We start from the raw sequence: 45,963 nt of genomic DNA, 5'->3' as shown, positions 1-45,963 counted from the left end.
AATAATAATTTCCTATTTTGTATACGATAGAATCATCAGAATTAAAGAAAACATTCTACCTGATTTCACAACAATTGCAAATGAATTATGGATAATAATTCTAATTTTCATTTTCCAATTAACTAATAATATTAATGTTTCTCAAAGCGGAACAATTAGAAGAAAAGAAAATTATCTAAAATCAAGATATAAACATTTTAGTAAACTTTATGGAGAGTTAATTAAAGATATAACTAAAAACGAAGCCTTAGAATCAGTCACTTATGCAGTATTGATTTATGAAGATTTCAATCGTCCGAAAATTATACGAATAATTGAAAATCTAAAACATAGATTTTCTAATAAAAGTCACACATTAGGCGTAATGCAAGTTAAAAGTGATAAACTTATAAATGAAAAAGAAAGTGTAATATTAGGAACAACAAAAATTGTAAATAGTTACAATAAATACATTAAAGAAAACTCTGTTGAAGGAGAAGAAATTTATGAATGGAATATAATTAACAGTATTATATCTGATTACAATGTTGGTTCTGAATATTCACATGAAGTATACGAATTGAGTTATGAAATTAGAAAAACATTCTATCCAAATTCAAAAGATAATTTAGGTTATGTTGAATAAAAACTGACTAAAACTAAAATCAAACAACCTACTCAATTAACTTCATGAAATCCCCACGCAGCCGTAGAAATCCTTTTGTGTGGTTGGTAAAGCTATGCAAAATAGTTATAAAAGAAACAAAAAACAAACAGAAAAATTGCCAAATAGTAACTTTTAAGTTACCTTTGAAAAATGAAAGTACGTAAAGTTATAGCTTACAAAAACTACTTTGAGGAATTTCTCTTGGAACAGCCAAGGAAAGTTCAAGATAAAATATTTAAGATTATTGAAGCTATTGAAACTCTCGAACGCATTCCGTCGAATTATTTAAAATCGATGGAAGGAACTAACGGTCTTTATGAAGCCAGAATACAATTAGCTTCAAATATTTGGAGAGTTTTTTGTTTTTTCGATAACGGCAAACTTGTAATTCTCCTCAATGGCTTTCAAAAGAAAACGCAAAAAACACCAAAGAATGAGATTGAAAAAGCGTTACGTTTAATGAATCAGTATTATCAAGAAAAATCAAATGAAAATGGAAACTAAAAGTTGGAAAGAAATTAAAGATACTGTTTACGGAGAAAAAGGAACAGAAAGACGCGATGAGCTGGAAAGAGATTTTAGTGGCTTTAAAATTGGCTTGCAATTAAAAAAAGCACGTGAAGAAAAGCATTTAACTCAAACCGAACTTGGCGAACTTGTGGATAAAAAACGAGAATACATTTCCCGAATAGAAAACAATGGAAGCAACTTAACTTTAAAAACCTTGTATGATATCGTCGAAAAAGGTTTAGGAGGAAAAGTTACTATTCAGATTGAAATATAAGACATTATTTTTCTCTCAAAATCCACCAACATTTCATCCCAAAACCAAAATATACTCCCAATTAAATTCCTATTTTTGTTGGGTAACAACAACAAAACCATTTTATGCTGATTATAGGAATTGCAGGCGGAACAGGAAGTGGAAAAACAACGGTCGTGCACCAAATCATGAATCAATTGCCTGATGCCGAAGTGGGCGTTATTTCTCAGGATTCCTATTATAAAAAAACGACCAATTTAAGTTATGACGAACGCGCTTTAATCAATTTTGATCATCCCAGAGCTATCGATTTTGACTTATTAGTCACTCATTTGCAAGAACTCAAAGCAGGCAAAACCATTCAGCAACCCGTTTATTGTTTTGTTACACACAACCGAACCGAAGACAGCATTACCACACATCCCCGAAAAGTATTGATTGTAGAAGGCATTTTAATTTTGGCACATCTGGAATTAAGAGATTTATTTGACATCAAAATCTACGTTCATGCCGATGCTGACGAGAGACTCATTCGCCGTTTAAAAAGAGATATTGCTGAGCGTGGTCGCGATATGGAAGAAGTTTTAAATCGCTATCAGCAAACCTTAAAACCCATGCACGAACAATTTATAGAACCCACAAAAGCTTTTGCCGATGTTATTATCCCAAACAACAAATACAACACCGTAGCCATAGACATGCTACGCACGGTAATAAATCAAAAAATTCTATAATTTTATTGTATTTTTATAATAACACACTAAAATACTAATGCCGTTTTACTTTTATCTAAACCTGATTTGAGTTTAACCTGAGATAAAAAACAACTAATGAAGAATCCATATAAAGACAAAGGCTGGTTTAAATTTTTGAGTAACAAATACATGTGGTCTTTGTCCTTTTTTGCCGCCTGGATGATTTTTTTAGACAATTATTCTTATTTCGATCATCGCATTTTAGACAATCAGATTGAAGAATTGGAAGACAACAAAACCTATTATCAGGAAGAAATTAAAAAAGACGAAGCGCAAATCAAGCAGCTTAAAAATCCTGAACAAATTGAAAAATATGCCCGCGAAAAATACTATATGAAAAAAGATAGTGAGGACATTTACATCATCGAATTTGAAGGTGACACAATTGAAAAAAAAGAATAAACCTGATCTATTAAAATCAAACTAAAAATGGCAACTAATCTATTCGAAGATTTCGACCCGGTTTCATCAAAACAATGGAAACAAAAAATCCAGTTTGAGCTTGATGGAGCGGATTATAATGAAACCTTGGTTTGGAATTCACCAGAAGATATTAAAGTAAAACCCTTTTACCATCGGGATGATTTTAGTAAAACCATTACCGCTGCCACAAAAGCATCTCAGTTTAAAATTTGTCAAAATATTTTTGTTTTTGATGTCGAAAAATCCGTAGAAAGAGCCTTGGATTCTTTAAAAAGAGGAGCCGAAAGCTTACGATTTACCATCGAAAATGATTCTGTTGACATTCAAAAACTACTAGAAAAGCTTCCGCTAGAAAACACAGCAATTCATTTTGACCTGAAGTTTTTATCCGTTGATTTTATTTCGAAAATAAATACTATTGTTGAACAAAAAAAGTCCACTGTATTTTACAATCTGGATCCTATTGGGCAATTAGCCAAAGAAGGAAATTGGTTTACTACCAAAGAAAAAAACAATTTCGAAACGCTACAATTGCTTTCAAAAGTCACTAGAGACAGTTCTTTGATTAGTATTGATTCGGCTTTGTATCAAAATGCAGGTGCGAATATTGTCCAGCAAATTGCTTATAGTCTGGCTCACGCCAATGAATATTTGAACCGAATCCCAACAATTCATCAAGCCATTGTTTTTGAAGTTGCAGTTGGAACTAATTACTTTTTTGAAATAGCCAAATTGCGTGCCCTCCGATTATTATTCCAATTGATTGCTAAAGAATATTACCACGACAGCGATTGCCATATTTTAGTAACCCCCACAAAACGCAATAAAACATTGTATGATTACAATATAAATATGTTGCGAACCACGACTGAATGTATGTCGGCAATTCTGGGTGGAGCAGATACAATTACCAACTTGCCGTACGATTCCATTTACCATAAAAACAATGAATTTGGCGACCGAATAGCCCGAAATCAATTACTGATTCTGAAAAACGAAAGTTATTTTGATAAGGTAAATAACCCTGCCGATGGCAGTTATTATATCGAAACCCTAACGCAGCAACTAGCTGAAAAAGCTTTGACTTTGTTTAAAGAAATTGAAGCCAATGGCGGTTTTTTAAAGCAATTGAACGACGGAATTATCAAAAGAAAAATTCAGGAAAGCGCTGATAAAGAGCAACATTTTTTTGATTCGGGAAAAGAAATTCTTATTGGAACCAATAAATATTTGAACCCAAAAGATAAAATGAAAGAGCAGATTGAATTGTATCCTTTTGTAAAAATAAAGCCCCGAAAAACCCTGATTACACCAATTATAGAAAAACGATTAGCAGAAAAATTAGAACAAGAGCGGCTGGCTTCAGAATAATTCAGTATTCCATAAAACAAATTTGCAAAAGCATTTCAAATGATTCGAAAAGACCTCAAACATATTCAACTCGACAATCAAAAATTCGAAGCTAATTCTAGCTTTGAATCTCCTTTTGCAAAAGAAAAAACAGATACTACTACAAATAATTTTGTTACAGCCGAAGAAATCGAACTTCAACGAAATTATTCAGAAAAAGATATTGAAGATTTGGAACATCTTGACTTTGCTGCTGGATTCCCTCCTTTTCTCCGCGGACCTTACACTACGATGTATGTTCAAAAACCCTGGACTATTCGTCAATATTCGGGTTTCTCCACTGCTGAAGAAAGCAATGCGTTTTATAGAAAAAACATTCACGCAGGACAAGAAGGACTTTCTATCGCTTTCGATTTGGCAACCCATCGCGGCTATGATTCGGATCACGAACGTGTAGGGGGAGATGTTGGAAAAGCGGGAGTTGCCATAGATACGGTAGAAGATTTCAAGATATTATTTGACCAAATTCCTTTAGATAAAATGTCGGTTTCCATGACTATGAATGGTGCGGTTTTACCCATTATGGCGTTTTATATTGTCGCTGCCGAAGAGCAAGGAGTCAAACCAGAACAACTTTTGGGAACCATTCAAAATGATATTCTTAAGGAGTTCATGGTGCGAAATACTTATATTTATCCACCTGAGGCTTCGATGAAAATAACGGCTGCTATTTTTGAATATACCAGCAAAAAAATGCCCAAATTTCATTCGATATCCATATCGGGTTATCATATGCAGGAAGCGGGAGCCACCGCCGATATTGAATTGGCTTACACACTTGCCGATGGATTAGAATATGTGAGAACGGGACTTTCGACAGGTATGAAAATCGATGAATTTGCTCCGAGATTATCTTTCTTCTGGGGAATTGGAATGAATCATTTTATGGAAATTGCCAAAATGAGAGCGGCAAGAATGATTTGGACTAAACTAATTAAAACCTTCAATCCCAAAAATAGCAAATCACTTACTTTAAGAACGCATTGTCAAACTAGCGGTTGGAGTTTAACAGCTCAGGATCCGTTTAACAACGTAGCCCGTACTTGTATTGAAGCTTCGGCGGCAATTTTTGGTGGAACACAATCGCTTCATACTAATGCCTTAGATGAAGCCATGGCATTGCCTAGCGATTTTTCGGCAAGAATAGCCCGAAATACCCAATTGTTTTTATTGGAAGAAACGAAAATTAGTAAAACGGTTGATCCCTGGGCAGGAAGTTATTATGTGGAAAGTTTAACCAATGAAATTGCAGAAAAAGCCTGGAAACTAATTGAAGAAATCGAAGCTCTTGGCGGAATGACCAAAGCATTAGCCACTGGAATTCCAAAATTGCGAATCGAAGAAGCCGCCGCCAGAAAACAAGCTCGCATCGATAGTGAACAAGATATTATTGTAGGCATCAATAAATTTCAATTAAAAAAAGAAGTATCTTTAAATATCTTAGATATTGACATTGAAAAGGTTAGAAAACAACAACTAGGTCGTTTACATCAAGTAAAAACCAACAGAAATACTTTAAAAGTAAAAGAAGCTTTAGAAAAAATTACTGTTTGTGCCCAAACTGGAGTTGGAAATTTACTGGAATTAGCTATTGATGCTGCTCGAGAAAGGGCTACATTAGGCGAAATTAGTCAGGCATTAGAAATTATTTTTGGAAGACATAAAGCGCAAATTAAATCTTTTAGCGGTGTGTATAGTAAAGAAATCAAAGAGAATAAAAGTTTTGAAAAAGCAAGACAACTAGCAGATATTTTTGCCAAGCAAGAAGGTCGTCGTCCAAGAATTATGGTTGCAAAAATGGGACAAGACGGACACGATAGAGGGGCGAAAGTAGTTGCTACAGCATTTGCCGACATGGGTTTTGATGTTGACATTGGTCCACTTTTTCAAACTCCAATCGAAACTGCCAAACAGGCTATGGAAAATGACGTTCATATATTAGGCATTTCCTCTCTTGCTGCTGGTCATAAAACATTAGTTCCGCAGCTTATAGAAGAACTACGAAAACTAGGTCGAGAAGATATAATGGTTGTAGTAGGCGGGGTGATTCCAACGCAAGATTATCAATACCTTTTTGATGCTGGTGCAGCTGCGATTTTTGGCCCAGGAACCAACATTAGTAAAATTGCTTTGAAAATTCTAAGCTTATTTATCAACGAAGAATAAAAAAGAAGCCATTTGTTATGGAACAAATGGCTTCTTTATAATAAATTAAAGCGTAACTACCGCATTAACATTTGGCTGGATAAATGAGGTATCATAACCTCCAAATGCTTTTAAATAACTCTGTATCGAGGTACCGTATGCATCCTTAATATACCTTTTCCCATTACTTCTAAAGTATTTTTTTACAGAACCAGCACCACCAAGATGAGCTGCTGCTAAAATTCCCGATTCAGTTATTAAAATACCGTTTACGACCTTTCCGTCGTATTTTTCAATAACATCCCGTAAAATGGATTTGTTTTTGGATAATAAAGCAACAAATGCTTTTTCTTGTAGTTTAGGACTTTTTAGGAATTTTTGAGTATCATGAATTCCAATAGACCTTAATGTTTGATTTCCAAACTGGTACTTTCCTAAATACCCTAATGAGTTTACTTTTTTATACTTGTTTTGAGATTCTCTAAATCCTATTGCTTCTTTGAATGCAATGAATAAATTTCCTGTATAAGGAATATTTAAACTCGTATAATCCTCTTGTTTGAGTGATGGAAATTGGTACTGTGCTCCATCATTATTTGTTCTCAAAAACCACTCTTTTGTATCTAACTTTAGTGGTTTAAAACTGTAACTTAAAAAGACAATAATTACAGTTAAGCTGGTGTAAAAATACCATTTTTTTCTCATAAATTGTTTTTCTTCTCAAGCTGTCACCTCGAAAAATTTCTGCATGCAAAGATACAACTTTTTTCATAAAACTGTAAATCAGCCTGTTAAAGCTTTCTAAAAATAGAAGATATGAGTTCTAAACCCCTCGTTAGCTGTATATTCCAAAGTAGGTGCAGGAATTTTTAAAACAGAAAAAACAGAGAATAAAGTCTTTAAAAAATGAGATTTTGTTTCAATTTTCGTCAGATCCAGATCCAAACTCAGATAAAATTGTCGTGATCTGGGCCAATTTTCGTTCGAAATAAAAGCAGAATTTTCTCCTTTTCCACTCAACATTCCATCTACTCCATAACCGATAGCGACATTTAAAATTTTAGGAATTTTTGAATCTTTAAAAAAGGATTTTAAATTAGCCGACAACCAATAGGTTTGACCATTATAATCTTTTAGAATTTGTTCGGAAAAACTGCTTCCTAAAACTTCTGGTCGGTATTTTGAATATTGCGTAGTGTGAAAAGAAAACTTAGGTGTAACGCGCTGCTCTTTCCAAAGCAATTCCTGAGAAACATACAAAGCTGTTCCGGTAGCATTAGCGATTACATCGCATGGTGAAGCGCCCCATTCTGCAGAAAATCCATCGAGTGCTTCTACAGCTGTTAAAAATGCAAATCCTAAACCAGCTCCATAAATCAATTGTTGCTTAGAACTGGCGCCGCTCCATTGTAGCATTTCTCTACCCAATCGACCAAGATGATAGGAGGAGTAAACGTGACCTGCTTTATCCATTTGCAACCATTCCTGATTGTCATTGATAAAACGAAACTTTGATCTGGGATAATCAGCATACCACAACTGATTTAGACCAACCAAAGCAACTGCCGAAACGGCTACTTCTGAAATAATAACTGCCTTTGCTCTTTTCGAATTCAAAGTATCCGAAGGTTTTAAAAAGCGTTGTAGTCCATTTTGAGCAATACAATTGGAAATAGTAAACAAAAAACAAAAAAATAAAATGCTTCTCTTCAAAACTACCTCTTAACTCCCTGGCTATTAATCCAATTAGAATATTTCTTAGCATTAACATTGTGTTCTGCTAAAGTAGCAGCAAATTCGTGGTAGCCAAAACGTTCTACACTAGCACAGAAATAGATGTAATCATTCTTTTCTGGTTTTAAAACAGCTTCAAGCGCTGTAATATCTGGCATAGCAATAGGTCCCGGAGGAAGTCCGATCACTTTATAAGTGTTGTATGGTGAGTTTAAAAATAAATCTTTATAAAGAACTCGCTTTATAACCTGATTGAAATCATCATCCAGTTTCTTTTTAGCATAAATTACTGTAGGATCTGCCTGAAGTGGCATTCCTAATCGCAGTCTATTCAAGTAAACTCCAGCAATTCTTGGTCTTTCGTCTTTTTTAATTGATTCTTTGTGTACAATGGAAGCCAATGTGGTTGCTTCTGTAAGTGTCAATCCTTGTTTTTTAGCATTCGCAACTCGTTCCTCATTCCAAAAATTACGATATTCCTTAATCATTTTATCTCTAAACTTCTCTGCCGAAGTATTCCAGTACACTTCATAAGTATTGGCAATAAACATCGATAAAACATTTTCCTCGGTAAAATCGTTTTCTTTTAAAAAGATAGAGTCTTTAAATGAATTTAGCAAAGACAAACTATCCGCTTCAATTTGTGAACCCACACGACCTGCAAGATTTTCAATTCGCTCTTGGTTATTAAAAGATAGTTTTACAGGAACATTGTATCGCATGGCTTTTACCAATTTGTAACTATTCATTCCTTTAGTCAATAAAAAACGCCCTGATTTTACATTTTCAGGATAACTCATTTTATTGGCCACCATTTCAAAATGATCTATATTATCTACATAAAGAGCTAATGAATCCAGTGCTTGCTCATAAGTAGCATCAGTTGGAATATGAACAAAGACTTCTTTCTCAGTGAATTTTGTATTATTTGAAAATATTTGTCCAATTAAAACAAAACCATAAATAATCAATCCCGAGATAACAACAATGGAAACGATTGAAATAATTTTTTTTGTGCTCAAAACTAAAAATTTAAAATTGTTGATTAATTAACTGATAGATGGCTTCGTCTTGATACACTCCATTGATAAGATTCCAATCCTTTTTTACACCTATACATTCAAAGCCAAATTTAGCAAAAAGAGCTTTACTTGCTTCATTTTGAATACTAATATTTGCATACAATTGATGTAAATTCAAATGCTTAAAAGAATATCGAATTAATAAATCTAAAGCTTCAGAACCTATCTTCTGATTTCTATAAACACTATCCTGAATAAGAATCCCTACACCTGCTCTATTATTTTTGGGATCAAAATCAAATAAATCAATCAATCCAATAGCTGGAAAATCCTGATCTTGGCAAATAGCCAATCGCAATTGTTTGGCTTCATAAATATCCTGATGGGCATTTTCAAGATATTGTCGAACTAAAAAGCGGCTGTACGGCGTTTGAGTATTACTCACTTCCCAGATACTTTCATCATTCTCCATTGCATATACAAACTCCAAATCATTAGGTTCGAGTGCCCGAAGATATATATTTTCGCCTTTTAATGTTATCATGGAAAGTTGAGTAATTTTCTGGAAATTAAATTTCAATTGTACCTTCAAAAACAAATTTTGCAGGACCGTTTAGAAAGACATTTATATATTTATTCCCTTCTTTTTCAAAAGAAACCGATAATTTCCCTCCTTCAACATTCATATTGATTGCAGTTAAATCCGTTTGACCAATTGCATTCATAGCAATCGCAGCAGCTGTTGCTCCAGTTCCACAAGCTAAAGTTTCGTCTTCTACTCCACGCTCATAGGTACGAAGTGCAAAAGTTGCCTCGTCAATTTTTTTTACAAAATTGATATTACTTCCTGTTTTGCCGTACAATTCTCCATATCGAATAGCAGCTCCATTTTCTTTTACATTGTAATTTTCTAAATCATCCACTAATTGCACATGATGCGGCGAACCTGTATTTAAAAAGCTGTAATCCGGGTTTATTTTTATCCCATCAACATCAATCATTTGTAAAGAAACAATTCCGTCTGGATCGACAGAAGCATGATGCAATCCATCAATGGCATTGAAAGAAGTAGTATCACCAATTACATCCAATTGTTTCGCAAAAGCCACCAAACATCTTCCACCATTCCCGCACATCGTACTTTGATTTCCATCTGAATTGTAATACACCATCTTGAAATCAGTGGTGGCATCATTTTCGAGCAAAATAAGTCCATCAGCTCCAATTCCGAATCGTCTATCACAAAGACGCTCAATAAGTTTCGTATTTTCTTTTGGGAAAAATTCGGAACGATTATCAATCATTACAAAATCATTTCCAGTACCTTGATATTTATAAAATTGTATTAACATTATTTCTAATTTTGTTTTACAAAAGTACGAACTATTAATGAAATGTTAATCACTGTTAAACAGCGTTAAAGTGTTTTTTAACATCCCTTTTTCGCTTTAAATTTACTTAACAAATAACACAAAAACGATCTCTATTATGAAACGATTTTCTAATCTATTTTTAGTGGCTTTACTAAGCGGAGCCACAACATTAGGGGCATACAAATTATTATTTGACAATGGCGGTTATTTTTCGAATGACAAAAAAACAATAACGACATTAGCCTCTGAAAATTATACAAAAAGAGTAGGTTTATCTTCGGATGTACTCGATTTTACAGAAGCGGCAGATAAAACCATACACAGTGTTGTTCACGTTAAAAACGTATCGTATCACAAAGTAAACAATCCTATGCTCGAATTTTTCTACGGTTACAAAGGTGGACAATCTCAAGAACAAGTGGGAACAGGTTCAGGTGTAATTATCTCTGAAGATGGCTATATTGTAACCAATAATCACGTTGTTAGAGACGCTTCGGAAATTGAAATTACCTTAAACAATAGGAAATCATACACCGCAAAACTTATTGGAACCGATTCTAAAATGGACATTGCCCTTTTAAAAATTGATGCCGATGAAAAGTTACCTTACACTCCTTTTGGAAATTCTGATGATGTAAAAGTGGGCGAATGGGTTCTGGCAGTAGGAAATCCATACAATTTAACTTCAACAGTAACGGCTGGAATTGTTTCGGCGAAAGCCAGAAATTTAGGAACTGATGGCATTCAATCTTTTATCCAAACAGATGCGGCAGTAAATCCTGGAAATAGTGGTGGCGCATTAGTAAATACTCGCGGCGATTTAATTGGAATTAATACCATGATTACTTCGATGACAGGTTCTTATGTAGGTTATTCTTTTGCAGTTCCATCTAATATTACTCGAAAAATAATCGAAGATATTATGGAATTTGGTAATGTACAACGCGGAATTCTTGGTGTTGAAGGTGGCGAATTAAACTCTAGTGCTTCTAAAGAATTAGGTGTTAAACAAACCCAAGGTTTCTACATTAATAATGTTAGAAAAAATACTGGTGCAGATAAATCAGGTTTACGAAAAGGTGATATTATTGTAAAAATTGACAATCAAAATATTTCCACATTTGCTGATCTTTCTGGATACATAAATACCAAAAGACCAAATGATAAAGTAGCGGTAAGCATTATTAGAGATGGTGAAACTAAAATTATTCCAGTAATCTTAGGCAAAAACGAATTTTTTAGTACTGAATTTAAAGGAATGGAGCTAGAAAACATTTCGAGTGCTGATAAAAAGAAATTTAACGTAAATTATGGAGTAAAAATCAAATCGATTAAAAACGAGAATTTAAGTGAATATGCTGATGAACTGACTGGAAATATCATATTAAGTATTGATAACATTAAAGTAAACGATATTGAAAGTGCTTCTAAACTTTTAAACAGTAAAGACGAGCGACAAAGTGTTAGAATTGAAATGATTAATAAAAACGGAGAAATCATTAGAATCATTATTTAATAATTATCCTATAAATCGAACCCATAAAAGCCAGTTTAAAACTGGCTTTTATTTTGAAAAAGAAATACATTTGAACTTATACTAATCCAAAACAATCACCTTGAAAAAAACATTTTTATTATTACTGACTCTAATTAGTTTCCAACTTTCTCATGCTCAAAACAGCTATGTGTTTTTTGGCTCCTATAACACTGATAAAAGCAACGAAGGGATTTTTGTTTATCAATTAGATACTATAAATGGAAAATTAAGTAAAATAACTAGCGTGAAAGATGTTTTAAATCCCTCCTATCTTAGCTTATCGAATGATGGACAATTTTTATACGCTTGTACTGACACCAGAACCGCAAATGCTGGTAGCGTAAGCAGTTTTAAATTTGATCCTGAAAACAAAAGACTGAAATTTTTAAACAGTCAAAACACAAATGGCGAAAATCCAGCCTATCTTTCATTAGATCATACAGGAAAATGGATTATTGCTGCTAATTATACTGGTAGTAGCCTCTCTGTATTTCCAATTGCAAAAGACGGAAAGATAAATTCTATCGTTCAACACATTCCTTATACCGAAGGAAGTATCAATCCTGAAAGACAAAAAAGCTCTCACGTACATTCTGTTTTCTTTTCTCCTGACAACAACTATGTTGTTTCTCCTGATTTGGGTGCGGATAAGATTAGAATTCTTCCTTTTAATGGCAACAAAAAAGAACCGTTAGATACTAAAAACACCGATTTTGTAAAAACCACTCCAGGAAGTGGACCAAGACATTCTGCATTTCATCCCAATAAAAAATGGGGTTATGCTGTAGAAGAAATTGCTGGAGCCATAAGCGCTTATAGCATTAAAAAAGGGGACAATTAAATCTTATCGAAACCACTAAAATTGAATCTAAAAACGAAACAAAAGATTTTGGAAGTGCTGAAATACTTATTACTCCAGACGGAAATTTTTTGTACGTTTCGAATAGAGGATTAGAAAATAACATTTCTATTTACAGCATAAAAACAGATGGTACTTTAAAAAATGTTGGCACTCAATCCAGTTTAGGAAATCATCCTCGAAATTTTGCTATTTCTCCAAGTGGAAAATTCCTCATTGTAGCTAATATGAATAGCGGTGACATAATTGTTTTTAAAAGAAATCTAAAAACAGGCTTATTAAAGAAAGCTAGCAAACTGAAACTAAAAAACATTTCGTGTGTTAAAATTAAAAACATTTAAAACTTCAAACAAAAAAAGCGCTACAATAGCGCTTTTTTAATTTAATATTTTGAAACAAATCTATAAAACACGGTTGATTTGCGTAACTCTTCTACTATAATATTTTTCTTTTACTGACGAAATAATAACCCCATTACTTACAGAAGCATGGATGAATTTAATTTCTCCATCAGGAGCCACTTCAACTACCATTCCTACATGATTGATTCGGCTACGACCATTAGTTTTAAAGAAGATTAAGTCCCCTTTTTGAGCTTGTTCAGCATCAATTTTCATCCCAAATTGCGATTGCTCAAAAGAAGTTCTAGGCAACTGAATATCAAAAGCTCCAAAAGTAGTACACATTAAGCCCGAACAATCGAAACCATCCTTTGAAGTTCCTCCTGTTCTATATCGAGTACCAATATTTTCAGACGCTGTAGAAATTAATTGATCTACAAAATCAACTTTAAATGAATTATCCTTGTAATCAGTATCGATTTTATTATTTAAAGATTCGCTACTAAAATCAACTTTTGGAGTTGTCTTAACATTCGATTTCAAAGTACGAATTGTTAATTTCTCCCCTACTAATAGTCGGTTGACAATCTTAGGGTTTTGAGTTTCCAATTCTTTTACAGTAAGACCAAATTCTTTTGCAATTCCGTATTTAGTTTCTTTGGCTAAGACTTCACGAATAACTTCAACTTCAGTATCTTTTTCTTTTTCAGAAATTATTGCTTTTTCAGAAACTGGAGCTACTGTTGTTATTTTATTATCCGATAGGGTTGTTTTTAATTCTTCTTTTGGAACAAGAATAGGTTTTTCCTGAATTAGTTGTTGTCCTTTGGCATTTGGAATAACTATTTTTTGACCAATTCGTAAAGGTTGACTTTCTAGTATAGGATTTGCTTTTTCTAAATCGACAACTAAAACGCCATAAGATTTTGCAATTCCATAAAGTGTTTCTTTGGCTAAAACCTCTTTAATATAATTACCATTAGCGTTAACAGTTGTAACTTCTCTATTTTCTTCTACAATTACAGGAGAAACTTTCGTTTTTGGCTCTTCTTTAATTTCTGTTTTTAGATTTTCTTTTTTGGTTGAATTTTCTACAATTTCATCTTTAGACTCAACAACAGGAATTTGAATAATTTTACCAACTTGTAAACCTCTATTTTCAAGGTTTGCATTCAAGCGGTATAAATCAGCTACTTTAACTCCGTATTGCTTTGCAATTCCGTATAAAGTTTCTTTAGCTAAAACAATATGTTTTTTTTCTTTAATCTCAGAATTAGAAGTATTAGCAACTTCTTTTTTACCATTAGAAGTAAAAGGAACTAATAAGATTTCTTTAAATTTTATACCTCTTTTAGCATCAGGATTGATTTCGTAGATAGCAACTGGTTTTACATTGTATTGTTGTGCAATTTTGGAAACCGTTTCTCCTTTAGCTACTACGTGCTGAATGTACTTTTCTTGAGAAAAACCATTCCATTTGCTAAAAAGAACCAATATTAAAATCCAAAACTTACACCTCATAAAATTATTTTAAGTTAAAAAAACCAGCTTATCTTAATTCGAATAAGAAATACAACTATTTAAAAATCACACCTCTTATCATAAAATTTAACGAAAGCGAATTTAACATTTTAATACCAATAAACCCAATTTTTAACATCCCTTTAAAATATTTTTTTGAAAAAAGTCGAAAAAAAAGCGCCTTGTTTACACAAAGCGCTTTCAAAATATAATTTAAACTGGATTATGCATTAGCTTCAGCAGCAATTAAATTTAAAGCTGAACCTGCTACAAACCAGCCAATTTGACTTGCATTATAGGTATGATTAGCCAAGATAATATCTTTAGAACCATCAGCGTGAACAAATTCTATGGTTAATGGTTTTCCAGGAGCAAAATCAACTAAATCTGTAAAATTAATAGTATCGTCCTCTTGGACTTTATCATAATCAGCTTCATTAGCAAAAGTTAATCCTAACAAACCTTGTTTTTTAAGATTTGTTTCGTGGATACGAGCGAAAGATTTTACTAATACCGCTTTTACTCCTAAGAAACGAGGCTCCATTGCCGCATGTTCACGAGAAGAACCTTCACCGTAATTGTGATCTCCAATAACAACCGAAGGAATTCCAGCAGCTTTGTAGGCACGAGCTACAGCAGGCACTGCATCATAGGCTCCTGTCAATTGATTTTTAACAGAATTTGTTTTTTGGCTGAATGCATTTACAGCCCCAATCAACATATTATTAGAAATATTATCTAAGTGTCCACGGAAACGCAACCACGGTCCAGCCATAGAAATATGATCCGTAGTACATTTACCAAATGCTTTAATCAATAATTTAGCTCCAGTAATATTTTTACCATCCCAAGGTTCAAACGGAGCTAATAATTGCAAACGATCCGAAGTTTCACTTACTACAATTTTAACAGCAGATCCATCTTCGGCAGGTGCTTGAAATCCGGCATCTTCCACATCAAATCCTTTAGACGGTAATTCATCCCCAAATGGAGCATTCAATTTCACTTCTTCGCCTTTATCATTTATTAAAGTATCGGTCAATGGATTAAAGTCCAATCTTCCTGAAATTGCTAAAGCAGCTACCATTTCTGGTGAAGTCACAAAAGCATGTGTATTTGGATTACCGTCAGCTCTTTTAGAAAAGTTTCTGTTAAAAGAGTGGACAATTGTATTTTTCTCTTCTTTATCTGCTCCTGCTCTGTCCCACTGTCCAATACATGGTCCACAAGCATTTGTAAATACTTTAGTTCCCATTTTTTCGAAAGTAGCAATAATACCATCTCTTTCGATTGTATAACGAATTTGCTCTGAACCTGGATTAATACCAAATTCTGCTTTTGGAGAAATTCCGTGAGCAACAGCCTGCTCTACAATTGAAGCAGCACGAGACATGTCTTCGTATGAAGAGTTAGTACAAGAACCGATTAATCCCCATTCTACTTTTAATGGCCATCCGTTAGCTTCAGCCTCAGCTTTCATTTTAGAAACAGGAGTACCTCTATCTGGTGTAAAAGGTCCATTAATGTGTGGCTCTAATTCTGAAAGATTAATTTCGATAACCTGATCAAAATATTGTTCTGGATTAGCATATACTTCAGCATCACCAGTTAGATAAGAAGCCACCTTATCAGCTGCATCCACTACATCTTGACGACCTGTAGCAGCTAAATATCTTCTCATCGAATCATCATATCCAAAAGTTGATGTTGTAGCACCTATTTCAGCACCCATATTACAAATTGTACCTTTACCAGTACAAGACATATTAGTAGCACCTTCACCAAAATATTCAACAATGGCTCCCGTTCCTCCTTTTACAGTAAGAATATCAGCTACTTTTAAAATAACATCTTTTGGTGCAGTCCAACCTGATAACTTTCCAGTTAATTTTACACCTATTAATTTAGGAAATTTTAATTCCCAAGACATTCCTGACATTACATCCACAGCATCAGCACCACCAACACCAATTGCCAACATACCTAATCCACCAGCATTTACAGTGTGAGAATCGGTACCGATCATCATTCCTCCGGGAAATGCATAGTTTTCCAAGACAATTTGGTGAATAATTCCTGAACCTGGTTTCCAAAAACCAATTCCATATTTATCAGAAACCGAAGAAAGGAAATCAAAAACCTCTTTAGATTGTTTGTTGGCTGCCGCCAAATCAGATTCAGCGCCATTTTTAGCCAAAATTAAGTGATCACAATGCACTGTTGTAGGAACAGCAACCGTTTTCTTTCCAGCGTGCATAAATTGCAATAAAGCCATTTGAGCCGTTGCATCCTGGCAAGCTACTCTATCTGGAGCAAAATCTACATAATCAACGCCCCTTCCGTAAGCTTGCTGAGCAACACCGTCCCAAAGGTGACTGTATAAAATTTTCTCCGTTAAAGTAAGTGGTTTTCCAACTATTTTACGTGCTGCATCAACACGACTAGCCATGTTTGCATACACTTTTTTAATCATTTCAATATCAAAAGCCATAAGTTCAATTTAATTGTTTTTATTTTTTTATACCACAAGATACAAAAAATAGAATAGCTATAAAAGAAAAAGCCCGAGTTTATGACTCGGGCTCTTAAATTATGATTAGCAAATTATGTGATTATTTAACCAATAACTTATGAGAAGGTGCAAACTTAGTTAGATTAATACCTTCTACTGCTGTTTTATATTCTTCAATTGTTGGAGTTCTACCAAGTATAGTAGACAATACCACAACCGGTGTAGAAGAAAGTAATGATTCTCCTTTTTTATCATCAGTATCTTCAACAACTCTTCCTTGGAAAAGACGAGTAGATGTTGCCATTACGGTATCTCCTTTTGCAGCTTTTTCCTGGTTACCCATACAAAGATTACAACCTGGACGCTCTAAATACAACATATTTTCGTATGAAGTACGCGCTGCAGCTTTAGGAACATTATCATCAAATTCGAAACCAGAGTATTTTTGTAAAATTTCCCAGTCCCCTTCTGCTTTTAATTCATCAACAATATTATAAGTAGGAGGAGCTACAACTAGTGGCGCTTTGAACTCTACTTTACCTTCTTGCTCATCAATATTCTTAAGCATGTGAGCTAAAATTTTCATATCTCCTTTATGAACCATACAAGATCCGATAAATCCAAGATCCACCTTTTTAACTCCTCCATAGAAAGATAAAGGCCTGATAGTATCGTGAGTATATCTTTTAGAAACATCTGCATTATTAACATCTGGATCTGCAATCATTGGTTCAGCAATCTGATCTAAATCTACAACAACTTCAGCGTAATACTTAGCATTTGCATCTGGTCTTAAGGCTGGTTTTTCACCTGAAATAATCTCAGCGATTCTCTTATCAGCAATAGCAATCAATCCTTTAAGAACTTGGTTTTTATTATCCATTCCTTTGTCGATCATGATTTGGATTCTACCTTTTGCCATCTCTAACGACTCAATCAAAGTAGCATCTTCAGAAATACAGATAGAAGCTTTCGCTTTCATCTCAGCAGTCCAATCCGTAAACGTAAAGGCTTGATCCGCATTAAGCGTTCCTAAATGAACCTCAATAATTCTTCCTTGGAATACATTCTCTCCACCAAATGTTTTAAGCATTTGAGATTGTGTAGCATGAACTACATCACGGAAATCCATATAACCTTTCATATCTCCTTTGAAAGTCACTTTCACAGATTCTGGAATTGGCATAGAAGCTTCTCCTGTAGCCAATGCAAGAGCAACTGTTCCTGAGTCAGCACCAAAAGCAACACCTTTAGACATTCTCGTATGAGAGTCACCACCAATAATGATAGCCCACTCGTTTACAGTAATATCATTCAATACTTTGTGAATAACATCAGTCATTGAGTGATAAACACCTTTAGGGTCACGAGCTGTAATCAAACCGAAATCGTTCATGAATTTCATTAATCTAGGAATATTAGCCTTAGATTTATTATCCCAAACTGAAGCAGTATGACATCCTGATTGGTAAGCACCGTCAACAATTGGAGAAATCACAGTAGCAGCCATAGACTCTAATTCCTGAGAAGTCATCAAACCAGTTGTATCTTGCGAACCAACAATATTTACAGTAACACGAACATCAGAACCAGCATGTAAAACTTTACCTGGAGTTGTTCCAACCGCATTTTTATTAAAAATTTTCTCTACAGCTGTAAGCCCTTGTCCTTCAACAGAAACCTCTTTTGACGGAGCATATACAGGAACAATATCAATACCTAGAGTTTTTGAAGCAAATGTTTGTAATTTTTTTCCAAATACAATTGCGTAAGAACCTCCCGCTTTTATAAATTCAATTTTCTGAGGTGTAAATGCTTTAGAAATATCAATTAATTCTTTATCGCCGTTGTAAAGTTTCTTAGTTTTTGTATTGATTGTAAGAACAGTACCTGTAGCAACAGAATAAACTTCTTCTAAAATAGGATCACCACTTTCATTAAGAAGAGGTTTTCCATTTTCGTCAAGCTTTTTAACCCAGTTTTTAAGGTCAAGACCAATACCACCAGTAACATCAACAGTTGTTAGGAAAATTGGAGAAATACCATTTGTTCCTGCAACGATTGGAGCAATATTAATAAATGGAACATAAGGACTTGCTTGTTTTCCTGTCCAAAGTGCCACGTTATTTACACCTGACATTCTTGAAGAACCTACACCCATAGTTCCTTTTTCAGCAATTAACATTACGCTCTTATCAGGATTCGCAGTTGCTAATGCTTTAATTTCAGCTTGTGCTTCAGGAGAAATTAAACATTTTCCATGAAGTTCACGATCTGAACGTGAGTGCGCTTGGTTTCCTGGAGAAAGTAAATCAGTTGAAATATCTCCTTCACCAGCAATATATGTAATTACCTTAATTTCTTCAGCAATTTCAGGTAATTTAGTAAAAAACTCTGCTTTAGCGTAGCTTTCTAGAATATCCTTAGCAATTTCATTTCCGCTTTTGAAAGCTGTTTCTAAACGATCTGTATCTGCTTCATAAAGAAAAACTTGTGTTTTTAACACAGCTGCAGCGTCTTTTGCAATTGCAACATCATTACCTAAAGCTAAATCAAGTAAAACTTTTATAGAAGTTCCACCTTTCATGTGTGATAACAATTCTAGAGCAAAAGCTGGCGTAATTTCAGCAACTACTGATTGACCTAAAACGATTTCTTTTAAAAAATTAGCTTTAAGATTTGCAGCAGGAGTAGTTCCTGGTACAACATTATAAATAAAGAATTTAAGAGAATCCTCTCTGTACTCATTATTCAAATCTTTAATTTGCGCAATGATTTCGCTTAGCAATTCAGCACCATCAATTGGTTTTGGGTTAAGCCCTTGACCTTTTCGTTCTTCAATCTCTTGGATATAATCCTTATAAGTATTCATAATAGAAGGCTTTTCATGTTAATGACAAATTACTCTGATTAATTCAAAATCAAATGCCATAATTTTAGGTTTTTTTTATTTGTGATGCAAATTTAGTTATTAAAGCTGAGATTTTAAAAGTTTTTAAGCACCCACGATTCATAAAAAAATTATTATTGAAAAATATGCACTTAGAAAGCGTTAAATTAAGAAAAAACCAAATTTTCCCTCCATTTACAAACAATCAATAAATACGTAAACTGTTTTATAACAAACTTAAAATATGTTGTTACATAGAAGAGCATTATTTATAACAAAAACTACTGATTTTAGAAGTACTAAACCAGTTTTGCAATTATCATTTCCTCAGTAATTCCTTCGGCATCAGCTTTATAATTTTTAATAATTCTGTGTCTTAAAACTGATGTTGCCACCGCAATAACATCCTCAATATCCGGAGAAAATTTTCCATTAAAAGCGGCGTGTGCTTTAGCAGCTAAAATCAAATTTTGAGACGCTCTTGGCCCAGCTCCCCAATCTAAATAATTCTTAACAAAGTCGGTTGCCAAATTACTATTAGGGCGAGTTTTGCTCACTAAAGTTACTGCATATTCCACCACATTATCCGCCACAGGAATTCGGCGAATTAAATGCTGGAAATCGATAATTTCCTGAGCTGTAAACAATGGATTTATTTCCTGACTTACATCAGAAGTGGTTCTTTTTACCACCTGAACTTCTTCTTCAAAAGAAGGATACTCTAATTTTACAGCAAACATAAAACGATCCAACTGCGCTTCAGGCAAAGGATAAGTTCCTTCTTGCTCAATTGGATTTTGAGTTGCCAATACAAAATAAGGCAAATCTAATTTATGATTTACACCAGCAATAGTCACCGAACGCTCTTGCATGGCTTCCAATAAAGCAGCTTGAGTTTTTGGAGGTGTTCTATTAATTTCATCTGCCAAAATAATATTCGAAAAAACAGGTCCTTTTACAAATTTAAACTGACGGTTTTCATCCAGAATTTCACTGCCTAAAATATCCGAAGGCATTAAATCTGGTGTAAACTGAATTCTTTTAAAATGAAGTCCCAATGCTTCAGAAATAGTATTAACCATCAATGTTTTTGCCAAACCAGGAACTCCAACTAAAAGCGCATGACCGCCTGAAAAAATACACAGCAACAACTGATCGATTACTTTTTCTTGACCAACAATAATTTTTGCTATTTCACTTTTTAATTCAGCATGTTTTTGAACTAAATTATGTATTGCAGCTACATCAGACATTTTAAAACTATTTTAAATTAAAAAAAGAGTCAACTTTATGAATTCATAAAACTAACTCTTTTTATTTATTTTGACCAAATTATTTTTTCAACCAGTTATTTGTAAAACTACAGTCTCTGTATTCTCCAATAATCTTGATGTAAGTCTCTTTGATTTTTTCATCAAACCATTTTCCAATGGCGTTGATTTGTTTTTCTTTTAAAGCCAATTCTTTGATTTTCACATAATCCTGAGAATAATCGGCAGTATGTTCATTAATTCTATTGGTAACGGTAATTAATTTATACTGTTTTTTTCCTGATGGCGTTTCATCCAAAATTGGCATCGAAATCTCATTATCTTTTAAATTAGAAACCTGAGAATATAAATTAGGATCCATTTTAGTCAATTCAAAACGAGTATCCTGTGTATTTGGATTAATCAAAACCCCACCATTTGCTCTTGTTTCTTTTTGATCTGATATAGTTCGAGCCGCCTCTGCAAAAGTAATTTCTTTATCTAAAATACGCTTTCTAACTAATTCCGTTTTTTGTTTTGCTTCTTCCAAAGATTCTTTACTTACTGTAGGACTCAATAAAATATGACGCAATTCTAATTCTTGTCCTTTTATTTTTTCTAAGTATATAATATGATAACCGTATTCACTTTCAAACGGAGCAGATATTTCTCCTTCTTCTAAATCAAAAGCAACATCTTTAAATTCTTTAACAAAAGGAGTTTTTCTAGTCATTTTATAAAAACCACCACTTGATCTAGAACCTGGATCCTGAGAATACAAAACGGCTTTGGTTGCAAAACTAGAACCTTCCTGAATGTCTTTTTTAAATCCATTCAATTGATCAATTACTTTTTGTTTTTCAACTGCAGTTATTTTTGGTTCAATTATAATTTGTGAAACTTCCATTTCAGCACCAAAAACGGGTAATTCATCTTTAGATAATTTCTTGAAAAAATTACGCACTTCCTCTGGAGTAATTTCAACTTCATCAACTATCTTTTTTTGCATTTCAGATGTAAGCTTGTTTTCTTTCAAAATATCAAAGAAATAACTTCTAAATTCTTCTTCAGAATCTTTCTTATAATACTTAACTACTTTTTCAAGCGAACCAATTTGTTGAATCATATAAGAAAGACGTTCATCCATCATTGCCTTAACCTCTGCATCTGTCACCTTCACACTATCCTGAATTGCCTGATGTGCATATAATTTATCTTCCAATAATTTTCCCAACATCTGACATCTTGTAATGTCTTTTACAGAACCGCCCTGGCTAGAAATTTCTAAATAAGCCTTATCAATATCAGAATCCAAAACTATGTAATCTCCAACTGTAGCAATAACACCATCTATTTTTTGTCTTTGACTTGGAGTTGCTTTTTTGACTTCAGCAACAACAGTGTCTTTTATTATTTCCTGAGCATTAATTGCTGTATTGAACAAAAAAAGTACAAAAAACAAAAGTGCATTTTTAATATTTATGGATTTCATTAAAGAATATTATTTAAATTTTATTTCAGTAAAAACGAACAAAAATAACAATTCAATTACATTATACAAGTTTCCACTGGACTATTAACAAAAAATTATCGTCAAAAAAATTCAGATAGGAGTTTTGCTAAAAAACTTTCTTTTAAAAACCAAGTATAACACAACCAGACAAACTATAAACACTGTAAATCAACTGGAAACTTATTTATTTTCAAATCGCATTTATAAATAGTACTTTTGCAAACTATTTATATTTAATATGAGCTTTTTAAAAGAAATACAACGTAGAAGAACCTTTGGAATTATCTCGCATCCTGATGCTGGGAAAACAACTCTTACCGAAAAATTATTACTTTTTGGAGGAGCAATCCAAGAAGCAGGAGCTGTAAAAAACAACAAAATTAAAAAAGGAGCGACGAGTGATTTCATGGAAATTGAACGTCAGAGAGGAATCTCGGTATCTACTTCGGTTTTAGCATTCAACTATAAGGATAAAAAAATCAATATTCTAGATACACCTGGACACAAGGATTTTGCCGAGGATACTTTTAGAACTTTAACTGCTGTTGACAGCGTTATTGTGGTAATTGACGTTGCAAAAGGAGTTGAGGAACAAACTGAAAAATTAGTTGCAGTTTGTAGAATGCGTAAAATTCCAATTATTGTTTTCATCAATAAATTAGATCGTGAAGGACATGATGCTTTCGATTTGATGGATGAAGTAGAGCAAAAACTAGGTCTTACCGTTACTCCATTGAGTTTCCCTATTGGAATGGGTTACGATTTTCAAGGAATTTACAATCTTTGGGAACAAAACATCAACTTATTTAGTGGAGATAGTCGTAAAAACATCGAGGAAACAATTGCTTTTTCGGATGTTCAAAATCCTGAATTAGAAAAAATAATTGGTCAAAAACCAGCTGATCGTTTACGTGAAGAATTAGAGTTAATTGACGAAGTTTATCCAAAATTCAATCAACAAGATTATTTAGACGGAAAATTACAACCTGTGTTTTTTGGTTCAGCTTTAAACAATTTTGGTGTTAGAGAATTATTAGATTGCTTTGTTACGATAGCTCCTTCTCCAAGACCAAAAGAATCTGAAACCCGATTGGTAGATCCAAAAGAAGAAAAACTATCTGGTTTTGTATTTAAAATCCATGCTAATATGGATCCAAAACACCGTGACCGTTTGGCTTTTATCAAAATTGTTTCTGGAACTTTCGAAAGAAACAAACCCTATTATCACGTTCGACAAAAGAAAAATTTAAAATTTTCTAGTCCGAATGCCTTTTTTGCTGAGAAAAAAGAAATTGTAGACATCTCTTATCCTGGTGACATTGTAGGACTTCATGATACTGGAAATTTCAAAATTGGTGATACTTTAACCGAGGGTGAAATCATGAGTTTCAAAGGAATTCCAAGTTTCTCTCCGGAACATTTTAGATACATTAATAATGCAGACCCAATGAAAGCAAAACAGCTGGAAAAAGGGGTTGACCAATTAATGGACGAAGGTGTGGCACAGTTGTTTACTTTAGAAATGAATAACAGAAAAGTAATCGGTACTGTTGGAGCACTTCAATACGAAGTAATTCAATACCGTTTAGAGCACGAATACGGTGCTAAATGTACTTATGAAAACTTCCCTGTACACAAAGCGTGTTGGGTAAAACCAGACGATGCTAAAAATGAGGAATTCAAAGAATTCAAACGAATCAAACAAAAATTCCTTGCCAAAGACAAATACGATCAATTAGTATTTTTGGCTGATTCGGACTTTACAATCCAAATGACACAGAATAAATACCCAAGTGTTAAATTGTTTTTTACTTCTGAAATGGACTAAAAAGGACACTTGATTCCATAAAAAAACGGTCTAGTTAATGTAACGAGACCGTTTTTTTATGTTTATATATTATGACTAAGACAATGAATTTTCGTAATTCACTACTTTTTTCAAAAAAGCTTTAATTAACAAACGATTTGGCGCTATTCCAGAAGTAATAATTAATTTCTTAGCACTACCTTCTGTAGATAATGTAGAATTAGGATCTTGTTTTGTTCCCATAAACCAAAGTGCAAATTCCATATTAGAAGTTGCTCTTGAACTTTCTAATTTCACATTAGCCGTTTCTGATTTCTCTGTAAAATCGATTTTAGAATCCGATTGAGACTGACTGAATGCTGAAGAAGAAAACATAAAAAATAGCACAAATACGAATATCGATTGTATCAATTTAGAATTAGTGTTACTTGTTTTTAAGTTGTTCATGGCTTTTTTTACTATTTTGATTTTATTATGAAGCAAATCTATTGCAATACAAAAGCAGTAAAAAACATTTCCGACAAACTACCCCAAAACTCGTTTAGCTACTAAAAAAGAATAAAAATATCACGAAAAGAATAAAAAAAGGCTCTCAATAAATGAAAGCCTTTGTGATTTTATGCTTGTCCAGCAGGACCAAAATTAAGTGGAATAGGTGTTTGTTCTGTATCCTTGATTTCGCCATGAGCTAATTCAAATCGGTGAATATTTTCACCAATAGCTTTTAACAATCGCTTAGCGTGTTGTGGAGTCAAAACAATTCTAGACTTCACCTTAGCCTTTGGAACACCTGGCATAATGCTTACAAAGTCCAAAACAAACTCTGAAGCCGAGTGATTAATTATAGCCAAATTAGAATAAATTCCTTCAGCCATTTTTTCATCTAATTCAATATTATGCTCTATACTAAGACCTAGCTACCATACACTTACAGCTGAACATCAAAAAAGGAGCAGAAAAAATTCATTTTCTACTCCTTTCGGTTAAATTTAATTCAATCTATTTAAAAATCCTTGAAAACATCCTCTTTTTTAGAATTGCTAAGATCTATGAATAAACTTCGATTGTCTAGTTTATGGACAGCCATTAGTGCTAACATTAGCATAGCTACCAGATCCTGAAACGGCAACACCGTCGTTTGTACAGCCAGCCAAAACCTTAGCGTTGGTTACGTTTTCAAGCCAAACACCAACACCTGTACCGTTAGTTATACGGCAATTTTTTAATGTGTTATTGTTAGAGCCGGTGAGTACGAAATATCCTCTTCCGCACTGATCAGCATATAACATATTTGTGGTTACATTATTACAGCTATTCGCTAAACGCAAACCAGCGTAACCAGTTCCGTTGCCGCAACGATAAGCGTTTACTGTACCCAAAGCTCCGTTTATGGTTTTATTAAGAAGAACTCCACATTCTCCCATGTTTCTGGCAACGATTCCGTAACCTTTAAAACCGTCAACGCCATACGTTTCAAGTCCATGGCCGGTACCGTTCTCAAATCGACAATCCTGTATATGAATATTTTTGACCCAACGACCATCTTCATATGGACGACTTGGATGACTATCAATGCGAATTCCTATCCCTCCTCCGTAAATTCTAACGTTTTGGATATAGATATCACTTCCCCGGCTAATTCGTATTCCCATTCCCGCAGTATTGTTTGTCAAGCTCATATCGTAGATATTTATCCCACCACTTCCATCTCTAAAAAATCCATAACCAGTATGACCCTTAGTAAAGTTTACATTATGGCAATATAAGGTTAAGCCTGGTTGCAGATTAATCTGTTGTCCTAAAGTTCCTCCAGTAAGAATATGAACTTCGCGGTTTCCATTACCAATAACGTTATTAATCGCTGTTGACAGACTACTGGTCGTACCTTGATCAACACCATTTACACGCCAGATGAAGCTAGAGCCAGAAGCCCGCACCTCGTTTGAATAAGCAGCAACATTTGCTGTAAAAGATAACTCTTGTTCGCTCACAGGAATGTCTTGATCACTACAGCCCGTGATTGCGATGGCAGCAAAAGCTGCGAATTTCATAAGCGAACTCCTGAATGAATTGTTTTTTTTCATATTTATTATTTGGGGTTAATAGTTTGCCTACTCTTTAGATTTTCAGCTTCCTCTTTTTTAACTTGGTTTATTTGACTCGTGTGGTTAAACTTGTAGGTATGTTTATTTAGAAAATATCTTTTTTAATTTTCTTGTTTAAGCCAATTTTTATCCCAGTTTTTCAATTCATTTGTTTTACAATAATATCTTAATTACTTACTTTAATCGCATTTATCAATCGATGCTTTCATTTTATTTTCAATTACGTCTTTTTATAAAAAATACCAACCTTTATAGAGTTTATGAAACATTAAGAATCCTAAAAAGATTATTCTTTTTATGTAAATTCCTTTGACTAGTAACAAATCTAATTTTTCCTTTAGGCGTCACTATCCTGTTGTATCCTGTTACTTACTTTAATTTTCTAACAAATAAAAAACGATATTCATTTTTTTAATCTATATTTTTTATTGATTCCTTAATAAAATTAAGGGTTATAAAATTTTTATACATTTAAAATTAAAAACTAAATTGTTTCCACATTTTAATAAAAAAAACAAAAAAAGAATGAAAAATATTACATAATTAAAATATAGAACTCTGGTAAAAAATATAAATGTTGCAGTTTTTATATTAAAATTACTTAATTAAAGATTTCTATTATGACTTACTTAAACCAAAATAAAAGCTACTTATATTATTCTACATTATTTAAACAAAAAAAAGGCTCTCATTAAAATGAAAGCCTTTACTTGATATTATGCTTGTCCTGCAGGACCAAAATTAAGAGGAATGGGCACTTGCTCTGTATCTTTGATTTCGCCATGAGCTACTTCAAAACGATGAATATTTTCACCTATAGCTTTTAACAATCGCTTAGCGTGTTGTGGAGTCAAAACAATTCTAGACTTCACCTTAGCCTTTGGAACACCTGGCATAATGCTTACAAAGTCCAAAACAAACTCTGAAGCCGAGTGATTAATTATAGCCAAATTAGAATAAATTCCTTCAGCTGTTTTTTCGTCTAATTCAATATTAATTTGTTCTTGTTGATCTTTCATATCAAAAAAATTTAAAACAAAACGGTTTAAAATTAAAAAATAGAAAGACTACACGAGGTAATCTTTCTATTTTTTTAATTAGAAAACATATTATTTATTAATAAATATATTCTTCTTTATTTGCCATCATATCGTTGTAATCTTCTTTAGAACCTACAATAGCGTTATCATATTCTCTCATACCTGTACCAGCAGGGATTCTGTGTCCTACAATAACATTTTCTTTCAATCCTTCTAAAAGATCTACTTTTCCTGCAACAGCAGCTTCGTTTAATACTTTTGTTGTTTCCTGGAAAGAAGCAGCAGAAATAAACGATTTCGTTTGAAGCGAAGCTCTTGTAATACCTTGTAATACTGGAGTTGCAGTTGCAGTAACTACATCACGAGCAACAACTAGGTTTTTATCAGAACGTTTCAATAAAGAATTCTCATCTCTCAATTGACGTGGAGTAACAATTTGACCTTCTTTCAAGTTAGAAGAATCTCCTGCATCCTCAACCACTTTCATACCGTATAATTTATCGTTTTCAACAATAAAATCTTTAGTGTGAATCAATTGATCTTCTAAGAATAAAGTATCTCCTGGATCCTGAACTCTTACTTTACGCATCATTTGACGAATAACTACCTCAAAGTGTTTGTCGTTGATTTTTACCCCTTGTAAACGGTAAACTTCTTGAATTTCATTAACCAAGTACTGTTGAACAGCAGCTGGACCTTGAATTCTCAAGATATCGTCTGGAGTAATTGCTCCATCAGACAAAGGAACACCCGCTCTTACAAAGTCATTTTCCTGAACAAGAATTTGACTAGATAATTTCACTAAGTATTTCTTAATTTCTCCAAATTTAGATTCGATAACAATCTCACGGTTACCTCTTTTGATTTTTCCAAAAGAAACAACACCATCAATTTCAGAAACTACAGCAGGGTTAGAAGGATTACGTGCTTCTAAAAGCTCAGTAATTCTAGGTAAACCTCCTGTAATATCTCCTGATTTAGAAGAACGACGTGGGATTTTAACCAATACTTTACCAGCTTTAATTTTCTCACCATTTTCAACCATTAAGTGGGCTCCAACTGGTAAGTTGTAAGAACGAATCAATTCACCATCTTTACCGTAAACTAATAAGGTTGGGATTAATTTTTTGTTTCTAGATTCAGAAATTACTTTTTCCTGGAAACCAGTTTGCTCATCGATTTCAACCATGAACGATTGTCCTTGCTCTAAATCTTCATAAGCAATTTTACCAGTAAACTCAGAAACAATAACTCCATTATATGGATCCCATTTACAGATTACATCTCCTTTTGCAATAGACTGACCGTCTTTAACAAAAATACTAGAACCGTAAGGAATGTTATGCGTATTTAAAACAATGCCTGTTTTTTCGTCAACTAATTTTAATTCTGTAGAACGAGACACAACGATATCTACTTCGTTTCCTTCATTATCTTCTCCTTTTACAGTTTTTAAATCTTCAACTTCAAGTTTTCCTGGGAATTTAGCAACAATACTAGACTCTTCAGAAATACCTCCTGCAACCCCTCCAACGTGGAAAGTACGAAGTGTTAACTGTGTACCTGGCTCTCCAATAGACTGTGCAGCAATAACACCTACAGCCTCACCTCTTTGAGTCATTTTTCCAGTTGCCAAGTTACGTCCGTAACATTTAGCACAAATCCCTTTTAATGCCTCACAAGTTAATGGAGAACGAACTTCAACACTTTCTAATGGAGAAGCTTCAATTGATTTCATAATTACTTCCGTAATTTGTTGTCCTGAAGCTACTAATACTTCATTAGTCAAAGGATTAATTACGTCTTGTAATGCAACACGTCCTAAAATTCTTTCTCCTAATGATTCAACGATTTCTTCATTTTTCTTCAATGCTGAAACTTCAACACCTCTTAATGTTCCACAATCTTCGATGTTAACAATAACGTCTTGAGAAACGTCATGTAATCTACGAGTCAAGTATCCAGCATCTGCCGTTTTAAGAGCCGTATCCGCAAGACCTTTACGAGCACCGTGAGTAGAGATAAAGTACTCAAGGATAGAAAGACCTTCCTTAAAGTTAGAAAGAATCGGGTTTTCAATAATCTCACCACCACCAGCAGTCGATTTTTTAGGCTTAGCCATCAAACCACGCATACCAGTTAACTGACGAATCTGTTCTTTAGATCCACGAGCTCCAGAGTCAAGCATCATATACACCGAGTTGAAACCTTGTTGGTCTTCTCTAATGTTTTTCATTGCTAATTCTGTCAATTGCGCATTCGCAGAAGTCCATACGTCAATAACTTGGTTGTAACGTTCGTTATTAGTAATAAGACCCATGTTATAGTTAGCAGAAATCCCTTCTACTTGCTCTCTTGCGTCAGCAATCAATTGTGTTTTTTGCTCAGGAATTCTAATATCACCTAATGAGAATGATAATCCTCCGCGGAATGCGAATTTATACCCCATATCTTTCATGTTATCCAAGAAGGCAGCCGTTTCAGGTACACTTGTTGAATTTAATACGTGACCGATAATATCTCTAAGGTTTTTCTTAGTCAATACATCATTGATATATCCTGCAGCTTCTGGTACTACTTCGTTAAATAATACACGACCCGCTGTTGTTTGGATAATTTTGTATACTAATTCTCCTTCATCATTAAAATCTTTTGCTCTAATTTTTACACGAGCATTCAATTCTAATCTTCCTTCGTTTAATGCAATATTTGTTTCCTCAGCAGAGTAAAAAGTAAGTCCTTCTCCTAAAATTTTCTTTTCTGGAGTAGACAAACGCTCTTTAGTCATATAATAAAGACCCAAAACCATGTCCTGAGAAGGTACCGTAATAGGAGCTCCATTAGCAGGGTTCAAGATATTGTGGGAAGCCAACATTAATAATTGAGCTTCAAGGATTGCTTCTGGTCCTAATGGCAAGTGAACTGCCATTTGATCCCCGTCAAAATCCGCGTTAAAAGCCGTACATACTAATGGGTGTAATTGGATCGCTTTTCCTTCAATTAATTTTGGTTGGAAAGCTTGAATACCCAATCTGTGCAACGTAGGAGCACGATTCAGTAATACTGGGTGTCCTTTAATTACGTTTTCAAGAATATCCCAAACTACAGGCTCTTTTTTGTCTATAATTTTCTTAGCAGATTTAACTGTTTTTACAATTCCTCTTTCTATCAATTTACGGATAACAAAAGGTTTGTATAATTCAGCTGCCATATCTTTTGGCAATCCACATTCGAATAATTTCAATTCAGGTCCAACAACAATTACCGAACGAGCAGAATAATCCACACGTTTTCCAAGTAAGTTTTGACGGAAACGTCCTTGCTTACCTTTTAAGGAATCAGATAATGATTTTAATGGTCTGTTTGATTCTGTTTTAACAGCAGAAGCTTTACGAGTGTTATCAAATAATGAATCTACCGATTCTTGCAACATACGTTTTTCGTTTCTCAAGATAACTTCAGGAGCTTTAATCTCCATTAATCTTTTCAAACGGTTGTTACGGATGATTACACGACGGTATAAATCATTCAAATCTGAAGTTGCAAAACGACCTCCATCAAGTGGCACAAGCGGACGTAATTCTGGTGGAATAACAGGAACCACTTTCATAATCATCCACTCAGGACGGTTTTCACGGTTTAAGTTAGACTCACGGAAAGATTCCACAACTTGTAATCTTTTTAATGCTTCTGTTTTACGTTGTTTAGACGTTTCGTTATTAGCTGAGTGTCTTAACTGGTAAGACAATTGATCTAAATCAATACGAGCTAATAAATCCATAATACACTCTGCTCCCATTTTGGCAACAAATTTATTAGGATCAAAATCATCTAAATATTGGTTATCCTGAGGAAGTGTATCTAAAATATTCAAATATTCTTCTTCAGTTAAGAAATCTAATCTTTGTAATGATTCTCCTTCTGCATTTTTAGCAATACCTGCTTGGATTACTACGTATCTTTCGTAGTAAATAATCATATCTAATTTCTTAGATGGAAGACCAAGGATATAACCAATTTTATTAGGAAGAGAACGGAAATACCAAATATGAGCAATAGGCACAACAAGGTTGATGTGACCCACTCTATCTCTACGTACTTTTTTCTCAGTAACTTCAACACCACAACGGTCACAAATGATTCCTTTGTAACGGATTCTTTTGTATTTACCACAAGCACATTCGAAATCTTTTACTGGTCCGAAGATTCTTTCACAGAAAAGACCATCACGTTCTGGTTTGTGTGTTCTATAGTTGATAGTTTCTGGCTTTAAAACTTCACCTCTTGATTCTTTCAAGATAGATTCAGGAGAAGCTAGTCCTATCGAAATTTTGTCAAACCTTTTTACCTGGTTTTTCTCTTTATTATTATTTCTATTATTCATCATAGTTTTTACTATTGATTTATTTGCAATTAAAAATTGATTTTAGATGCTGCTTTTTGCATTACCTATTACCTCGGGTTACTTCTCTAAACTTCAAACGACTATTTGAAGTGCTAATTAAAAAACTAATTTAGTTTTCTAAAAAATCGGAACGGTTTACGGGTATAAATCCTGAAAACTAATTAAAAAAAAGTGTTCAGTATTCAGTTTTTGAGTTTTCAGTTAGAAACTGACCACTAAAAGCTGAACACTGAATACTGAATATTACTCTTCTAATCTAATGTCTAATCCAAGACCTTTCAATTCATGCATCAATACATTGAATGATTCTGGTAATCCTGGTTCTGGCATAGTTTCACCTTTTACGATAGCTTCGTAAGTTTTAGCTCTACCAATTACGTCATCAGATTTAACTGTTAAGATTTCACGAAGTGTACTAGAAGCTCCATAAGCCTCAAGTGCCCAAACCTCCATCTCTCCAAAACGCTGACCTCCAAATTGAGCTTTACCTCCAAGTGGTTGTTGTGTAATCAACGAGTATGGACCGATAGAACGTGCGTGCATCTTATCATCAACCATGTGTCCTAATTTCAACATGTAAATTACACCCACAGTTGCTGCTTGATGGAAACGCTCTCCTGTACCACCATCATAAAGATGTGTATGTCCAAAACGTGGAATTCCAGCTTCGTCAGTCAATTCATTAATTTGGTCAAGTGAAGCACCATCAAAAATTGGAGTAGCATATTTTCTACCTAATTTTTGTCCAGCCCATCCAAGAACAGTTTCATAAATTTGACCAATGTTCATACGAGAAGGTACCCCAAGTGGGTTCAACACGATATCAACTGGTGTTCCGTCTTCAAGGAAAGGCATATCTTCATGACGAACGATTCTTGCAACAATACCTTTGTTACCGTGACGTCCCGCCATCTTATCCCCTACTTTCAACTTACGTTTCTTAGCGATATAAACTTTAGCTAATTTCAAAATTCCTGATGGCAATTCATCTCCAACAGTAATCGTGAATTTCTCTCTTCTTAACGCTCCTTGTAAATCGTTCAACTTAATTTTATAGTTATGAATCAAATCATTCACCATTTTATTAGTTGCATCATCAGCTACCCATTGACCTTTGCTTAAGTGAGCAAAATCTTCAACAGCGTAAAGCATTTTTTGAGTGTATTTTTTACCTTTTGGTAAAACTTCTTCACCCAAATCATTCATTACACCTTGTGATGTTTTTCCGTTTACAATCAAGAAAAGTTTTTCAATTAACTTGTCTTTTAACTCTGTAAATTTAACTTCAAACTCCATTTCAAGTGCTCCTAAAGCATCTTTGTCCTGAGTACGTTTGCGTTTATCTTTTACAGCTCTTGCAAATAATTTTTTATCTAAAACTACACCGTGTAAAGATGGAGAAGCTTTTAATGAAGCATCTTTTACATCACCAGCTTTATCCCCAAAGATTGCACGAAGCAATTTCTCTTCCGGAGTTGGATCAGATTCTCCTTTTGGTGTAATTTTTCCAATTAAAATATCACCAGGTTTAACCTCGGCACCAATTCTAATCATACCGTTTTCATCTAAGTCTTTAGTAGCCTCTTCAGAAACGTTAGGAATATCATTCGTTAATTCTTCGTTACCTAATTTAGTATCTCTTACCTCTAATGAGTAATCATCTACGTGGATTGAAGTAAAGATATCATCACGAACTACTTTTTCAGAAATTACAATCGCATCCTCGAAGTTGTATCCTTTCCATGGCATGAACGCAACTTTTAAGTTTCTACCTAAAGCTAATTCACCATTTTCAGTAGCATATCCTTCTGATAATACTTGACCAGGAATCACTCTGTCACCTTTTCTTACGATAGGTTTCAAGTTGATACTTGTTCCTTGATTGGTTTTTCTAAATTTAATTAAATTGTACGTTTTTTCATCAGCATCAAAACTTACCATTCTTTCTTCCTCAGAACGATCGTATTTAATAGTAATGATATTAGCATCTACATATTCTACAGTACCATGCCCTTCAGCATTAATTAATACTCTAGAATCAGAAGCTACCTGACGCTCTAAACCAGTTCCAACAATCGGAGCTTCAGGACGGATCAAAGGAACCGCCTGACGCATCATGTTAGATCCCATCAAGGCTCTATTCGCATCATCATGCTCCAAGAAAGGAATCAAAGATGCAGAAATAGAAGCAATTTGGTTAGGTGCAACGTCAGTATAATCTACTTTAGAAGGATCAACAACAGGGAAATCACCTTCTTCACGCGCAATTACGTTTTCAGCTGTGATTTTTCCAGTATTGTCCATCTCAATGTTTGCCTGAGCAATCAATTTTCCTTCTTCTTCTTCAGCACTTAAGTAAGTCGCCTCAGAAACCAAATCAACTACACCATTAGTTACTTTACGGTAAGGAGTTTCAATGAATCCCATTCCGTTAACTTTAGCATAAACACCAAGAGATGAAATCAAACCAATGTTTGGTCCCTCTGGAGTTTCAATAGGACATAAACGTCCGTAGTGTGTATAGTGAACGTCACGAACCTCAAATCCAGCTCTCTCTCTCGAAAGTCCACCTGGTCCAAGTGCAGATAATCTTCTTTTGTGTGTAATCTCAGCTAATGGATTCGTTTGATCCATGAATTGAGACAACTGGTTTGTTCCAAAGAAAGAGTTGATAACTGATGATAATGTTTTAGCATTAATCAAATCAATTGGTGTAAACACCTCGTTATCTCTAACGTTCATTCTCTCACGAATAGTTCTTGCCATACGTGCTAAACCAACACCGAATTGTTGAGACAATTGTTCTCCAACTGTTCTCACACGACGGTTTGATAAGTGGTCAATATCATCAATATCTGCTTTCGCGTTTATCAACTCAATTAAATACTTCACGATAGTTATGATATCTTCTTTGGTAAGCACTTGCTTTTCCATTGGGATATCTAAACCAAGTTTTTTGTTCATTCTATAACGACCTACTTCACCTAAGTTGTAACGTTGGTCAGAGAAGAATAATTTATCTATAATACCACGAGCAGTTTCTTCATCAGGCGGTTCTGCGTTACGCAATTGTCTGTAGATATGCTCAACAGCTTCTTTTTCAGAGTTTGTTGGATCTTTTTGTAATGTATTATGAATGATAGCGTAATCAGCCTGATTAGCATCTTCTTTATGCAACAAAATAGATTTAACGTTAGAATCAATGATTTCTTCAACATTATCTTTATCGATAATAGTATCACGATCAAGGATAATCTCGTTACGTTCGATAGAAACTACTTCACCAGTATCTTCATCTACGAAATCCTCATGCCATGTATTTAATACACGAGCAGCTAATTTTCTACCGATATATTTTTTAAGTCCTGTTTTAGATACTTTAATTTCTTCTGCAAGGTCAAAGATTTCAAGGATATCCTTATCTCTTTCGAAACCAATTGCACGGAATAAAGTGGTTACAGGTAATTTTTTCTTTCTATCGATATAAGCGTACATAACGCTATTGATATCAGTAGAAAATTCTATCCAGGATCCTTTAAAAGGAATTACTCTAGCAGAATATAATTTGGTTCCATTTGCGTGGAATGATTGTCCGAAGAAAACACCTGGAGATCTGTGAAGCTGAGAAACAACAACACGTTCAGCACCATTAATAACAAAAGTTCCACTTGGAGTCATGTAAGGAATTGTACCAAGATATACATCCTGAACAATAGTTTCAAAATCTTCGTGTTCTGGGTCAGTACAATATAGTTTTAACCTTGCTTTTAAAGGTACACTATGCGTTAGACCTCTTTCTATACATTCTTGAATTGTATAACGTGGTGGGTCAACAAAGTAATCCAGGAATTCCAATACAAAGTTATTTCTTGTATCTGTAATTGGAAAGTTTTCCATGAAGGTGTTGTATAACCCTTCGTTGCCTCTTTCGTCTGATTTAGTTTCTAATTGAAAAAAATCTTGAAAAGATTTAACCTGAACATCCAAGAAATCTGGATACTGAGGTATATTTTTTGTAGAGGCAAAATTCAATCTTTCAGTCTGATTTGTTATCATCAATGGACAAAATTTTGATTAAAAAAAAGTAGTTTTTTGTGTAAAACACATTGTTTAATTTATACTTTCTTTTTGTAATCAATACATCTTTAAAAATAAAACGACATCAATTCGCTTCCATTTTTTTTCTTCGTATTGATCAAAAACTTTTTCGTATTTTAAACTTTATATTATAATAAAATTGTTCTATTTTATTATACGAAAAATGGTTTAGGCATTGAGTGATTAAACTCAAGACCTAAACCTAGTTCTTAAAACTGAGTAAACTTATTTAAGCTCAACTACAGCTCCAGCTTCTTCTAATGATTTTTTAAGACCTTCAGCCTCATCTTTAGAAACACCTTCTTTAATGTTAGATGGAGCTCCGTCTACGATATCTTTAGCTTCTTTAAGACCTAAACCAGTTAATTCTTTAACCATTTTCACTACAGCTAATTTAGAAGCACCAGCTTCTTTCAATACAACTGTAAATTCAGTTTGAGCTTCTTCAGCAGCACCTTCACCACCACCAGCAGCAACTACTACAGCTGCAGCAGCAGGCTCGATACCATACTCGTCTTTTAATATTGTTGCTAATTCGTTAACTTCTTTAACTGTTAAGTTAACTAATTGTTCTGCGAATTGTTTCAAATCTGCCATTTTTTCTATCTTTTAAAATGATTTGTAAAATATAATTTATTATTGTGCGCTAATTTAATTAACAAGGAAATAAAATTCCCTGCCTTGATTATTATGCTTCAACTTCTTCTTCGCTACCAGCGAATTTGTTTTGTAAAGCAGAAATAATTCTTTGTGCTGGAGATTGCAACAATCCAATAAGTTCTCCAATAAGCTCTTCTTTAGATTTAATAGTTGCTAATGCATCTAATTGATCATCACCAATATAAATCTCAGAATTAATATAAGCTCCTTTTAAAACAGGTTTTGCAGCTTTCTTTCTAAAGTCTTTTATAACTTTTCCAGGCGCATTAGCAACATCTGCAATAAGAATAGCACTATTACCAGTCAATACTGAAGGTAAATCACCATAATCATTATCAGAAGCTTCCATTGCTTTAGCAAGCAAAGTGTTTTTTACAACTTCTAATTTAATACCTGCTTTAAAACAAGCTCTTCTTAGGTTTGAAGTTGCCTCTGCATCAAGTCCAGAAATATCAGATACATAAATAATATTTGTACCAGCTAACTGTGCAGTTAAATCTTCAATCGCGATTGATTTTTCTTCTCTAGTCATACTAAAAATTTTTAACTACCAATTATACTGCTTTTGGATCCAATGCAATAGCAGGACTCATTGTGCTTGTAAGGTGAATACCTTTAATGTAGGTACCTTTAGCAGCAGTTGGCTTAAGTTTGATTAATGTTTGAATAATTTCGTGTGCATTGTCATAAATTTGCTCCGCTCCAAAAGAAACTTTACCAATTCCTGCATGTACGATACCAGTTTTATCAACTTTAAAGTCAATTTTACCAGCTTTCACCTCTGCAACAGCTTTAGCAACATCCATAGTTACTGTACCTGTTTTAGGGTTAGGCATTAAACCTCTAGGTCCTAAAATACGACCTAATGGACCTAATTTACCCATTACAGCTGGCATTGTGATAATTACATCAACATCTGTCCAACCGTCTTTAATTTTTTGTAAATATTCATCAAGACCTACATAGTCTGCACCAGCTTCTTTAGCTTCCGCTTCTTTATCTGGAGTAACTAATGCTAATACTTTTACATCTTTACCAGTTCCATGAGGTAATGTTACCACACCTCTAACCATTTGATTCGCTTTTCTTGGATCTACACCCAAACGTACTGCGATATCAACAGACTCATCAAATTTTGCAGAAGCAATAACTTTAATTAATGCAGCAGCATCTTTTAAAGAATATAATTTGTTCTTTTCAATTTTTGAAGCAGCCTCTTTTTGCTTTTTTGTCAATTTTGCCATGTCTTTCTCTTAATTAAAAAGGAGCGTCTCCTGATACAGTTATACCCATAGATCTAGCTGTTCCAGCAACCATACTCATAGCTTTCTCAATTGTGAAAGCATTTAAGTCTGGCATCTTGTCTTCAGCAATAGCTCTAATTTGTTCCCAAGTAACACTAGCTACTTTTTTACGATTAGGCTCACCTGAACCAGATTTTAGCTTTGCAGCTTCCAATAACTGAACTGCTGCAGGAGGAGTCTTAACAACAAAATCGAATGATTTGTCTTTATACACAGTAATTTGTACTGGGCATATTTTGCCAGGTTTATCTTGTGTTCTAGCATTAAATTGCTTACAGAACTCCATGATATTAACCCCAGCAGCTCCTAAAGCAGGTCCAACCGGTGGCGACGGATTCGCAGCACCTCCCTTAACTTGTAGTTTAACTACCTTACTAATTTCTTTAGCCATTTTTTAAAAAATTTAACACAACAATTTACGGAAGCAATTGAAGTGATTATTATAGTGTAACGAAAATTATACTTTTTCTACTTGCATAAAACTTAATTCTAATGGTGTTTTTCTTCCGAAAATCTTAACCATAACTTCAAGTTTACGCTTTTCTTCATTGATTTTTTCAACCGTACCGTTGAAACCGTTGAAAGGCCCATCAATAACCTTAATAGTTTCACCTAAGTTGAATGGGATTGATTTTGTATCTGTATTAACAGCTAACTCATCAACCTTACCAAGCATTCTATTTACTTCTGAAAGTCTAAGCGGAACTGGTTCACCTCCTTTAGTTTCTCCTAAAAAACCAATAACACTAGTTACCGATTTAATGATATGAGGAATCTCACCAACTAAATTTGCTTCTATCATAACATAGCCAGGAAAATATACTTTTTCCTTAACTAATTTTTTCCCATCCTTTACAGATACTACTTTTTCAGTAGGAACAAGAACTTGAGACACATAATCAGCCATTCCTAATCTAGAAATTTCTGTTTCTATATAAGCCTTAACTTTGTTCTCTTGTCCACTTACTGCCCGAACAACATACCACTTTTTAACATTACTATCTGCCATAATAAAAACTACGCTTTTATCCAGTTAAAAAATCCTGCTAATGCTTTTGCAAAAAACTCATCAACTCCCCATGTAGCCAAAGCAAATAGTACTGAAAAAACAGCCACAACAATTGTTAGACGCTGCACCTCAGCCCATTCTGGCCAAGTTACATTTGACTTCAATTCTTCAAATGCTTCTGATATGTAATTAACAATTTTTGCCATTGTGATATATTTTTTATTGCACGGGCGGAGGGATTCGAACCCCCATCAACGGTTTTGGAGACCGCTATTCTACCCTTGAACTACGCCCGTATAAAAACCAGTAACAACCGAAGTAGTTACTGGTTTTAAAAATTTTATTATTCTAGAATTAAGCTACAATCTCAGTTACCTGACCTGCACCTACAGTTCTACCACCTTCACGGATAGCAAAACGTAATCCAACACTCATTGCGATTGGGCTTAACAAAGCAACATTGATTGTTAAGTTGTCACCTGGCATTACCATCTCTACACCTTCTGGTAAAGTAATAACTCCTGTTACGTCAGTTGTACGTACGTAGAACTGTGGACGGTAGTTATTATGGAATGGTGTATGACGACCACCTTCTTCTTTTTTCAAGATATAAACCTCAGCTTTAAAAGTAGCGTGTGGCTTAACAGATCCTGGCTTAATGATAACCATTCCTCTTTTGATATCTTCTTTAGCAACACCTCTCAATAACAAACCAACGTTATCTCCAGCTTCACCTCTATCAAGGATTTTACGGAACATCTCAACTCCAGTAATAGTAGAAGTTAATTTATCAGCACCCATACCGATGATTTCAACAGCATCTCCAGTATTAGCAACTCCAGTTTCGATACGACCTGTAGCAACAGTTCCACGACCTGTAATTGTAAATACATCTTCAACTGGCATCAAGAAAGGTTTTTCAGTATCACGTACTGGCTCTTCGATCCAAGCATCAACAGCTTCCATCAATTCAAGAATTTTAGGAACCCAAGCAGCATCATTATTCAATCCACCTAAAGCAGAACCTTGAATAACTGGACAGTTGTCACCATCATACTCATAGAAAGACAATAAGTCTCTAATTTCCATTTCTACTAATTCCAACAACTCAGCGTCATCAACCATATCCACTTTATTCATGAATACAACCATTCTTGGAATACCTACCTGACGTCCTAAAAGGATATGCTCACGAGTTTGTGGCATTGGACCATCTGTAGCAGCAACCACTAAGATAGCACCATCCATTTGAGCAGCACCAGTAACCATGTTTTTTACGTAATCCGCGTGACCTGGACAGTCAACGTGAGCGTAGTGACGGTTAGCAGTTTCATACTCTACGTGAGATGTATTAATTGTAATACCTCTTTCTTTTTCTTCAGGAGCATTATCAATTTGATCAAAAGATTTTGCTTGACAGTAACCAGCATCAGATAACACTTTAGTTATTGCAGCAGTTAATGTAGTTTTTCCGTGATCTACGTGTCCGATTGTACCAATGTTTAAGTGCGGTTTCGAACGATTAAAGGTTTCTTTTGCCATTTTACTTAGATTTTAATCTTTATTAATTTATTAGTGTTCAAAATTTTTTAATTGAGCCAATGTCGGGAATTGAACCCGAGACCTCTTCCTTACCAAGGAAGCACTCTACCCCTGAGCTACACCGGCAGAGAGTTCTTTTTAGATTTACGATTTAGAATTCAAATTAAAACTTAAAAACCATCACATAAATCCAAACTTCTTTTTTCGTGGGGAGAGCAGGATTCGAACCTGCGAAGTTCACACAGCAGATTTACAGTCTGCCCTCGTTGGCCGCTTGAGTATCTCCCCTCTTTTTTATTTTCAATATTGTATTTGACCAAATTTAAACACAACACTACTGCTTTTTTTTAGAGCCGGCGGAGGGACTCGAACCCACGACCTGCTGATTACAAATCAGCTGCTCTAGCCAACTGAGCTACGCTGGCAGTATCAATAAAAAAGTCCGCTATTTCTAACGGACTGCAAATGTATAGATTTTATCTTTCAATCAAAACATTTTTTGAAAAAAATTTCAATTATATATGTGTTCTTATCTTTTCTTTCCTTTTTACTAGCAAACGCTCCAATGATTCCGCCGATAACTCTACGGCTTCTTCAAAAGTTTTACACTGTTTTTTAACCACAAAATCATCTCCAGGCACATTTACCTTCATCTCAACGATTTTATTTTCTTTTTCACTTATATTTTCTACTTTTAAATAGACATCTGAAGAAACCACCCTATCGTAGTATTTTTCCAACTTATCCATTCTCCCTTGAACAAAATCTACTAGTTTCCCATCAACTGTAAAGTTAACAGCGTGAACATTTACCTTCATAATCAATATTTTTTATGGTTAAACTTTAGAATCATTACCACCTCTAGGATGCGAACCAACATAGACTTTTTTTAACTCTGATAAACTATTATGAGTATAAACCTGTGTTGAAGCCAAACTAGAATGCCCTAACAACTCTTTAACTGAATTCAAATCGGCTCCATTATTCAATAAATGAGTAGCAAACGTATGCCTTAACATGTGCGGACTTCTCTTTACCTTTTCGGAGACTTTACTAAAGTAAGAATTTATTAAACGATAGACAAAAGATTCACTCAATTTTAACCCTTTTTTTGTCAAAAAAAAATAAGCTTCATCTTTAACAACCTCCAAATCACTTCTCTCCTTAAGATACAAACGCATTTGTTCTAAAACCACCGACAAGACAGGAATAATACGTTCTTTATTTCTTTTCCCTAGAACTTTAATGCTTCCATTAGAAAAATCAACTGAATTTAGTTTTAAATGAATCAATTCCGCCCTTCTAATTCCGGTAGAATACAATAATTCAACTAACAACCTATCCCTAATTCCTTCAAATCCTTCCTCAACTTGAAAACTTTCTAAAACAAGATTCATTTCTTTTTCCGAAAAAGGAATTTGAATTTTCTTAGACACTTTTAAAGCTCTATGCTTCAACAAAGGATTGACTTCTATTTGTTTTATTTTTAAAAGAAATTTATAAAACGCTTTTAACGAAGCTACTTTTCTATTCACAGAAATCGCAGACAAACCCTCTTCGACTAAAAACACAACCCAAGACCGGATTTGAACATACTCAACCGAAACAATATCTTGCTGATTAAAATTTAAAGCATTGTATTGTTGAAAATCAGAGACATCCTTCACATAAGCACAAAGCGTATGAGGAGAATATTTTTTCTCTTTCTGAAGATAATCTGTAAATGCTTCTAAATTTGTAGCCATAAAAAAACCGTTAGCATCAAATTTATAAAAAATCTGACCACTAACGGTTATATTTGTTTCAAAAAGAAAACTACTAACTCTCCAAACTATCTTTCATGTTTTGGATGTAAGCCGCTTTTTGGAATTTCATTCTATTTTTAACTGACGGCTTAATGAAAGCTGTACGAGCTCTTAATTGACGAACTGTTCCAGTTTTATCAAATTTTCTTTTATAGCGCTTTAATGCTCTATCGATATTTTCTCCGTCTTTAATTGGTATAATTAACATAATTTTGACACCTCCTCTCGTTAAGGCTGCAAAAGTAATTATTAATTATTAATTATGAGTTATGAATTGTAAATTATTTTAAAAGAAAGAAAATAATATAAAAAACAAAAAATTGGAAACCAATTAACTTCCATCTTCTAACTTCCTACTCCCAACTTCTATCCTTTCAACAAATTTCTCGAAATCACTACTTTTTGAATTTCAGTAGTTCCTTCACCAATAGTACACAACTTAGCATCTCTGTAGAATTTTTCCACTGGAAAATCTTTGGTAAAACCATAACCACCATGAATTTGGACTGCTTCATTAGCTACTTTTACACATACTTCAGAAGCATACATCTTAGCCATAGCTCCAGCAGTAGTCACAGGACGATGTTGCTGCTTTAAGAAAGCCGCTTTATGTAATAATAATTCTGAAGCTTCAATTTCTGTAGCCATATCCACTAATTTAAACGAAATTCCCTGAAATTCAGAAATCGCTTTTCCAAACTGATGTCTTTCTTTCGAATATTTCAAAGCTGCTTCGTAAGCTCCTTTTGCAACTCCTAAAGACAATGCTCCAATAGAAATTCTTCCGCCATCTAATATTTTCATGGCCTGAATAAAACCTTCGCCTACTTCTCCTAATCTATTCGAATCCGGAATTCGACAATTATCAAAAACCAATTCAGCAGTTTCACTTGCACGCATGCCTAATTTATTCTCTTTTTTACCAGAAGAAAATCCAGCCGTTCCTTTTTCGAAAACAAAAGCGGTCATTCCTCTAGAATCTCCTTTTTCACCAGTTCGAACAATTACAACCGAAATATCTCCAGAAATAGCATGAGTAATAAAATTTTTCGCACCGTTAACAATCCAAAAATCACCATCTTTTTTTGCAGTCGTATTCATTCCCGCAGCATCTGATCCTGTATTGTGTTCCGTCAATCCCCAAGCTCCAATATGTTCTCCTGTTGCTAATTTAGGAATCCATTTCTTTTTTTGTTCTTCGTTTCCAAAAGTCAAAATATGATTCGTACACAAAGAATTATGTGCCGCAACCGACAAACCTATAGAAGGATCTACTTTAGAAATTTCTTCTATAATAGTAATGTATTCATGATAGCCTAGTCCTGAACCACCTAATTCTTCTGGAACCAAAACCCCCATAAACCCCATTTCTCCCAATTGCTTAAACAAATGAACTGGAAAAGTCTGAGCCTCATCCCATTCCATTATATAAGGTCTTATATTTTTTTCGGCAAAATCCCTTATGGATTCAGCAATCATATTTTGTGTCTCACTGTAATCAAAATACATCATTATGGCTTTTTTTTAAAAGTCCAAATATAAGGCTATAATATTTGCATTTTCAATAGACATTCCTTTAATTTTTGTTAAATCGCTTGCATTTTTAATATCACCATTCATACTCCTGTAAATTACAATTTCTCTAGCCAAATTATATCTGAAATACGGAAACTGAGCTAATTCCTTCACCGAAGCATTATTTATATCTATTTTTTTAAAATTGGGAAGAGCTCCCACTTTAAAATTAGTATTCAATTGTTCAATAACTTCAGGCGACAAACCCCAAACGTCTTTCATTTGTTCCATAGAAACAAAACCGCCCAAACTCTCTTTAAATTTTAAAATTCGCTTAGAAATAGCATCACCTATTCCATAAATTTTAATTAAATCATCCTGAGTAGCCTGATTAATATCCTTAACAACCAATTTCTCTTTTTTCGAAAAATAGGCTGAATTTGTATTCGAAAAAAGAACAGACTTAGCCATTGATTTATTTTTAACCCAGTCTGGAAATTTAAAATAAGGAGCCATGGCAGCTAATAAAGAATCTGAAACCCCAGTTACAACTTGAAACTCTTTAGCCGAATTGACATATTTATTTTCTTTTCGAAAAGCGTGCAACTTATCTATCTCAGCAACCGACATTCCTAATTGATATCCTTTATAGTCAGTTATGAAATTAGGATTAAAAGGATACATTTTAAACGAATGCTGATTTTGTTGGTTTTCCAGCGTATTGATTTCAGAATGTATTGCAAGCCATTTTTGTTCTTCTAAATCTACTTTTGGAGTAGTTTTAAAATCAACAAAAAAAGAAACAAACTGTATTCCAATTATAACTAGAAACAGTCCCAGAATTCCTCTTTGCTGTTCTTTCGAAAATTGAAAATAATCTTTGTACATTTTTAAATTCATTACTTTCTATGCTAAATCTCACCAGCTAAATTTATAAATAATTTCAATGTTTTTACTCAAATAGAAGAACATAATTATTATTTTTTCATAAAAAACTATACTTTTGAAACATTATAACCCTAAAACACAAAACCATGTCTATCTGGAGAAGAAAACCATTGAACCAACTTTTAGCCGAAGCTGAAGATTCTGAAAAAGGATTAAAGAAAACACTAACAGCTCCAGGTCTAGTTGCATTAGGTATTGGAGCCATTATTGGAGCTGGATTATTCTCGATAACCGGTCTTGCTGCTTCATTAAATGCAGGCCCAGCCATAACCATTTCTTTTTTGGTTGCTGCTTTTGGTTGTATTTTTGCAGGTTTGTGTTACGCTGAATTTTCTTCAATGATTCCTGTTGCAGGAAGTGCTTACACCTACTCCTTTGCAACAATGGGAGAATTTATAGCTTGGATTATTGGTTGGGATTTAGTACTCGAATACGCTGTAGGAGCTGCAACGGTTTCTATAAGTTGGTCACGATATCTAGGTAAATTATTAGAAGGCTACGGAATTCATCTTAGTGATTCATATATGCTTTCTCCATTTGAAGGCGGAATTATTAATCTTCCTGCCGTATTTATTGTAATGATTGTATCGTTAATTTTAATAAGAGGAACTAAAGAATCTGCTTTTTTTAACGGAATTATCGTTTTATTAAAAGTCTCTATTGTATTAATTTTTATTGCTGTTGGATGGCAATATATCAAACCCGAAAATTATACTCCTTATATCCCTGAAAATACTGGTAAATTTGGAGAGTTTGGTTTCTCCGGAATTATAAGAGCTGCCGCTATTGTGTTTTTTGCCTACATTGGTTTTGATGCCGTTTCCACTGCTGCACAAGAAGCTAAAAATCCAAAAAGAGACATGCCTATTGGTATTTTATTATCATTAGCAATTTGTACCATATTATATATATTGTTTGCTCACGTTATGACAGGAGTTATCAATTATCAGGCTTTTGCTGGAAAAGACGGAATTGCTCCTGTTGCTATTGCAGTGGAAGCCATGGGACCTACTGGAGCAAACGGAATGATT

General features: G+C 34.0%; 38 protein-coding genes, 4 tRNA genes and 1 pseudogene (1 of these 43 cut by a window edge). 11 read left to right on the top strand and 32 right to left on the bottom strand.

What is annotated here, in order from left to right; all coding sequences use genetic code 11:
• From AAGV33_RS10935 to scpA, 7 genes are all read left to right on the top strand, one after another.
• The coding region (locus AAGV33_RS10935; RefSeq protein WP_373392054.1) for a hypothetical protein at positions 1-625 on the top strand (625 nt) is incomplete at its 5' end.
• A gap of 171 nt (positions 626-796) precedes the next feature.
• Positions 797-1,150, top strand: a complete 354-nt coding sequence (locus AAGV33_RS10930; protein WP_373392053.1) for a type II toxin-antitoxin system RelE/ParE family toxin — start codon at positions 797-799, stop codon at positions 1,148-1,150.
• On the top strand, positions 1,140-1,430 hold the full coding sequence (locus AAGV33_RS10925; protein WP_373392052.1) for a helix-turn-helix transcriptional regulator: 291 nt from the start codon (positions 1,140-1,142) through the stop codon (positions 1,428-1,430). The genes AAGV33_RS10930 and AAGV33_RS10925 overlap by 11 nt, the downstream gene beginning before the upstream one ends.
• A gap of 104 nt (positions 1,431-1,534) precedes the next feature.
• A complete protein-coding gene (gene udk, locus AAGV33_RS10920) occupies positions 1,535-2,143 on the top strand; it encodes a uridine kinase (protein WP_373392051.1) in 609 nt (202 codons plus the stop codon).
• Between the two features lie 96 nt (positions 2,144-2,239).
• Positions 2,240-2,566: an FtsB family cell division protein gene (locus AAGV33_RS10915; RefSeq protein WP_373392050.1), complete on the top strand. Its 327-nt coding sequence runs from the start codon at positions 2,240-2,242 to the stop codon at positions 2,564-2,566.
• Positions 2,567-2,593: 27 nt separating this feature from the next.
• The gene (locus AAGV33_RS10910; RefSeq protein WP_373392049.1) at positions 2,594-3,958 is read left to right on the top strand and encodes a methylmalonyl-CoA mutase subunit beta; all 1,365 of its coding nucleotides are present in this window, start codon (positions 2,594-2,596) and stop codon (positions 3,956-3,958) included.
• A gap of 39 nt (positions 3,959-3,997) precedes the next feature.
• Positions 3,998-6,163: a methylmalonyl-CoA mutase gene (gene scpA / locus AAGV33_RS10905; protein WP_373392048.1), complete on the top strand. Its 2,166-nt coding sequence runs from the start codon at positions 3,998-4,000 to the stop codon at positions 6,161-6,163.
• A gap of 45 nt (positions 6,164-6,208) precedes the next feature.
• Here scpA and AAGV33_RS10900 read toward each other — a convergent pair whose 3' ends face one another.
• The 5 genes from AAGV33_RS10900 to dapF all read right to left on the bottom strand — a co-directional run bounded on the left by AAGV33_RS10900 (position 6,209) and on the right by dapF (position 10,250).
• Positions 6,209-6,847, bottom strand: a complete 639-nt coding sequence (locus AAGV33_RS10900) for a peptidoglycan-binding protein LysM (RefSeq protein ID WP_373392047.1) — start codon at positions 6,845-6,847, stop codon at positions 6,209-6,211.
• A 96-nt stretch (positions 6,848-6,943) separates the two neighbouring features.
• Positions 6,944-7,825 (bottom strand): DUF2279 domain-containing protein, encoded by an 882-nt coding sequence (locus tag AAGV33_RS10895; protein WP_373392046.1) that lies wholly within the window; start codon positions 7,823-7,825, stop codon positions 6,944-6,946.
• Positions 7,826-7,857: 32 nt separating this feature from the next.
• Positions 7,858-8,898: an endolytic transglycosylase MltG gene (gene mltG / locus AAGV33_RS10890; RefSeq protein WP_373392045.1), complete on the bottom strand. Its 1,041-nt coding sequence runs from the start codon at positions 8,896-8,898 to the stop codon at positions 7,858-7,860.
• A gap of 10 nt (positions 8,899-8,908) precedes the next feature.
• A complete protein-coding gene (locus tag AAGV33_RS10885; RefSeq protein WP_373392044.1) occupies positions 8,909-9,442 on the bottom strand; it encodes a GNAT family N-acetyltransferase in 534 nt (177 codons plus the stop codon).
• A 25-nt stretch (positions 9,443-9,467) separates the two neighbouring features.
• Complete coding sequence (gene dapF, locus AAGV33_RS10880; protein ID WP_373392043.1) at positions 9,468-10,250, bottom strand: diaminopimelate epimerase; 783 nt, start codon at positions 10,248-10,250, stop codon at positions 9,468-9,470.
• A gap of 136 nt (positions 10,251-10,386) precedes the next feature.
• Here dapF and AAGV33_RS10875 point away from each other — a divergent pair, with 136 nt between their 5' ends.
• Together AAGV33_RS10875 and AAGV33_RS10870 are read left to right on the top strand one after the other, a co-directional pair.
• On the top strand, positions 10,387-11,787 hold the full coding sequence (locus AAGV33_RS10875) for a trypsin-like peptidase domain-containing protein (RefSeq protein ID WP_373392042.1): 1,401 nt from the start codon (positions 10,387-10,389) through the stop codon (positions 11,785-11,787).
• Between the two features lie 169 nt (positions 11,788-11,956).
• Positions 11,957-13,008 (top strand): annotated as a pseudogene (locus AAGV33_RS10870) (lactonase family protein).
• Between the two features lie 60 nt (positions 13,009-13,068).
• Here the strand turns inward: AAGV33_RS10870 and AAGV33_RS10865 are convergent.
• The 5 genes from AAGV33_RS10865 to AAGV33_RS10845 all read right to left on the bottom strand — a co-directional run bounded on the left by AAGV33_RS10865 (position 13,069) and on the right by AAGV33_RS10845 (position 22,673).
• Positions 13,069-14,529 (bottom strand): C40 family peptidase, encoded by a 1,461-nt coding sequence (locus AAGV33_RS10865; RefSeq protein ID WP_373392041.1) that lies wholly within the window; start codon positions 14,527-14,529, stop codon positions 13,069-13,071.
• Positions 14,530-14,752: 223 nt separating this feature from the next.
• Positions 14,753-17,020 carry an aconitate hydratase gene (locus AAGV33_RS10860; protein WP_373392040.1) on the bottom strand — a complete coding sequence of 756 codons (2,268 nt, stop codon included), beginning with the start codon at positions 17,018-17,020 and terminating at the stop codon, positions 14,753-14,755.
• A gap of 121 nt (positions 17,021-17,141) precedes the next feature.
• Positions 17,142-19,913 carry a bifunctional aconitate hydratase 2/2-methylisocitrate dehydratase gene (locus tag AAGV33_RS10855; protein WP_373392039.1) on the bottom strand — a complete coding sequence of 924 codons (2,772 nt, stop codon included), beginning with the start codon at positions 19,911-19,913 and terminating at the stop codon, positions 17,142-17,144.
• 317 nt (positions 19,914-20,230) lie between these two features.
• Positions 20,231-21,184, bottom strand: coding sequence for an AAA family ATPase (locus AAGV33_RS10850; RefSeq protein ID WP_373392038.1), 954 nt, complete (start codon positions 21,182-21,184; stop codon positions 20,231-20,233).
• Between the two features lie 79 nt (positions 21,185-21,263).
• On the bottom strand, positions 21,264-22,673 hold the full coding sequence (locus AAGV33_RS10845; RefSeq protein WP_373392037.1) for a peptidylprolyl isomerase: 1,410 nt from the start codon (positions 22,671-22,673) through the stop codon (positions 21,264-21,266).
• 259 nt (positions 22,674-22,932) lie between these two features.
• On the opposite strand from AAGV33_RS10845, the gene AAGV33_RS10840 reads away from it, so the two are divergent.
• Entirely contained in the window at positions 22,933-24,522 is a 1,590-nt protein-coding gene (locus tag AAGV33_RS10840; RefSeq protein ID WP_373392036.1) for a peptide chain release factor 3, read from the top strand.
• 75 nt (positions 24,523-24,597) lie between these two features.
• Here the strand turns inward: AAGV33_RS10840 and AAGV33_RS10835 are convergent, their stop codons facing one another.
• From AAGV33_RS10835 to AAGV33_RS10730, 22 genes are all read right to left on the bottom strand, one after another.
• Complete coding sequence (locus tag AAGV33_RS10835; RefSeq protein WP_373392035.1) at positions 24,598-24,948, bottom strand: hypothetical protein; 351 nt, start codon at positions 24,946-24,948, stop codon at positions 24,598-24,600.
• Positions 24,949-25,118: 170 nt separating this feature from the next.
• Positions 25,119-25,406: a DUF3467 domain-containing protein gene (locus tag AAGV33_RS10830; protein ID WP_373392057.1), complete on the bottom strand. Its 288-nt coding sequence runs from the start codon at positions 25,404-25,406 to the stop codon at positions 25,119-25,121.
• A gap of 168 nt (positions 25,407-25,574) precedes the next feature.
• Positions 25,575-26,585: a right-handed parallel beta-helix repeat-containing protein gene (locus AAGV33_RS10825; RefSeq protein ID WP_373392034.1), complete on the bottom strand. Its 1,011-nt coding sequence runs from the start codon at positions 26,583-26,585 to the stop codon at positions 25,575-25,577.
• A 737-nt stretch (positions 26,586-27,322) separates the two neighbouring features.
• Positions 27,323-27,625, bottom strand: a complete 303-nt coding sequence (locus tag AAGV33_RS10820; protein ID WP_373392033.1) for a DUF3467 domain-containing protein — start codon at positions 27,623-27,625, stop codon at positions 27,323-27,325.
• A 97-nt stretch (positions 27,626-27,722) separates the two neighbouring features.
• Complete coding sequence (rpoC, locus tag AAGV33_RS10815; RefSeq protein WP_373392032.1) at positions 27,723-32,033, bottom strand: DNA-directed RNA polymerase subunit beta'; 4,311 nt, start codon at positions 32,031-32,033, stop codon at positions 27,723-27,725.
• A 261-nt stretch (positions 32,034-32,294) separates the two neighbouring features.
• Positions 32,295-36,107 (bottom strand): DNA-directed RNA polymerase subunit beta, encoded by a 3,813-nt coding sequence (rpoB, locus tag AAGV33_RS10810; protein ID WP_373392031.1) that lies wholly within the window; start codon positions 36,105-36,107, stop codon positions 32,295-32,297.
• A 267-nt stretch (positions 36,108-36,374) separates the two neighbouring features.
• On the bottom strand, positions 36,375-36,746 hold the full coding sequence (gene rplL, locus AAGV33_RS10805; protein ID WP_373392030.1) for a 50S ribosomal protein L7/L12: 372 nt from the start codon (positions 36,744-36,746) through the stop codon (positions 36,375-36,377).
• Positions 36,747-36,837: 91 nt separating this feature from the next.
• Positions 36,838-37,341, bottom strand: coding sequence for a 50S ribosomal protein L10 (gene rplJ / locus AAGV33_RS10800; protein ID WP_373392029.1), 504 nt, complete (start codon positions 37,339-37,341; stop codon positions 36,838-36,840).
• A gap of 22 nt (positions 37,342-37,363) precedes the next feature.
• A complete protein-coding gene (rplA, locus tag AAGV33_RS10795; protein WP_073240943.1) occupies positions 37,364-38,053 on the bottom strand; it encodes a 50S ribosomal protein L1 in 690 nt (229 codons plus the stop codon).
• A 13-nt stretch (positions 38,054-38,066) separates the two neighbouring features.
• Entirely contained in the window at positions 38,067-38,504 is a 438-nt protein-coding gene (gene rplK / locus AAGV33_RS10790) for a 50S ribosomal protein L11 (RefSeq protein WP_066324992.1), read from the bottom strand.
• 66 nt (positions 38,505-38,570) lie between these two features.
• The gene (gene nusG / locus AAGV33_RS10785; protein WP_373392028.1) at positions 38,571-39,122 is read right to left on the bottom strand and encodes a transcription termination/antitermination protein NusG; all 552 of its coding nucleotides are present in this window, start codon (positions 39,120-39,122) and stop codon (positions 38,571-38,573) included.
• Positions 39,123-39,130: 8 nt separating this feature from the next.
• Positions 39,131-39,328 carry a preprotein translocase subunit SecE gene (gene secE / locus AAGV33_RS10780; RefSeq protein ID WP_373392027.1) on the bottom strand — a complete coding sequence of 66 codons (198 nt, stop codon included), beginning with the start codon at positions 39,326-39,328 and terminating at the stop codon, positions 39,131-39,133.
• A gap of 19 nt (positions 39,329-39,347) precedes the next feature.
• Positions 39,348-39,418 (bottom strand) — tRNA-Trp (locus tag AAGV33_RS10775).
• Between the two features lie 58 nt (positions 39,419-39,476).
• Positions 39,477-40,664, bottom strand: a complete 1,188-nt coding sequence (gene tuf, locus AAGV33_RS10770; RefSeq protein WP_373392026.1) for an elongation factor Tu — start codon at positions 40,662-40,664, stop codon at positions 39,477-39,479.
• A gap of 54 nt (positions 40,665-40,718) precedes the next feature.
• Positions 40,719-40,790, bottom strand: a tRNA-Thr gene (locus tag AAGV33_RS10765).
• A gap of 81 nt (positions 40,791-40,871) precedes the next feature.
• Positions 40,872-40,952: transfer RNA gene (locus tag AAGV33_RS10760), tRNA-Tyr, on the bottom strand.
• Between the two features lie 63 nt (positions 40,953-41,015).
• Positions 41,016-41,089 (bottom strand) — tRNA-Thr (locus AAGV33_RS10755).
• Positions 41,090-41,179: 90 nt separating this feature from the next.
• The gene (hpf, locus tag AAGV33_RS10750) at positions 41,180-41,482 is read right to left on the bottom strand and encodes a ribosome hibernation-promoting factor, HPF/YfiA family (RefSeq protein ID WP_373392025.1); all 303 of its coding nucleotides are present in this window, start codon (positions 41,480-41,482) and stop codon (positions 41,180-41,182) included.
• Positions 41,483-41,500: 18 nt separating this feature from the next.
• Positions 41,501-42,409, bottom strand: coding sequence for a tyrosine-type recombinase/integrase (locus AAGV33_RS10745; protein ID WP_373392024.1), 909 nt, complete (start codon positions 42,407-42,409; stop codon positions 41,501-41,503).
• 73 nt (positions 42,410-42,482) lie between these two features.
• On the bottom strand, positions 42,483-42,677 hold the full coding sequence (gene rpsU, locus AAGV33_RS10740; protein ID WP_320891370.1) for a 30S ribosomal protein S21: 195 nt from the start codon (positions 42,675-42,677) through the stop codon (positions 42,483-42,485).
• A 158-nt stretch (positions 42,678-42,835) separates the two neighbouring features.
• Positions 42,836-43,978, bottom strand: a complete 1,143-nt coding sequence (locus AAGV33_RS10735) for an acyl-CoA dehydrogenase family protein (protein ID WP_373392056.1) — start codon at positions 43,976-43,978, stop codon at positions 42,836-42,838.
• A 15-nt stretch (positions 43,979-43,993) separates the two neighbouring features.
• On the bottom strand, positions 43,994-44,872 hold the full coding sequence (locus tag AAGV33_RS10730) for a ComEA family DNA-binding protein (RefSeq protein WP_373392023.1): 879 nt from the start codon (positions 44,870-44,872) through the stop codon (positions 43,994-43,996).
• A 146-nt stretch (positions 44,873-45,018) separates the two neighbouring features.
• Between AAGV33_RS10730 and AAGV33_RS10725 the strand changes: the two genes are divergently transcribed.
• Positions 45,019-45,963, top strand: partial view of an amino acid permease gene (locus tag AAGV33_RS10725; RefSeq protein WP_373392022.1) — the 5' portion only. Its footprint extends 693 nt past the window's final position; 945 of the gene's 1,638 nt are visible here — the first part of the coding sequence; its start codon is at positions 45,019-45,021; its stop codon lies off the right edge, out of view.

Origin of the sequence: Flavobacterium magnesitis (assembly GCF_041729735.1) — a bacterium.
GTDB classification, from domain to species: domain Bacteria; phylum Bacteroidota; class Bacteroidia; order Flavobacteriales; family Flavobacteriaceae; genus Flavobacterium; species Flavobacterium magnesitis.
Note: the sequence above shows the minus strand (reverse complement) of the source record. Positions and strands in the feature narration are given on the sequence as shown.

Bases quoted from the DNA above. Each gene is read 5' to 3' on its own strand.
- AAGV33_RS10930 (WP_373392053.1), top strand. From the start codon at position 797: ATGAAAGTACGTAAAGTTATAGCTTACAAAAACTACTTTGAGGAATTT.
- AAGV33_RS10925 (WP_373392052.1), top strand. From the start codon at position 1,140: ATGGAAACTAAAAGTTGGAAAGAAATTAAAGATACTGTTTACGGAGAA.
- udk (WP_373392051.1), top strand. From the start codon at position 1,535: ATGCTGATTATAGGAATTGCAGGCGGAACAGGAAGTGGAAAAACAACG.
- AAGV33_RS10915 (WP_373392050.1), top strand. From the start codon at position 2,240: ATGAAGAATCCATATAAAGACAAAGGCTGGTTTAAATTTTTGAGTAAC.
- AAGV33_RS10910 (WP_373392049.1), top strand. From the start codon at position 2,594: ATGGCAACTAATCTATTCGAAGATTTCGACCCGGTTTCATCAAAACAA.
- scpA (WP_373392048.1), top strand. From the start codon at position 3,998: ATGATTCGAAAAGACCTCAAACATATTCAACTCGACAATCAAAAATTC.
- AAGV33_RS10900 (WP_373392047.1), bottom strand. From the start codon at position 6,847: ATGAGAAAAAAATGGTATTTTTACACCAGCTTAACTGTAATTATTGTC.
- AAGV33_RS10885 (WP_373392044.1), bottom strand. From the start codon at position 9,442: ATGATAACATTAAAAGGCGAAAATATATATCTTCGGGCACTCGAACCT.
- dapF (WP_373392043.1), bottom strand. From the start codon at position 10,250: ATGTTAATACAATTTTATAAATATCAAGGTACTGGAAATGATTTTGTA.
- AAGV33_RS10875 (WP_373392042.1), top strand. From the start codon at position 10,387: ATGAAACGATTTTCTAATCTATTTTTAGTGGCTTTACTAAGCGGAGCC.
- AAGV33_RS10865 (WP_373392041.1), bottom strand. From the start codon at position 14,529: ATGAGGTGTAAGTTTTGGATTTTAATATTGGTTCTTTTTAGCAAATGG.
- AAGV33_RS10860 (WP_373392040.1), bottom strand. From the start codon at position 17,020: ATGGCTTTTGATATTGAAATGATTAAAAAAGTGTATGCAAACATGGCT.
- AAGV33_RS10855 (WP_373392039.1), bottom strand. From the start codon at position 19,913: ATGAATACTTATAAGGATTATATCCAAGAGATTGAAGAACGAAAAGGT.
- AAGV33_RS10850 (WP_373392038.1), bottom strand. From the start codon at position 21,184: ATGTCTGATGTAGCTGCAATACATAATTTAGTTCAAAAACATGCTGAA.
- AAGV33_RS10845 (WP_373392037.1), bottom strand. From the start codon at position 22,673: ATGAAATCCATAAATATTAAAAATGCACTTTTGTTTTTTGTACTTTTT.
- AAGV33_RS10840 (WP_373392036.1), top strand. From the start codon at position 22,933: ATGAGCTTTTTAAAAGAAATACAACGTAGAAGAACCTTTGGAATTATC.
- AAGV33_RS10835 (WP_373392035.1), bottom strand. From the start codon at position 24,948: ATGAACAACTTAAAAACAAGTAACACTAATTCTAAATTGATACAATCG.
- AAGV33_RS10825 (WP_373392034.1), bottom strand. From the start codon at position 26,585: ATGAAAAAAAACAATTCATTCAGGAGTTCGCTTATGAAATTCGCAGCT.
- AAGV33_RS10820 (WP_373392033.1), bottom strand. From the start codon at position 27,625: ATGAAAGATCAACAAGAACAAATTAATATTGAATTAGACGAAAAAACA.
- rpoC (WP_373392032.1), bottom strand. From the start codon at position 32,033: ATGATGAATAATAGAAATAATAATAAAGAGAAAAACCAGGTAAAAAGG.
- rpoB (WP_373392031.1), bottom strand. From the start codon at position 36,107: ATGATAACAAATCAGACTGAAAGATTGAATTTTGCCTCTACAAAAAAT.
- rplL (WP_373392030.1), bottom strand. From the start codon at position 36,746: ATGGCAGATTTGAAACAATTCGCAGAACAATTAGTTAACTTAACAGTT.
- rplJ (WP_373392029.1), bottom strand. From the start codon at position 37,341: ATGACTAGAGAAGAAAAATCAATCGCGATTGAAGATTTAACTGCACAG.
- rplA (WP_073240943.1), bottom strand. From the start codon at position 38,053: ATGGCAAAATTGACAAAAAAGCAAAAAGAGGCTGCTTCAAAAATTGAA.
- rplK (WP_066324992.1), bottom strand. From the start codon at position 38,504: ATGGCTAAAGAAATTAGTAAGGTAGTTAAACTACAAGTTAAGGGAGGT.
- nusG (WP_373392028.1), bottom strand. From the start codon at position 39,122: ATGGCAGATAGTAATGTTAAAAAGTGGTATGTTGTTCGGGCAGTAAGT.
- secE (WP_373392027.1), bottom strand. From the start codon at position 39,328: ATGGCAAAAATTGTTAATTACATATCAGAAGCATTTGAAGAATTGAAG.
- tuf (WP_373392026.1), bottom strand. From the start codon at position 40,664: ATGGCAAAAGAAACCTTTAATCGTTCGAAACCGCACTTAAACATTGGT.
- hpf (WP_373392025.1), bottom strand. From the start codon at position 41,482: ATGAAGGTAAATGTTCACGCTGTTAACTTTACAGTTGATGGGAAACTA.
- AAGV33_RS10745 (WP_373392024.1), bottom strand. From the start codon at position 42,409: ATGGCTACAAATTTAGAAGCATTTACAGATTATCTTCAGAAAGAGAAA.
- rpsU (WP_320891370.1), bottom strand. From the start codon at position 42,677: ATGTTAATTATACCAATTAAAGACGGAGAAAATATCGATAGAGCATTA.
- AAGV33_RS10735 (WP_373392056.1), bottom strand. From the start codon at position 43,978: ATGTATTTTGATTACAGTGAGACACAAAATATGATTGCTGAATCCATA.
- AAGV33_RS10730 (WP_373392023.1), bottom strand. From the start codon at position 44,872: ATGTACAAAGATTATTTTCAATTTTCGAAAGAACAGCAAAGAGGAATT.